This window comes from Marinifilum sp., from assembly GCF_965230805.1.
In the GTDB taxonomy this organism is placed as follows: Bacteria; Bacteroidota; Bacteroidia; order Bacteroidales; family Marinifilaceae; genus Marinifilum.
Map to the genome: position 1 here is coordinate 3460286 of NZ_OZ246019.1, position 57671 is coordinate 3517956.

The following is a 57671-nucleotide window of genomic DNA, read 5'->3' on the forward strand; positions in this document are numbered from 1 at the left end:
AATAAAATCATACAACCATAAATGGTCTCTGCAAGAAAACTCTTACAATTAGAGAATTCTCCAATCACTCAACAATAAAGGGGAAAGCATTCGCACAGAGTAGGCAGGCGGTTCTACCTTTAGGGAGTTAGAGGATATGTTTAGGCAGAAAACAGGGTTTTCCGGCAATCACTTAATAAATCAAAAAAAGGCTAACCAATAAATTATTACTTAATCATATGAAAAGATTTTACTATTTATTAGCCATAGCTATTCTTATGGCTTCCACTTTTGCGATTTACAATAGTCGCCATGCCAATACAGAACCGATTTCGTCCAAGGCCTTAACACCCGAAGAAATCTGGCAAAAAGAGTATCAAAAGAAAAAGGCAAAAAGAAAGAAAGGCTATTGCAAGTCCGATAAGCCGGATATGTATACCAAGTACTTCGAAGCCATTACCACCGAAATTGGCAAGAGCAAGTCGGGTTACCCATTGAATTATAAAACTCTGGAGCTTAAGAAGGCGCTAAATAACAGATCCAGATTAAAAAGTGCCAAGACAGCTTATAGCTTTGTTCAGCGTGGCCCTGCTAATGTTGGCGGGCGTACCAGGGCAATTGTGGTTGATCCTGATGATCCGAACAAAAACACATGGTATGCAGGAAGTGCAACGGGCGGCATCTGGAAGACTACCGATGCCGGTGATAATTGGACAGATCTATCTGAAGAACTAAGCAACCTATCGGTTAATGCACTGGCCATGGCCAATTCCAATCATGATATACTGTATGCCGGAACAGGGGAAAGTTTTCCGGGAGGCTCAAGAAATCACGGCAACGGCATTTGGAAATCAGAGGATAGGGGAGACAGCTGGACACAATTGGCAAACACAGCCAACGATAATAACTTTACCTACATAAATCGTCTGTTTGTAGACCCTGCAGATGCCAATATTGTGATTGCTGCTACTGAAAAAGGCATTTTAAAATCGGTAAACGGAGGGCTTGACTGGACAAAGGTTTATATCAGTCAAAATGGAGTTGAAGACCTGGCTTCTTATCCATCGGCCCGAGATACCATCTATGCAGGAGAGCATTCAATAGGCATAATTCGTAGCATTGATGGAGGAGACACTTGGCAATTGTTTTCAAATGGTTTGGATGTGGGTAAAAGACACGAGCTGGCCGTATCGCCTGTAGACAGGAATTGTGTGTTTACCAGTGTCCATTTTACTGATGAACGATCGGAAGTTTATTTCTCGAATGACAATGCCAACAACTGGACAAAATTTGACGATGATCAGAATTTTTTGGGAGGACAGGGACGATATGATAACATTATCGAAGCCCATCCATTTATCGACAGTGTAGTATTTGTTGGAGGAGTTGATTTATGGAAAGTGACTTTTAATAAAACAGACCCAACCAAGGTTTTTATTGGTCAAAAAGAAAATGTATCAGATGCTTACTCTGAGTATGGTGGCTCCAATAACTATGGCCAGTCTTTTGGATTTGGAACTACCAAAATTCCAGGTTTGCATCCCGATCATCACAATTTGACCATGATCCCTTCGGATGATGGAGAGAACTTCAGAATTGTAAATGGGAATGACGGAGGTGTTGCTGTGTCGGATGACAATGGCCTTACTTTTACCCAGAAACCAAACAATTATATCACTACCCAATTTTACGGAGTGGCCAAGCACCCCACTGCCAACGAATATATTGGGGGCATGCAGGACAATGGCACCTGGCAGTCAAAAAGCAGTGAAGATGCTTCATCGGCCAGTAATTATTACTTTCGTATTGGTGGCGATGGCTTTGAGTGTTTATGGCATCCAAATGATCCTAAAAAGATATTGGGAAGTGTTTATTACAATGATATTCGACGTTCGACAGACGGAGGGCAGTCCTGGTCTTCAGTAGAAGGGATTACCGAAGAAGACGGGCCTTTTATCACCCGATTATCTTATTCACCTAGGAATCCTGATGTTGTTTTTGCAGTGGGTACCAATGGCGTGTACAAATCTACCGATTTTGGAGCCAATTGGTCGATGAAAACGATATCATCATCATTATGGGCACGAGTAGTAACCAGCCAGCATAATGTGGAGGTGTCTTTGGCCAATCCAAACATTGTTTGGGCTGGTTCCATGTTGAGCCCATTAGAGATGATTCATGTATCGAAAGATGAGGGAGAGACATTTACAGCGGTTAGCGAATATGCCGATAGAAGCATGAATGTTTCGATAAGTGGAATCGCCACACATCCAAGTGAAGATTCAACAGCTTATGTTTTGTTTTCTTTAAGTAAATCGCCTAAAATATTAAGAACAAAAGATCTGGGAGCCACCTGGGAAGACATTTCCGGTTTCGGCACAGGTGAGCAGAGTACCAATGGGTTTCCTGATGTAATCACCCATTGTTTACTGGTAATGCCTCATGAACCATCAACCCTTTGGGCAGGTACCGAAATTGGTTTGTTCGAATCGACTGATGATGGCGCATCCTGGCATGCTGTAGATGCTAATTTACCTCCTGTTTCGGTTTATGATATGCACATCGTAGGCGAACAGGTAGTGATGGCTACCCATGGCAGGGGGATTTGGAGTGTTGATATTCCTGAGATATCCTATGTGCCCGTGATTGATGAAGTGGTAGAGGTTCAGGATAAAACAATGGATATTAATATGAATGTAAAGGCTGATTATCAAAAAATAGAAATCTACCTGGATGGCAATTTACACCAAACGATTGCTTCACCAGAACAAGGGCAGCAGTCTTTATCACTTTCAGTAGATCAGGCAGGAGTGTACAACACTCATATCATTGCCTACCTCAACGATAAAGCTTATCAATCAAATACAAAAGAGTTTGAAGTTTTGGACAAAATCCCTTCGGTAAATTCCTTTAAATTGGATGGAGAAACGACTTTGAATCTTGAAGTTGAAATACCGGTTGCATATGATCAAATGGAGATTTATTTGAACGATGAAATTTACCAAACGGTTGATCATCCCAATACGGGAACAGCGAATTATGAGATCAATGTAGATGAATCATCACTTTACAAGACCTATGTTGTTGGATACCTTTTTGATTCGCCATTTCAGTCGAATACAATGGAGTTAAATGTGATTGTAACCGATGTGGAAACCATTGTAGATAAAACGACTGATTTTAAGTTATATCCTAATCCATGCAGAGATGAATTTAAACTTCAACTCCCCGGCAATACAAAAGAATTTGGCATTGAAATTTTCGATCTAAATGGAAGAAAGCTCTATCACAAAAAAGCTCAAAACAAAGGAGTAAATACAATTAGAATAGAAACACTAAAATCGGGGCTGTATATTGTTCGGGTAACAAGCAATGGAAAAGTGTATTCGAGGAAAATACAGGTATTATAAGTGAAGTAGCAAAAATCCTTAAGACTTCAATAAAGATATTATTAGGAGATAAAATCCATTAAATTCATTGGAAGGAACGAAGGATTACAAAAAATACGGGATTTATACCAACACAAATGTTCATAATTATATTTCACTCAGAATCATTCCGAGAGTTGAAAAGAATTATTTAGTTGGTTGAGTTTGGAGCGGCCACATTTGGGAGTGGCTGCTCCATTATCTTTTTAGCATCTGTTTTTAAATTTTAAACGATTTAGCTTAGATGGTACTTTCCTTTATTTTTGGGCTTAGGAAAGTATTTCATTTGATTAGTTAGAAGCAAGCAGGTAAGGTGGCTTGCTCCTTTTTGCATGTTGTAATGTGGGGTAGCAATTGAGAGCATAAAATAATCAATTGAGATAGAGAAAATGCCAAGTGGAATATCTATCTGATCAATTATTGGCATAAAAAATCGAATTGAGATCGTACTTTTTTCAATGGGGATAGTAAAACAATAAATTGAGATTGTACTTTTTTCGATTGAGATAGAAAATGAAGTCAGGGGACGCATTGGGAAGCCAATTATTGGGTGCTTTTTTCAAATTGAGCTCGAAATTTGACCGAGGGGATGGATAGAAAATCAAATTGACCCACTTCCCGATTTAAGGGGGGCTGAAAAATTCCCCGATGGCGAGTCAAAACTTTATCGGGGTCAGTGTTTATAAAGGTTTTCTATCCTTTATAGTTAAATGCATACTTTTCTTTACGATCTTCGTTCTTCCAAAAAACGTAACGACCATATTCGCGAATTGTGCTCATATGGTTTGTAAGCAAAGTATAAGCTCTATCACGTAAAAGCTTACTCTCACTTCGTTCATCTTTGTCGCCATTGGCTGTTGCCAACAGTTCCGACATTGAACGAGAAGTGGTCATCGCTTTTCCGTTTAAACTTACATCGTAGTTTACTTTTGCCAACGGTTCAGGATACTTTTCACCCAAAATGGCTAACTCAACCAAATCCTGAATCATATCGGCATGACTGCTACCTTCTTTAATTCGGGCAACTTTTGGTTTTACCTCCTTCTCGTTGCGGAATGCGAAACTAAAATGATGAAGAATTTCATCTCTTAGTTCGTAAGCTTCGGGCGATTTAGCCAGCCATTCTTTTTGAGCCTCCTGTTGAGCGCGATATTCGCTCATCCAGTTGGCCTGGCAAAATCTTAAAGCTGCCGAAAGTGTTGGAAGTTCATCTATAATTGTACCGTCCAAACCTGCATTAACAAGAGCATCTTTGTCCTCGCTTGCTTCTTTAGCCAATGTTTCGGCCATTGCTGTGCAATCATCAATTGGTTGATTTGGAAATTTAATTTCGGCTTCGGATACGGCCAAAATTCTTTCTTTCCATGTATCAAAATCAGCTTGATATTCCATGATATTAAATTTTTAGATTATTTTTGGAAAAACTCCACCGGCCTCCTCTTCCAAGTGTGCTCGCCAAAGTCTACAGGGTTGATGATCAGCCGGTGGTTTTCCCTTCTTCAAGAAAAGAGAAAGAAACTCCCCCTCAAAACCTCAAAGAGAAGACGAAGTTAAAAAAATGTTAATAAAAAACTACCTGTCAAATGTGTCAAGTTTTCTAAATTCAGTTTATCCAGATGTGATATAGGTGTTTAGATATTTGAGGGCGAGCTTGAGATTTGCTGTTTAGGTATAAATGTTTAAAATAATATCATCTGATTCCTATTTGCACTTTGGTGTAGTGTAATTATCTTTTACTAAGATTCTTTTATTATTACTATAATTGTAGAATAATTAGATTAATGTATTCTACTCAATGAGAAATAAGGATCTCTCTTCTGGTACTTTTAAAGATTTTGAAAGAATATTTCAGGAAAATTTTATTTCTCTGGTAACATTTGCAATGACCATAGTTGATTCGCAAGATGTGGCAGAAGATATTGTACAGGAGGTGTTTATCAAAATTTGGGAGAGTAAAAAAAACACCACAGTTTATAAAGACTTAAAGGGATATTTATTTGTTTCTGTTAAGAACTCTTGTCTTAATCATGTTAAAAAAGAAAAAAGAACACAACTAAAAGAGAAAGAACTAACCGCTAAATTAATAGATATTTACGATACCCATGCAGTTGAAAATTCGGAGAGAAACAAATTAATTTTTCAGGCAATTGAAAAGCTTTCTCCTAAGGGAAAAATCGTATTAAAGTTGATTTGTTTCAATAATTTAAAGTACAAGGAAGCTGCAGAGGAGTTGGATATTTCTGTAGATACCGTAAAATACCATTATACTACCTCATTAAAAAAATTAAGAGAACTGCTAGCCAAAGATCAATTTATCTTCTTCTTGCAATTATTTAGAGTGAGAAAAGATGAACAGAAAGCAAAATGAACTATTATTCTGCATTGCTTTATTTTGTGGAGTTTTGAATGAGATTTTTCCTAAAAATTAAATTTCTTTTAAAAAATCCTACCCATTTTTTTCTTTTTGATGTATTTATAAAAAATACTGGTCATGAAGGATAATATTCTCGATTTAATAGCTGATAAATTATCAGGTGAAATTAATGATGAGCACAATAAATTGTTGATGAATTGGATGAATGAATCCGATCAGAATAAAAAAATCTACAGTTCATATGCGAAACTATTTGCTGATATCAAAAATCTTAAGAATAAAAATTTAGTAATTGATGAGCAATACAACCTATCGGTAGTTAAAGACAAGATCCTTAAAAAACAAAAAAGAAGAGTATTAGTAAATCGTGTAATGTATGCAGCGGTAGCTGTATTACTTCCAGCGATTATTTTTATTGCAGTATTCTATAGTAGTCAAACACCTGTTGTTGATACCTTGGCCAAGGTGGAAGAAATTGCTCCGGGAGTTAAAAAAGCACAATTGATATTAAGTACTGGCGAAAGAATAGAACTTTCGGATACTCTCTTGAATATTACAAACATTCAGCAAGGTGTTGAGATTTCCAATGAGAATAGTAAGTTGAATTATTCGGCATCTAATGAGTCTGCACAAAAAATGCAGTACAATACCTTAATTGTAGGACGAGGAGAAGAGTATCAGTTGGCATTGGCTGATGGAACACAAGTTTGGTTGAACTCTGAATCTGTTCTGAAATATCCTGTATCTTTTTCTGGTAGTAAAAGAGAGGTTGAGTTGAAAGGTGAGGCCTATTTTGAGGTAGCTCACAATGCTGAAAAACCATTTTTGGTGAACACCAAAGAAATGAATGTGGCCGTTTTGGGTACTTCCTTTAATGTTTCCGCTTATCCAGATGACGAAGCTGTTCATACTACTTTGATTGAAGGAAGTGTGAAGGTTCATAATAATATGGGAGAAGGTAGTGAAGCAATCCTTTCACCAAACCAACAATTTGTTTACAACAAAACAAAAAATCAAGTACAAGTAAATACTGTGAATGCAAGATTTTATTCTGAATGGAAGGATGGCGCATTTACTTTTATTGATGAACCATTGCCTTCAATCATGAAGAAAATGGAAAGATGGTACAAAATCCGGGTGTTCTTCCAGGGTCAAGATGTTCAGAATTTAAGATTCTCTGGTAAATTGAAACGATTTAATACTTGTAATGAAGTTTTGGAAGTGATTAGTAAAACTTCTCACATCAGTTTTGAGATACAAGGAGACAGAAATGTTATAATAAGACAATAAAAAAACCGGAATGTATTACCAGTACATTCCGGGTATAATTAGAGTAAACATCTGGCGAGATGTATTTGTATAACCCTAATGAATCAAATTTATGAAAAAAAATGATTACTGGAGAATTCCAATACGATTTGGGATTCGAAACAAATGGCTATTGGCTATGAAAATTTATTTAATGCTAATGTTGGCTTGTAATTTAAGCTTAAGTGCTAGTGTTTTATCTCAAACACGAGTGGCACTTAGTGTAAAAAATGCCAGCTTTATTGAGTTGATTCAAGAAATTGAATCAAAAACTGATCTAGGCTTTATCTATAATCAAAATGACATTAAGAATATTGATGAGATTAGTATAGATACCCATGATATTACTGTTGAAGAGGTTTTGAATGCTGCACTTGAGAATAGCGGACTGGAGTATGAGATTGACAGGGATATTATCATCATTCGACCAGCACAAAATGTTCCAACTGTAAAAGAACAACAAGAAAAGAAAGCCATCAGAGGTAAAGTAACCGACAAAAATGGAGTACCTCTTCCTGGAGTTTCTGTTGTAATTAAAGGATCTACTATTGGTGCGGCTACTGATATCAATGGAAATTACGCTTTAAAATTCGATGGTGACAATGTTGTTTTGGTATTCTCATTTGTGGGTATGTTGCCACAGGAAATTAAATATACCGGACAAGTATTTCAGAATGTAAGCCTTTTGGCTGATACCGAAACAATGGATGAAGTAGTTGTAACAGGTTATCAATCTATCTCTGCTGAACGCGCCACAGGTTCTTTCGAGAATGTAAAAGTGGAAAAATTATTGGAGCAAAAAACCACAGCCAATGCATTGGATATATTAGAAGGAGAAGTGCCTGGTCTGTTATATGAAAATATGGGAGATGGTAACCCATCACGTATTTCTTTGCGAGGATTAAGCAACTTTAATATGAGTGATGGTGCCGTTAATTCCCATGCACCTCTAATTGTTGTGGATGGTTTCCCAATTAGTGGTATTTCTGGAGGAGCAGATGCTAACGGTGATGATTTTACTAGTCTTATTGAAAAAATTAACCCGGCCGATATTGAAAACATTTCGGTACTGAAGGATGCCGCTGCGGCTTCTATTTGGGGAGCACGGGCAGCCAATGGGGTAATTGTAATTACCACCAAAAAAGGTAAAAAATCGGATAAACCACAAATCAGCTTTAATTCGTCCTTCTCTATTCGTGAAAAACCAAATTATTCCGATGCCTATGTGGCTTCTGTCAATGATCACCTCGAGTTAGATGAATGGTGGGCCGCTGAAGGAGGCATAAGGGACGAAGACAGGAGAAGTAATTCAAGAGTAAATTCAGAAGGAATACAAGCCTACTACGATTATGCCAATGGCAATATTTCAGATGCCGACTTTAATACTACTATTAATGGACTTAAACAGAACTATTATATCAAGGAGTATAGCGATTTGTTTTTAAGAAACTATACACAACAACAATACAACTTGTCTATTAGCCAGGGTAATGATAAGTACCAGTACAGGGTAGGATTAAATTATCAGGACCAAAAAAACCTTAATAAAGGTGATGGCAATCAAAACTATGGAGCCCTTATTAATTTATCAACGGAACTGATGAAAGGGGTTAAATTCAGTACTAAAATTGGTTTTAGCAAGCGCGACATTCAGAACAATGGTATAAATAATATCCAATCATACAGTCCTTATGCAAGGATATTAGACGATAATGGCGATTATATTACAATGCCACATCTGGTTCATCCAAGAATTAAAGATGAAGTATACCAGGAACTGGAACCTTATTTACCTTTCGATTGGGATTATAACCTGAAGAGAGAGTTTGATAACCAGGATAATAGCACTGAAGTAAGAAATACAGATTTCCAGGCTCGTTTGGATATTGATATTGTAAAAGGCTTAAAGGCTGAGTTAAGCTATGATTATCAGTATGGTAGAAATAAAACAAGGATGTATAGAAATGAGGAAATATGGGAAGTAAGAAATGAAATTATAGGTAATGCATTTTATGTAGAAGACCCAAATAGTGGGGAGTATGTACCAGACGGCACATTTATTATCCCACCCGGAGGAGGTACCCTTGATAGAAATTCTTATGCATCTTGGACAGATTCCTACAGAGGGATGTTAAATTATACCGGATACCTTGATGCCAATAGTGAACATTTTGTTACAGCCATAGTGGGTATAGAATACAGGGATGAGAAATATGACGGGCAAACAGATGAAACATTATACAACTATAATCCACAGGCATTAAGATATACAGATATTTATAGTGTACCTTATGAGTTTGATCCGCGTCAGACTTGGGATGGTTCTGGAATTTATAGAATCACTAATAATGCACGTGTGGATAGGGATCATGATCGCTATTTGTCTAATTATGCCAATGTAGGTTATACTTTTAAAGATAAATACACGCTAACAGGTAGCTGGCGTTTAGATGATTCTAACCTGTTTGGATCATCCCCAAAATACCGTAATGTACCTTTATGGTCTACTGGGCTTAAATGGCGTTTGGCAGAGGAAGATTTTATGAATGTATCTTTCCTTAACCGACTCGATTTGCGTGTCAGCTATGGTACGGGAGGTAGAATTAATAGAGATGCTTCACCTTTTTTAACTGCTTCTTTAATAGCTGATACCAGAACCCAGGTTCCAACTGCAGAAATTAAGGATTATCCAAATGCTGAATTACGTTGGGAAACTACAGCAACCCTTAATGCCGGCTTCGATTTTGTCATGTTCAACAACAGGCTAAGCGGTTCATTTGAGTATTATAGAAGGTATACCTCCGATGTATTAGGTAGCGTAGCTGTTAACAGAACCTACGGAGTGGAAGATGTTAGGTTAAATTATGCCGAAATTTCCAATAAAGGGTTCGACTTAAGTTTGAATTATCGCATTCTTCAGAATAGTAGTGTCAATTGGGATATGGGCGTAATGGTCAACCATAACGTTAATAAAGTGGAAAGATTTGACGGTACCGAAACAGTAGAATCTTATACCTCTGTTTCTCCCGTCGAAGGATATGGTTTATCTGAAGTTTTTGCTTATCGCTGGGCAGGTTTATCGCCAGAAGATGGTACCGTGCAGGTGTATAACGAAAATGATGAAATAATTGGTTGGGATGACGATGCGTTGCCAACCAAGGATGGCTTGCAATATATGGGGCAAATGACGCCTAAGTTCTTTGGTAACTACAGAAACCGGGTGAGCTATAAAGGTTTAAACCTGGATGTGTTGTTAACCTATAAGTTTGGGCATAAGTTTAAAAGATCAACTTTCGTTTCAGGTAGCTATAACAGGGTAGCACATGTAGATGCAGAAAAACGCTGGAGGCAGCCAGGTGACGAAGCCTTTACCGATGTTCCGTCAAACACAATAGGTGGAAAAACCTCCGTCTATCTTAGAGATGGTAGTCAGATGTACGAGGATGCCTCACATATCCGAATTCAATCCATTGGTTTAAGCTATAATTTAAACAGTAAGTTGTTGGCCAATACTTTTGTAAAGGGAGTTACTTTAGGTGTTAACGGACGAAACCTGGGCTTGCTATGGAAGGCAACTGATAAGGATATAGATCCTGACTTTGGCAATGGTGTTTTTACCTATAAAAACAGGGCTACCTATTCCATGAACTTAAAAGTTAATTTTTAATCTGAAACGTGATGAAGAAATTTAAAATTATATATCTGTTTATTATCCTAACCGCTTTTGCAGCATGCGACAGGGATGAGTTATTGGACATTCAACCCTATGGTGAAATTTTGCCGGAAACAGTTGAAGATTTTCGCTTAATGTTAAATGAACGAATCGAAAGAGTAAATTCTTATGAAATAGATGTTTATTTATCGGATGAAATAAAAGTACCCGATGGAACTTATAACTCTTATATAAATAACTCAACTTCTCGTTATTACAATGCTTTAACATGGGATGAAATGTTTGGTTATGAGGATGAGGAAGATAGAGAGTATAATCAATTGTATAATGCTGTGCTAAACAGCAATATGTTGATAAGGGAAATTGAGGGTGCAGTTGGCAGCGAGGCAGAAAAAAAGAAAATGATTGCTGAATTAAAGGTGCACCGTGCCTTTGCTTACTTTTCTTTGGTTAATCTGTATTCCACACAATATGTTGAGGCTACAGCAGCAAGTGCCAAAGGGGTGCCTATTAAGTTAGACCCTGATTTTTCAGGTGCTACACCAAGAGAGTCTGTTCAGGCCGTGTACGATGTAATACTTAAAGATTTAAGCGAAGCCATTGAAAGCAATGCAATGGAAACATCGGTTCCTAAACTAAACTGGCAGGCATCTCAGGCAGCAGCCTATGCACTATTGGCCAGGGTAAAGTTACAGATGATGAACTACTCCGAAGCATTGGAAGCAGCCAATAATTGTCTGGGTATATACAACACTTTGTACGATTCTGGTACCAAGGAAGATGATATCCCTAACTACGACAATGCTGAAATAATATTCCTTAAACATAGGACAGAATTTGATGACTGGTTTGCAACCCTTTATGCAGCAGATGATTTAATTGCTTTGTATGATGCGACTAATGATTTGCGTTTATCAGATCGTTATGAAAAAGATGCTACAGGTTATTATTTTGAAAGGGATAAAAATTATCGAAATCCTCAGAGTTATACAGGGTGTACAGTGCCAGAGATGTATCTTATCCGCGCAGAATGTTATTCAAGAATAAATAGTGGAGCAGACTTTCAAAAAGCAATTGATGATTTAAATACCCTTAGAAGAACACGTTATGTAACGGGTACTTATAACGATTTAACAACGGTTCAGTTACCGGATGCAGCTACAACTCTTGCTTTCGTTAAAGAAGAAAGAAGAAGGGAAATGGCCGATCAGGGAATGCGCTTATTCGATATTAAAAGATATATAGCAGAAGGTGATGTAATAAATATTGAAAGAATAATTGAGGGAGAATTGCATACTCCTGCCAATAACAACCGATTAATTGTACCTATTGCTCATATAGTCATGCAATATGCTCCTGAGATTGAGCAAAGCGATAGATAAAAACCTATAGTTGGCTGTTTGTTATTAGCCTTTAGCAATTTTGAATAAAGTACTAATAACCAATAGCCAAATTTTATTTGATAAAAGTACAATGAAAATAAAACAATCAAGATTGAGTAAAGGAGTATTGAATGTTACTTGAATCCTGATACAAAACTTTTAATAAAATGAAACAAATATATAAATACAAGCTTAAAGCCTTTTTTGCCACGTTTTTGGCAGTGCTGTTGTTTGCAGCCTGTAACGAGGTGGAAGATTTATCCATTACTTTGGATACCCCTGTGGCAGATTTCGTTGTTCGCGATACCTCAGATATAGGATTAAATGGGGTAATAACATTTACCAATAAATCAGTTAACGGGGCGCAGTACTTTTGGGATTTTGGTGATGGAACTATTTCAGAGGAAGTAGAACCTATGCATTCATATACCGAAGTAGGTACTTATACCATAAGTATGATTGCCCAAAACGGGAAAAATGGCAATTATCTTACTCACGAAAAAACGATGAGTATTGAAGTAACAACAGCACCCTTTGCTTACTTTAATGTGGATACGCTTTTAAAGGCGAATAAGGAGGTGCATTTTATTAATAAATCTGCACGAGCGACATCGTATCTTTGGGACTTTGGTGATGGAAACACCAGTACGGATGAAACACCGGATCATATATATACAGAAGGGGGAAGATATGAAATCACATTAACTTCAAGCAATGATGATGGAGAAGAAGCGGTTTGGAAAACATACGTTACTGTTCTGGCTCCTTTATTAGAAGGGATTTTTGATAATGGACTAACATTAGGTGAATTAGGATGGTCTGTTTTGAATTACGGTACAGCCACACAGGAATGGGAAGCAAATAGTAGATATCAAAGTTTATATTTTTCTGCCCATCCAGGTCGTAATCCTGATGGTGTAGATGACTGGGTAATTTCGCCTAAAGTGACCTATGATGGTCTAGCACCCTTAACTTTTGATATGATTCAACCTACGTTCGGGAGGTACGATCATGTACCTGTTAAGATTTGGATAGCGAAAAAAGTACCCGAAAGTGCAGATGATTTTACAATAATGGTGAAAGAAGTAATAGCTGAAAGTGAAGGATGGGATTCGTATGAATTATCATTGAAAGAACATGTTTCGGAGGGTGAAGAGTTTTATATCGGATTCCATATATATCAAACTGGATCGCCACGTATCCAAATAGACAATATAATTATCATCTAAAACAGATTTGATACCTTATATAAAGAATTGTATTTCAAGAGGAGCACCACAAAGTGTTCCTCTTGTTGTAAGATAGTAATTCCCATTAACCTAAATTAACTCAGATTAACTCAACTTTGGCTCAATAATTGATATAAAAACGTGTTTTTTGAAATGAAATTTGATGAGACGACCCGTAAAACAGAACCAATAGAATAAATAAAATGTTAGTAGATTGTTTTTGCCTAAGCATTATACCAACACCTAACACCTAACTGCTAAATAAAAAATGAAAATTACATTAAAAATTGCAAAACTGCAGCTCCTAAACCTGATGTATTCGCCCATATCCTGGGTGGTTCTTATGGTTTTTGCGCTTTACTCTGGTATTCAGTTTACCGGTGGATTGGAGTCCATACACGGATTCTTTAAACAGAGACCCGACGGGATGAGCCTAATCACGAACCGCTTGTTTACCCGGGATTACTATGGTTACTTCTTTAAAATGAAGGAGCTTATGTTCCTGTTTGTGCCCATACTAACTATGGGTTTTATCAGTAACGAGATGAACAGCGGAACCATTAAATTGCTTTATTCCTCGCCTTTGAAAATAAGGAATATTGTTGTAGGTAAATATGTGGCTATGTTGGTGTTCAGTCTGGCTATCATATTGGTTATGGCAATGGCTATTATTGGAGCCGGGTTTTTTATTCCCGGTATGGATACAGGTGTTACCATAGCCGGTTTAATAGGTTTCTTTTTACTGATTGCTACTTACTCAGCTGTTGGTTTGTTTATGTCTTCCCTGTCGCGTTACCAGATTATTTCCGGTATTGCAACCATAGCCTTTTTATATGTGCTCGATTTTCTGGGAGGTTTGGCACAAGACGTACCGGTACTGAGAGACATATTGTATTGGTTATCCATTTCAAACCATAGCACACCGGCACTTCAGGGGTATATGGTGAGTACCAATATCTTTTACTTTATCATTGTGTCGGTTTTATTCCTGGCCTTTACAGTAAATAAACTGCATGCCGACCGCCAGAACAAAAAAGGAAAACAAAAAATAAGATTACAATCAGCAGCCTACCTGTGTATTGCCATTGTGTGCATTGGCATTGCAGCCATCCCTAAGTTGAAGGTGTATGGCGATATGACCGAAACAAAAATGCATACAGCCCACCCGGGTACACAGGAGATTCTTGATCAGCTTAAGGAAGACCAGCTAAAGGTTAAGTTCTTTGGACATGTAAACTCCAGTGATATAAGGCCTTCCAGAAGAAGGTTGAATGAGCGAAAGTTTTACAGTATTTATACGCGCTTTTTAAGAGATACTGAATTTGAATACCAAATGTTTTATGCACCTGTAGAATGGGATAGTTTCAAAGGAGAAGCTAAGAATTACAGCCCCCGCAAAAAAGCCGAAATGCTTGCCTATTACGAAGGTCTGGACATGAACGAAATTAAGGACCTTAACGAGTTGGATGCAACGGATCAGGAAGCTATAGGAATGTACGAAATGGATTTTGGTGTGCTGGAAAAAATTATTTATAAAGATCAGCATGTCTTTTTAAAGCGGGAACGAGATGATGTGGCTCTTGATGCATTGGAAATTGACTATGCCACTCAATTTAAAACCTTGATACATTCTCCTTATCAGGTGAGCTTTATTACAGGGCACAAGGAAAGAAGCATTAAACGTGCCTGGGAGCAGGACTGGAACCGTATGGCAAAAGTATGGAAACACCGTTCGGCTTTGATAAACCATGGTTTTATAGTGAATAGCCGGGATATTACAAAAGGAGATATAAAGGAGGATACGGATATCCTGATGATTTTGGATCCGATGATTGCCTATAGCGAAGCCGAACTTTCAAAAATCAAGTCTTATATCGATAAGGGAGGGAATCTACTTATTGCGGCTGAAGGTAAAAACAGTGCTTTTATCAATCCACTTTTAAGCTTGATTAATGTAGAGCTTCAGAATTCTTCTATTCTAAGTGACCACACCGGACGTTTGGGTGAGCTATGTATGGGTACAGTCAATAAAAATGCTCCAGGATTGCTTACCGATTACGGAATGCACGAAATAGAATTGCCGGGAGCATCTCCGCTCACTTATAAAGAAAAGGATGGTTTTAAGGTGACTCCATTGCTAAACACTAATGGCCAACAAACAAGTCTTGCAGGTCAAGATCAAAAGGAAAGCTTTACCGTAGCATTGGCATTGGAGCGCAATAAAAATGGCAAGCAACAAAAAATTGTTGTTGTCGGAGATGCCGATTTTGCTGCCGATAAAGTTATTATGAAGAATAGGAGAGATCCTTTTACAGCAAACACGCTTTTTTATAAAAACATTTTCCGATGGTTTACTGCCGGTGAATATCCATTGTTGTTCGAACCCAATGAAGGAAGCGACAATAAAATAATCATGAGCAATGCCAAAGAGAAGGTATATAAGGTCATATACATCTGGATTTTCCCATTTGCCATATTATTTATTGGCGGATTTATTTTCTGGAGAAGGAGGAGGATGTAGTCAATGGTCATTGGTCATTGGTCAATAGTCATTAGTCATTAGTCAATAGTCATTGGTCATTGGTTAACAGTCAATAGTCAATGGAAACGAAAAAAACAGTATAAGAACCACGCTGCCCCACGAGTCCCCTCGTGAGGTATGTTCAAAATCACACGATACAATCGTGCGATAGCGTGGGGGACATAGCTTAAAAGAAAAAATTAACAAATAAAAAGCAACACAGTATGGAGCCAGAAAAAAGCAATAAAGAATTGAGGATGGTACCTCATAAAAAAACTCTGCGTCTCTGTGTCTCTGTGTTTATTTATAAATCATCATAAATAAAAGCTACTAGCCGTTAGCCATTAGCTCATAGCTTTAAAATCAGCAAATAAACAGTTCAACAAACTAAAAAGAAAAGAGTATGGGGCCAGAAAAAAGCAATAAAGAATTGAGGTTGTTAACTCATAAAAAAAACTCTGTGTCTCTGTGTCTCTGTGTTTATTTATAATTTATCATTAATACTAAAACATCATGTCAAACAAAATATTAGAAATCAAAAACCTGTCGCACCGTTATACTAAAAACTGGGCTATCCGCGACATCAATATAGAAATGCACTCCAACGAAATCTTGGCTTGTTAGGGTCCAACGGAGCCGGTAAATCAACCACCATGAATATTCTTTGTGGTGTTTTGAACCAAAGCGAGGGCGAGGTATTTATCAACGGTATCGACCTGCGTAAAAACCCGGAAGAAGCCAAAAAGAACATTGGTTTCCTGCCACAAAAACCGCCTGTTTACCCGGATTTAGCCGTAGAAGAATACTTAAAGCATACGGCACACCTACGTTTTGTGCCAGAGAAAGAAATCCCTGCAGCCTTGGAAGCCGCCATGGAAAAATGTGGTTTGCTACACATGCGAAAAAGACTCATCCGTAACCTATCGGGAGGTTACCAGCAGCGAGTAGGTATTGCACAGGCCATTATCCACAAACCAAAGCTGGTTATTTTTGATGAGCCAACTGTAGGTCTGGATCCGAATAATATTGCCGAGATTCGTGAGTTGATTCGTGAAATCGCACAGGATCGTGCCGTAATCCTTTGTACGCACATTCTGCCTGAGGTACAGATGATATGCAGTACGGTAAAGATGATAGAAGCAGGTAAACTGGTATTTGCCGACACCATTGATGCCTTTAATAACGTGATTGAGCCAGATACCATGACTGTATCCTTCGACAATCCCCCAACCAATCCCGAATTGATGGAAATAGACGGGGTGCTGGAGATCAAGGTTGAACAACTAAAAACTGGAAGCCAGTTCCGCGTGAAGTTCGATTTCCACCAAAGAATGTATCGGAAGAAACTCATTAGAACAGAGCGTAAAGAACGATTGGAAACTAAAAGAAGTAGCCATCGAAAAGCAATCGCTTGATTTAATATTTGCACACTTATCAGGGAAATCCCCCTCTATCTCCCCCGAAAGGGGAGAAACCAAATCGTATGGATAAGTGTTTAGACTATTAAACATATAACTGCAAGACATTGCAAGATCTACAATGACTACTTACATCATGTAAATCATGCTTGCTACTGTGATCCCCCTTGGGATACTTAGAGGGGGCTACTTGTAAAAAATGAAAACAACAATAAGAATAGCAAAACTCGAACTGAACAACTTGTTCTATTCGCCACTGGCATGGTTGGTGCTGGTGGGCTTTAGTATTTTTACGGCTTACGAAATTATTCCTGATCTTACACACATGGCAAAAATGTTGGGTTTGTATCATACAGAGTTTGGGGGAATAACCCATAGGCTTTTTACCTCTGAAAAAGTGGGATACCTTGGGAATACACGTACCCTGTTAATGGTCTTAATTCCTTTAATTAGCATGGGAGTCATCAGTCGCGAGGCTAGTAGTGGTTCCATTAAGCTCCTGTACTCTTCGCCTATTAAGTTAGGTTCCATTGTAATGGGTAAATACCTGGGGGTTATGGTTTTTGTGAGCATGCTGATGTCTATATCCTTGCTGGCTATATTTATCGGTAACTTTACGGTTGAGCAATTGGATTTTGGAAGTTTGATAAGTGTCTTTATCCATTTATACCTGTTTGCGGCTTTAATTGCTGCCATTGGGGTATTTATATCCACCTTTTCGGCTTACCCCATTGTGGATGCCGTAGCCACCATCGCCCTGGTTTATGGTTTAGATTTGCTGTATGGTTTGGTTGATGAAGTACCGGTAATAAGTACCATTATGTACTGGATGGCACCATCGCAACAAATGGGATATGCCTTCAAAGGCTTGGTTACTTCACAGTCCCTGCTCTATTTTGTGGTATTGATCATCCTGTTTGTATCCTGGGCTTACCTTAGAATGGTACTAAAACGCCAAACAAGTACGGCCAAGTGGATGACCCGTGCAAAAATGACAGGCTTGCTTTTATTTGCCATGGGGGTAATTTACATCACCACCATACCGACATTGCTTTGGTACAAGGATATGAGCGCAACGCAGAAGAATGTATTGAGCCCGGTAAGTAAAGAGGCTTTGATAGATTTGAAGGATCAACCCATTAAAATTACCACCTATGTGAATTTGTTTCAAGGTGATACCCGAGGATTAATGCCGGAAGATCATGTTACTGCCAAAGATTTTTTCCATAAATATTACCTGGAATATCCACAAATTGAAATGGATTTTGTGTACTTCTACAAGCCATCACAATTGGAGGGGTATCAAAGAAAAAGTCTGCCCGGCGACCCCATAAGCCTGGATGAGACCATCAAGTATATGTCCAATTTATTGAAAATGGATATCAATGATATTCACCATATTGATGAGTTGGGATTAAGTGATGATATTGTAAAAAACTACGCCAATTTCCATTTCAGAGTGCTGGAAAGCAAGGGAAAACAAAGCATCCTAAAGTATAAATTTGATGATAAGAAGGCCGTGCCGGCTCAGGCACAAATAACGGCTGCATTCAAACGATTGGTAGGCAATAGCTATAAGATTGCTTTTGTAGAAGGCCACCGGGAAAGAGGGATGAATGTGAATGAAAAGCTGGCAAGTACCCGAACTGCTTATCGTCCAAAGATAAATTACCCTGAAAATTATGATTTAGCCATCTCTTCAGCCGACCAGCGACGATCTTTAATAAACAATGGTTTTGAAGTAGTGAGTTTAAACCTTAGCCAGGAAGTTCCTTCGGATGTTGATGTATTGTTGATTGCAGAACCCAAATCAGAATTTTCAGAGCAGGAACTGGCCAATCTGAAAAAGTATAGCGACAAAGGTGGGCACCTGATCATTACCTCGGGACGTGACAATGAAAAGATAATGAATCCGATTGTGGCAGATTTTGGTGTGGAATACCTGCCTGGAATATTGGTGAACGATAACCCCAAATATCCGGCTGATTATAACCTGGCTGAACCCCATGGTGAATTCAAAGAAAGTCTTCGTTTAAATACCCCTGTCGGGCTTGGGAAAGCCACTGCTTTAAAGCTGGATGAAAACAAGGGTTTTAAATCCTTTGTTCTGTTAAGCTCCAAAGCTAAGGAAGCTTGGTTGGATGCCACAGGACCAAACAAGTTTGGAGAGATTACATACAACGAAGCCGAAGGCGACCAAAAAGCAAGCCTTCCGATTGCCGTTCAGTTGGAAAGAACAGTAAATAATAAAAGCCAGAAAGTGCTAATTGCTTCCGATACCGATTTTTTGAGTAATGGAAGTCGTGAGGTAGGTAACGGAAGCTTTATGCCTTATTTGTCAAAGTGGATGACCAATGGCGATTACCCACTGGATATACCGGTTGTTGAAGGAAAAGATAATCGTGTAAGCATTGCCTGGGAAAACATTATTTGGTTAAGCTTGCTGATGTACTTTTTGGTACCGGGTCTGTTCGCCTTCTTTGGCGGCAGAATGTTACTGAAACGAATGAAGAATTAAAAATAGACGATTAAACAGTAGACAATTAGATATTTAGAATTCTAAGAGTCTACTATCTAAGTCTCTACAAATTATCAATGAATTAATATAAATTTATAAAAAATGAAAAAATTACTATTAGTGGTAGTTGCCATACTAGGTATAAACTCTGCCTTTTCGCAAGGAATTGAATTTGAGCACGGAACTTTAGCCGAAGCATTCGCCAAGGCAAAAAAAGAAAACAAAATGGTATTTGTTGATACCTATACAAGCTGGTGCGGGCCATGTAAACGCCTGAGCAAAGAAGTATTTCCACAAAAAATTGTTGGCGATTATTTTAATCCGCGTTTTGTGAATGTTAAAATTGATGCCGAAAAGGGAGAAGGTGTAGACTTTGCTAAAAAATATAAGATAACAAATTACCCAACATTATTATTCTTTAGCCCGGATGGCGAAGAAATGCATAGAGTACTTGGCTTTACGCAAGCAGATGGTTTAATTAATGATGCTAAAATAGCCGAGGATCCTTCAATGCAATTAGAAGCGCTGCAAAAAAGATATAATGAGGGCGAGCGCGATCTGGATTTCTTGATGCAGTTGTGCGCACAGCTAGGTAGGCAGAGAAAGATGGATGAGATTTATAAAATTGGGGCAGCCTACACAAAAACCATCAAGATGGAGCAATTGTACGACCCTAAGGTATTTCAAATGGTAACCTGGTCTACAATACTGGAATTCGAAGATGAGGCTTACCAGTTTATTTATAACAACTGGGATAAAATTATTGAAAAAACAGGCATACAAGAAAGGGAACTCCAGAGAACAATGCGAAAGCCGGCGGGTAAATATATTGGAAAAATAGCCGAAGACAAGAATAATAGTATTGAAGATATTGATAAGTCCATTGAACGTGTTAAAAAAGTCTTAGCAACCGTTAATAAAGAGGCTCTATATTCTGCGCATTATTTGGCAAAAGGCGATATAGATAACTGGTATATTCTACAGAAGCAAATGCTGAACAAGAGAATAGAGGAGAAAGACTGGAGAGGTATGCGCGTTGCTATGTACATGATGGCAGAGACGATTAATGAGAATAGCGATGTATTTGACGGGAGTGGTATGTATAAAAAGCTGATTAAAGATTTTACTCAGTTAGAAAAAAAATACGAGGAAAACTTCGATTATGGTGCTTACCAAAGCATTATACGTTTATACAAATTAGATGGCAACAAGAAAAAAGCCTTGGAATATTTAGAAAAATTTAAGTTAGACGTTGAAAAGAAGTTCATACCTATTCTAAAACGTTTGCCAAAAGACGAGCAAAAATTTATAGAAGAGATTGAGCAGATGTAAGGGGATTCAAAGGATGACTAACTGTAATGTACAGATGGTCATCCTATGAAATAAATTAATGCCTGAATTAAAGGGATAAATGTTAGAATCTTCTGTGCTATCCAACTTATTGAAACATCCAGCTGTAAATTAGGCAAGTACTCAATTGACTAGATTGTTGAATTGTCAGGCAATGATGCCAAAATGAAGCTTAAAGCTATTTAACGTGAGTTCGACGTAAAATTCTATCCACAGAAAGTTATATTTGGGATAGATTTGCATTAAAAATTTGGAAAGAATAGCGTGCTATTTTGAGCAATTTTTAATGTGAAGATGTCGTAAAGAGAACTTTCCATTATGTGTTAGCCTGCTTTCGGCATAAATTTCCTCAAATCTTCTTGAAATATCCCGATATTCCTTCGAAAATTTGATAAAATTTCTACTCAAAATCAGATTAAACTGTGAACGAATTTTACGTCGAACTCACGTTATTTATGGTGCTCAGACCTTTTTGTTTTATGGGAAGGCTACAATACTAAGTGATTTTGACTTCATCAAATTGATTGTTAATAATAAATACAAATAAGAATGAAACGAATTATTTTATTTCTTGCAATGATTTTAACTGTTGTGACAATGGAAGCACAACAAAAGAAAGTAGTTTTGATTACCGGAACAGCATCTGGTTTTGGTAAAGCTACCGCCGAAAAACTTGTTGAAAAAGGATACATTGTTTACGGTGGAGACATTCAGGTAGAAGCCAACCAATACCTTAGCAAAATTGGTGGACATGCATTGGTAATGGATGTTACCAAGGACGATCAGGTTAAAAAAGGGGTACAAAAAGTAATTGATGAACAAGGACGTATTGATGTACTGATTAACAACGCCGGATATGGCTCCTATGCCACCATCGAAAACATTGACATGGATGAGTTGAAATACCAGTTTGATGTAAACGTTTTTGGCTATGCAAGGTTGCAACAAGCAGTTTTACCTCACATGCGTAAGCAAAGGTCAGGACGCATTATTAATGTGTCGTCTGTAGTAGGAGAAATTTCAATGCCAATATTAGGATGGTATGCCGCCACAAAACATGCTGTTGAAGGCATGTCTGATGCTTTACGTCAGGAGGTGAAACCATTTAATATTGATGTTGTAAAAATAAAGCCTGGGGCGGTAAATACCGGATTTGCTAAAGTAGCATTTGCAAAATTAGATGCATCTCACATCCCCGATGATTATAAATCAATGGCTGATAAATTTAAAGCTTTTTCAAAAGCGATGTATACACGGGTTGAAGGTCCGGAAGGTACAGCAGATTACATTGTAAAAGCAGTTGAGGCTCAAGAACCAGAAATAGAGTATCTCACTACGCCTGATGCACATCGGCTATTGAATGCTAAAGACTAGTGTGAAGAGTGTTAATAAAACGAATTAAAGTTTTTGAAAATATTTTTCTTTTTACAAGGCAAGGTTTACAGGCCGTAGCCATAGCTACGGCGAAAAAGCTTAACGCAGTAGAAAGGAAAATAGGTCAAAAAATTAGTTCGGGGAATTAGCATTCTTTACACTAGTGCTCAGAAAAAGCTTTGGAATATCTAGAGATATATAAGAAAGGCGTAAATAAAGAGGTTCAATTAAAAGGATTATCACTTTTGTAAAACATTTAATCTCAGTATCATTCCGAGAGTTATGACAAAATAGTTTAGTTGGAGCCGCCACAATTGGGAGTGGTTGCTCCATTATGTAGCATCAGCAGAATCTGTTTTTCAAATGTTATCCGATTTTTTTTATCAAGCAAATGACCGTTTTCTGTATTTTACGTCGAACTCACGTTATTTAAGAATGATGGTTCGTTTCATTTAAAACGTGTCTTTCAGTAGTAATACTATTATACTCCTTTGCCATACTTTTACTTCACCAAAAAAAGATACCCTCTACCTCTTAAGGTTTGAATTTCGATATTTTCATCTTCGCTAAAGTAGTTTCGAAGCTTTTTAATGTATACATCAAGGTTTCGAGAATTAAAAAAAGAATCATCGCCCCAAACTTGCACAAGAATGTCTTTGCGTTCCACAACCTTGCTGCCCATTTCTGTAAGTTTCTTTAAAAGTTCACCTTCGCGATTTGATAGATTAATCGTTTTCGATGGTGTAATTAATTCATATCGCTTGGGGAAGTAGGTGTAGCTTCCCAATTTAATTTCGTTGATTTCTTCTTTTTTTTCTTCAGAAGTATTATCGCCTTGTCCCGCACTATGAAGTTTGAGTTGGTTATCAATACGAATCACCAATTCCTCAATGCTAAATGGTTTTCGAATGTAATCGGTTCCCCCGGCTTCAAAACCTTTTACAAGATCAGGTGTTTCTGTTTTCGCTGTTAAGAAAATGATTGGTAATATTGGATATTTAGATCTGATGTGTTCGCACAATTGAAAGCCATCAACATTTGGAAGCATAATATCCAACACGCAAATGTCTGGAGTAAAATCATGAAATTTTGACATCACCCGTGCTCCATCTTTCTCCCAAACAATGTCAAACCCTTTTAGTGTTAATGAGTCATATACAATTTGCCCTAAGTTAGGCTCGTCTTCTACATAAAGAATTTTTATTTTATCCATGATGATCTTAGCTAGAGTGCCCTGCAAGATAAGAAAATATAGGAAAAATAGCCTTATTCTGACTTGTTAATAATACTGTAAGCAATATTCCGGAGTTTGAGTATTGGCAATAGGTATTTCATGCTAATACTGCTATAAGTACAACATTGATTGGTAATTGCATATCATGCGATGAAAGTCCTTATGACGGAAACTTCAATTTTATTTCACAGCCCTTTTCAGATAGATTATACGCATTAATAGAACCCTTATGTTGTTTCATTACCAAAGCGGCAAAACTTAATCCTAAGCCAAAGCCTTTTACATTGTGTTGGTTACCAGTTGGAACCCGAAAGAAACGATCGAAAATCTTATTAATATATTCTTTTGGGATTCCTGGTCCATTGTCAATTATCGAGAGATAAACATGTAAGCCTTCCTGCCAAAGGTTTACACAAATGCTAACGTCATCGCCACCATATTTCTTACTGTTTTCAATCAAGTTCCTTATAACACCTTCAATGTATACTTTATCGATGGAAATAATAATATTTTCATAAGGCTTATTGAATTTGATATTAATGGTATCTGCATAAAAGAGTTGAACTGATTTTACAATTCTTTCAACAAATTCGTTCAAATTGGTTGATTCCTTTTTTAGCAGGTGTTTGTTCGATTCCAATTTAGAGTGTTCTAATACTCTTGAGGTAAGACTATCCAAACGATTCATTTCCGAAGCAACCATTGTTAAGTAGGATTTGGTTTTTTCTTTGTCATCGGTGATACCGTAGTTAAGAATGGCCTCCATGGCTGCTTTAGCAGTTGAAACAGGAATTTTTAATTCATGCGTGATATTGCTAACAAAATCGGAGCGAAGCATGTTCAATTTTGCTTGTGTAAGGTAACTTCGATATGCAAATACAAGAGCAAACACCGAAAGACCAATAAGCACAATTCCAAAAGCGATTTGTGCAAGAATAATTCTTAGCAGAAGAAAATAGTAGTTTTCAAAGTATATAATACTTGATTCCCGGCCTTTAATGGAATAAACTATTATTGCTAATTTATCTTTTAGTATAGCTTCATGATTATTCTTTTCAAACCATTCAACTTTCTTTCTGTCAATCTTTTCTTTCTCGGTAATATTTAAGTTAGGATATTTATTATTTAACAATTTCAGAAACAAACTACTGAATAATTGAGAGTAAGATTCTTTAACCTCTTTTTTTTCATTGTTATAAATTTGAGATGGATATATATTATAAGGATAACCTATTCTTATGATATCAGATTGTCTATCCATTCTTAAACTGTCAGGAATTATTTCATTGTCCTCAATTGCTATAAATAACTTTAGGTATGCCTTGTTAGAATCTACAAAAGCTTTTAATTCTTTAATGTAGTCCTTTTTAAAATCGATAGTTGTTCTAGGCGATCCAATATTTAGTTTCTCTAGATTGGTAGTATCCGTGGCGTTTAAGCTAGGTTTTATTACTGTGCGGTAAAAAAGAATAAATTCTCCATCGGATAGAGAGGTATGATATAGGCGAAATAAATCAATTTGCAGATTTCTTTTTTCATTGTAATACTGACCATGCAACCAATACCCAACAAAGGTAACCAGCAAAATCATACTCAACATCATTGGTGAAATGATTTTAAATTTCTTTCTTCTTAGTCTGTCTTTTGGCATGTGACAAATATACTGGCTTTCAAGATTAAAATCTTAAATTCTTAACCTTAATTAACCAAATAGCAGTATACAAAAAGCAATTATTTGAACTAAAAAATATTAAAAAAAAGGCCATTCCGAAAGAATGACCTAAACTTTGACTATGAAAATTTAAAAGAAAATAATTTTAAAATTATATGCTTTGATTTTACTGGCTTTTTGTGAGCCTTAAATTGTTTCGAAAATTTTGATTTGGTTAAGGAAAAATAGAAATATATTAGCTTCGGCGATATTTTTTATCGAAGAATAAGCTCCTAAAAAAATGGGATTGATTTCATGCTAATACTGGTATTACATCATCATGAGATTGTGTATGTTGTGCATTTGATCCGGATACATCTCATGTCTGTTTCTATTAAACCTGCGTTGATTGTGTTTCTTACCATCCCTTAACTTGTAGCTAAATGTAAGGATATAGAATTTATTTAATTTGTTGGAGAAGTTGTCCGAGGTATATAGATCTGTGACCATATGCGATCTTTCATCCTCATTATTCAAAATATCGTATGCAGTAAATGATAATTCTCCACGTTTACTTTTAAAAATTTTGGTTGATAATCCTAGATTTAAGTGCCAAAAGCTATCCTCATTATTTGTTGAGAAATTATTTTGGTAATTGTTGCTGGTATTGGTTCTAAAGACTAAATCTTTAAAAAAATTCCAATACATATTTAATGCTGTGGTTTGCGAGAAATACTCAGAACCGGAAGTTGAATTGTTTTTAGATTTTCTGTAATTACTAGAACTTGTAAATGTAAAGTCTATTTTTTCATTGATGTTGGAACTTAATGTCACACCGTGATTCAGATTCCAGGAATCGGTATATGCCTTTTTATCGTTAACAAAGGTTGGATTGTGTGTAAAACCACCGCTGGTATTAATATTCAATTTTGATTTTATTTTTTTTAATGGAAAGCTATAAGAAATATTTGCATTAATTCTGTATTGGCCATCAAGGTTAACAGGTTCGGAGAATTGTCCTCCTGCCGGAAGAAAATACAAATCATTAATGGTTGTATCCCGAACGGCTACTATTGTTCTTCTTCCAACGGTATTGTTGGTTGTGGAAGCACCAGCATGGATTGATAAATAGCTACCTTTTTTAATATTCGATGCAGAAAATATTGCCATGAAACCATGAGTTCGCGATTGTTCCAATTCTGAATTACCTGCTGTTATATACAAAGGATCCGAAAGGTCCACAACTTCCTGTAAATCATTAATGGAAGGTGTTGAAGTTCTGGACATGTAATTCAGGTTAATTCGTTTCTGATTTTTTAGATTTAAAGAATATCTTACATATGGCTTAAATGCATAAAAGTCCTTATTAAAATTGGTTTGATTTGGAAAGCTTTCTTCGTTTTTAAGCGTAGTTATTTCAAAATCAGCACCTAAACTAAAACTATGCGTTTTGCCTCTTAAATTGTAAGAAAATCTACCTGCATTCTTAATTGTGGAATTTTCAAAATTATTGGTTGTCAGTTCATCCAAGTCACTATATGACTTACTGTCCTCATTAAAATTATAACCGTATTTGTCAGATTTATGCTCATCGTAATTAAAGCGGTATCCTATGCTGGTAAATCCTTTCTTACCAATTGGTTCACTATATGAAAGGCCTGCTTCTATTCCAGTATTTTTTGATTCCGAATCGGAAACTCTATTAATGCTCTGACTCACTTCATTAATTTCATTCAAGGTTTCAGACAATTGTTTGCCGTCCGATTCGCGGTTAGAATAATTGAATCCGGCATTTACATTTAAGGATCTTCCTATTTTACCTAAATTTTTAGAGTAATTTATCCTTTGGCGTATATTGTAAGAATTGCTTTCTGAACTATTAAGGTTTGTGTTGGCATTTAGGATATCTCCATTTAAATAGGTGTCAGAAATGGAATTTGAATTTGATTCACCATTCGAAGCAGAGAAGCTGGTGTTTAACATTAATCTGCTTTTAGGTTTCGAATTTAAAGATACCCTTAGGTTAACACGGTGATCACCGTTATCGTTGCTTGATGTGCTGCTTGAATTCTGAACCTGTCCGGCAAGTGCTTCAGCTGTGTAGGTTCTTACTGAACTACTTATGTTTTCGTTTTCACGATTTCCATATTCGTAGCTGAATTCGATATCGTTTTGGTTTTTTGTCTTTACAAGGTTTAATCCAAAAGAATCATCCTGAATTTCGTTTCCATCAATTCTTGAATTCCCAAATTGTCTGTTGCTAAGTTTTAAAGGAGCATTTACATTTCTGGATTCTGCAGTTAATGTTATGCTGTTATTTTCAGAAAAACTGTTTATGTTACCCTTAAATCCATATCGGTCGTCTTTCCCATACCCCGCAGCTACATCGCCAAAAACAAGTCGCTTGTTCTTTTTGTTGGTTACAATATTTAGGGTTTTTTTGTCCTCATCATTCTCCTTAAAACCGCTAAATTTTTCTTCATCGCTTTTGTACTCATATACCTCGATGTTTTTAATTACATCATTGGGGATCATGGATAAGGCTTGGTTCATGTTGTTTCCAAAGAAACGTTTTCCATCAACCAATACTTCGGCAACTTCTTGTCCTTCTAACACAAGTTTACCATCAATTTCATAAAATCCGGGCATTTTCGCCAAAAGTTCCCCTGCTGTGGCATCAGGATTTACCTTAAATGCTTCTGGATTAAAAACTGTGGTATCACCTTTTATTTTTGCGGGAGGTAGAGTTTCAGTAATATTTATTTCTTGCAAAAACTCCGTATTTTCTATCAGCTTAAGTTGTCCCAAATCCATAGAATTTTCTTCTACAACAATAGATTTTTTGATATCCTTATATCCAATAAAGGAAACCTGAAAGTTATACTGACCAGGTTTAACTTTTAGATTAAACTTTCCCAGTTCATTGGTTATGGTTCCGGATTTTTGGATGGTATCAGACTTGTTTATTAATAGGATTGTTGCTCCGGGAAGAGAAACTCCTTCTTGAGAATCGATTACATTGCCTTTTAAGGTGTAACTTTTTTGAGCAAAAAGTGATAATCCGGTTAGGATGAAAAATAGAGATAGCAAAATTCGGTACATCAATACGTGTTTTTAAATTCACGATAAAGATAATTTTAAGATTACTGTTAATTTACTTATTTAAAGTGAATCAAGGTTAATTAAGGTTAATGATGAAAAGACAAGTTTAGGGGTAACTTTCAGTAAATTAATGTGTAAATTTAGCTTACAGATCCAAAAAGTGTTAAAGCTTGTTAATAAATGAATAGCATTTTAAAAGAAGGTTTTCATTTTTTACAATGCATTAAAAGCAAGTGAATTTTGGATGTGTTTTATAGTTTATATCATTCAAGAATCTAAATCACTTCAAGTTTGAAAAAATCTACAATACTACTATTCTTATTACTGATTGCTAATTATAAAGGCATAGCCAAAGTAAAGAACAATGGAATCCCTTTTATAAAAAATTTTCCAAGAAGCGAATATCATGGGGGAACCCAAAATTGGGATATAGTTCAATCCTCGATAGGTTTGATGTATTTTGCCAATAATGAAGGAGTCCTGGAGTTTGATGGAACAACCTGGCGTTTGATAGAGATACCGAATAAATCATTGGTGCGATCTTTGGCAATAGATCAATCGGATAGGGTTTATGTTGGAGCTTATAACGATTTCGGTTATTTGGAACCAAATTTAAAAGGCGAATTGGTTTTTCGTTCATTGGCAGACTTTTTACCGGAAAAGGAGAGAGATTTTGAAGAGGTATGGCAAATCTTTCACTACAAAAATGGAATTGTTTTTCACACTTTCGAAAAAATAATTTTCTATAAGGATGAGAAGTTATCTATTATTGGAAGCGGAATGGATTTTAGGAAGAGTTTTGTGATAGACGATGAGTTTTACGTGCAAATTCCAGATAAGGGACTTTGTAAACTGAATGGGAAAGAGTTTCGTTTGCTAGAAGGTACAGAAAAGTTTAAAAACTTTGAAGTTGTAAGTGTTCTGCCTTATAACAACAATAAACTCTTAATTGCTACTGCCCTAAATGGCTTGTTTTTATATAATGGAAGACTAACACAAGCTTGGAATATCGATGCAAATAAATCGTTTTCTAAAGAACAAATTTATTCCGGATTGGCAGTAAGAGAAGATCAATTTGTGTTTGGAACGGTCAGAAATGGTTTGTATATCATTAATAAAAAAGGCCAAATCATTCAGCATGTGAATACAGATCTAGGTCTGCTTAATAATACCATACTTAGTTTATTTCAGGATTCGGAAGAGAATCTTTGGTTGGGCTTGGATAATGGGATCAATCATCTTGAAATTAGTTCACCAGTTTCTACTTTTCCCAGAATCAGAGATATAGGAACAGGTTATACTTCAATTTATCACGATGGTTATTTATACTTGGGAACCAACATGGGCTTATTTGCACGAAAGTATGATTTCTCGGATATAGCTCAAAATCTGGATGAAAGGTTCAGGCTTGTTGAAAATACTTCCGGTCAGGTATGGAGTTTGCAGCTTGTAGGAGGAGAACTAATGTGCGGACATACCAAAGGTACTTTTCGGATTAGTCAAACTCGGGGCGAATTGATTTCTGATGTTGAAGGAGGGTGGAAATATTTATATAAAGAAGAGTTCCCAAATCAAATGATTGGAGGCAGCTATTCGGGATTGATCTTGTTCGAACGTCAATCCGAAAAGGGAAAATGGAAGTTCAAGAAAAGGATTGGTGGTTTTCATGAATCATCAAGAGAATTGATTTGGAATAATGACAACAGCATTTGGATGAGTCATGGTTACAAAGGCATATACCGAATTGTTTTGAATAATGCTTTGGATTCATGCATCAATTATAATTTGTATGGCCCGGAGGAGGGTCTTCCTTCCGATTTAAGCATTGGGATTCATAAAATTAGAAATAAAGTTGCTTTTACCAGCAATCAGGGTTTTTATGAGTATGTGCCCGAGATTAACAAGTTTGAAGTCTATCCATCGTTAAACAATTTGTTTGGCAAAGAAAAAGAGATTACCAAGATCTTTGAACAATCAAATGGAGATATTTGGTACTTTCAGGATGATAAGTTGAGAATTTTAAAATTACAGGTGGACAATTCTTACGAAAAGCAAGAATTGGTATTCTCTTCAATCAAAGGTTCATTTATCGGGGCTTTCGAAAATGTATATGAGATTGACAATGCAAATATTTTGATTGCAACAGAAAGTGGTTTTGTACATTATAATCCGGAGATTCGAAAAAGATACAAGAAAACATTCCATACCTTAATTAGAGAAGTGAGGATTGATGATCAAATGCAGGATTCTCTTATTTATGCAGGTCATAAAAAAAAAGGGGGTAATGGCAAAAAGTATATCAAATTTAAGAACAATGCGATTCGATTCCGGTTCAGTGCACCTCAATCAAGCCGTACACAACTGGTTAACTACAAATATCAACTACAAGGATTCGACCAAGACACATCAGTTTGGGAAACCATTACTAGTAAAGAGTATACCAACTTGCAAGAGGGAGAATATGAGTTTCGGGTTTTGGCAAAGAATCAGTATGGGGTTTTGTCGGTTCCTGACAAGTTTAAATTTACCATACTACCACCTTGGTATCGTTCAAAACTGGCATATTTTATTTATCTTCTTGTGTCCATTTTCTTTTTCTGGGGAATGGTTTTGGTAGTGCGATTGCGCATAAACAGAATGCACGAAAGCCTGGAGAAGCAACAGCAGGCAGAGTTAAAAGCCAAAGAGCAAAAGTTTAGAGAACAAGCATTAATTGCCGAAAGGGAGATTGTGCAATTAAGAAATGAAAAGTTAAGAAGCGAGGTTGATTATAAGACGCGCGAACTGGCAAGTTCTACTATGAATATCATTCATAAAAATGAGGTGCTTTCATATGCTGTTGGTGAACTTAAAAAAGCCTTAAAAAAAATCAAAGATCCAACTGCCTTGGTGCAGGTTCGACAATTGATGAAAACTCTGGATTCCGAATTCAATAGCGAGCAGGATTGGGAGCAGTTTGAATTGCATTTCGATCAAGTACACGAAAATTTCTTAAAGAGGCTAAGAAACGCTTACACTCAGTTAACGCCAAAGGATCTGCGAATGTGTGCCTATCTTAGAATGAATTTGTCTACCAAAGAGATTGCCCCTTTGATGAACATTTCGGTAAGAGGTGTTGAAATTAGTAGATATAGACTGCGAAAGAAATTCGATTTACCAAGGGAAGAAAACCTGATCGATTTTTTACTGAATATCTAATTCAGATCCAAAAGGCCAGAAGATTTAGATTGATTTCAAACTTATACGGGTGTTATTATAACGTGAGTTCGACGTAAAATTCTATCCACAGAAGGTTATATTTTGGATAGATTTGCATTAAAAATTTGGAAAGAATAGCGTGCTATTTTGAGGAATTTTTAATGTGAAGATGTCGTAAAGAGAACTTTCCATTATGTGTTTGCCTGCTTTCGGCATAAATTTCCTCAAATCTTCTTGAAATATCCCGATATTCCTTCGAAAATTTGATAAAATTTCTACTCAAAATCAGATCAAACTGTGAACGAATTTTACCTCGAACTCACGTTATTATACAATTTGATCATCATTATTCAATGATGCGGATGCCCTTATCAAAACTTTCATTTTTAATCAAACTCGGAAGAATACTGCTATAATTATTTGGATTTATTCAAGTATTAAGGGAAAATGGCAAAACGATATAGGAAGTTTAGTTTGTTTGATTTCTGATGTATTGAGTTGGACATTTTTTAACAGACAAGCCGAATTATAAATATCAGTAAAACAGTTGGATGCAAATATTTGGATCGTTAATGATGTAGTAATGATGTATTACAATTTTATTAATGATGAGTCTGTGATGTAACTGAAATTTTGATATTGAGTTAGCCTTGGAAGATATTGCAAACGATTTAGGTGAATAAATGTAACCCAAATATGTGAACTAATTTTCTAATCTAAACGAATGAATTTATGAAAAAAACAGTCTTGTTTTTGTTACTCACTTTCTTTAGTTGGCAATTATTTGCTCAAGAAAATGTGATAACAGGTGTTGTTACCTCAGGGGACGATGGAAGTCCAATTCCGTTTGCTTCTGTCGTTGTTAAAGGAACGACGATAGGTACATCAACTGATTTTGATGGTAAGTATTCCATAAATGCGTCTAAAGATGCTACATTGGTGTTTTCTATGATTGGCTTTGCATCTCAAGAAGTTTTTGTTGGAGATCAAACTGTGATTAATATGATATTGATGACAGAGACTACTGGCCTTGAAGAGGTTGTTGTAGTTGGTTATGGTACTCAAAAAAAGCGTGATGTTACAGGAGCAGTAACGGTTCTTGGAGCAAAAACAATAGAAGAAATTAAACCAGTAAGAGCTGAACAGGCATTACAAGGAACAACCTCAGGAGTTGTTGTAAGTTCTTCTTCGGGAGCTCCGGGGGCTGGATTAGATATTCGAATTCGTGGTATTTCTACTAATGGAGATGCTTCTCCGGTTGTTATCATTGATGGTTATGAAGGATCTCTGGAAACATTGAGCCCAGATGACATTGAAAGTATTACAGTCTTAAAGGATGCACAGGCAGCTATTTATGGAACTGTTGGTGCCAATGGTGTTGTTTTGGTTACAACAAAATCAGGTCGTAAAAATTCAGCTCCATCTGTTAGATTTAATAGTTCGGTAGGTATTCAGGAAACAACCCGTAAATTACCTGTACTAAATGCTACCGAGTATGCCGTATTGCTAAACGAAGCTTATGCAGCAAATGCACAAGAACTTCCATTTACCAATATTTCTAATCTAGGAAAAGGAACAAATTGGCAAGATGAGGTATTCTCAACTGCACCAATTTATAAGAATGATGTTAGTTTAAGTGGAGGTTCAGAGAATGTTGTGTACTCTTTAAGTGCTTCCGATTTAGATCAGCAGGGTATTGTTGGGAAAGACAAATCTGGTTACAAAAGAAATACGGGAAGAATGAATTTAGGGATCGATATCTCTGAGAAATTGAAATTCAAATCATCCTTAATTTATACCTACCTAAGAAGAAGATCGATTAACGAAAATGGTCTTGGGTCGGTATTGTTCAACGCCTTGAACATGCCTTCAACCATGCCGGTATACAATGATGATGGTTCTTTCTTTCTGGCTCCAAACAGTTTGGGGAATGAGGTAATCAACCCATTGGCACAAATCGATAATACTTATAACATTTATAAATCAAATAGATTGAGTGGGAGTTTTAGTATGGAATATTCCTATTCTCCTCAATTAAAGGCAACTGCCCGTGTTGGTTTTAATACTGGTAGCAGCAAAGAAAAATCATTTGCCAAGGAAATAAGTTATGGAGGAAAGGTATTTGATAATACAAGAAGTAGTGTATTCCAAGCACGTGATAATTTTAATGATTACACATTTGATGCTTTTGTAACATATAACAATACTTTCTTCGAATATCATAATATTACTGCAACCCTTGGTACTACAGTTTATAAAAACTGGGGCGATCATTTGGAAGCAACTGGTTTTGATGTACCTAATAATTCATGGGAATTTGCAGATATTTCATTAACAGAAGGGATTAGTGAATCTAAATCCAATAATTCATGGGATTACGATGATAGAAGATTATCTTATTTTGCTCGTTTGCAATATGATTATTCTGGGAAATATCTGTTTTCGGCTATGTTCAGAAGAGATGCTTCTACCAAGTTTGGTCCGGATGAAAGCGTAGGTTATTTTAACTCTGCAACCGCTGGTTGGATAATTTCCGATGAAGATTTCTTGAGTGATATCGAAGCCATTCACTTTATAAAGCTAAGAGCTAGTTATGGTTTCCTTGGATCAGATAAGATTCAGCCTAATAAATTCTTGTCATTATTGGATGGAGAAGGAACCTATGTTTTCAACGGTCAATTGGTTAACGGCAGAGCCATTGGAGCATTGCCTAACAATACCATCAAGTGGGAAGAGTCAGAACAATTTGATATTGGTGTGGATGTAAACTTACTGAACAACAAAATTGAAATCAATGCTGATTATTTTGTAAAAACCACTAATGATTTGTTAGTGGCGGGAGTACCGGTATCTGGAATTCTGGGGGTTAGTGGCGCAGGAGCTGCCGGTCCAACCATTAATGCCGGTGAGGTTCGGAACCGTGGTTTTGAATTTGCTGCTGCTTACAGAGGCAAGATTGGTGAAGATCTTGTATTCAAGGTGAATTATAATATGACGACTTTAGACAATGAAGTAACAAAAGTAAATAATGGAACCGGATTTATAGAAGCAGGTCAATTTAGTGTTGGACAGCCAAATCCTACCAGGATGGCAGTGGGACAGCCAATCGGATCATTCTTTGGATATAAAACTGACGGCTTGTTCCAGAATATGGCAGAGGTGAATGCTCATCCTTCACAAATTGGATTGGGAGCAGAAGCTCAGCCTGGCGATATAAGATATGTTGATATCAACAATGATGGAAAAATTAACTCTGACGATAGAACTTATATTGGAAGTCCAATTCCTGATATTAGTATGGGATTGAACCTATCTCTGAATTATAAGAATTTCGATTTCTCAACTTATGCCTATGCTTCTTTAGGAAACGATAAACTTCGAAATTACGAGCGTTCAAACGTAAATGTAAACAAGTTAAGTACGAATTTAAACAGATGGACCGGAGAAGGAACAAGCCATTCAGTACCAAGACTAACAACAGGAGCAACAGCTAATCAAGTAATCTCAGATTACTATGTTGAGGATGCATCCTTCTTGAGAATTCAAAATGTACAATTGGGTTATACATTGCCTGAAAGCATTGCATCAAAACTGAAAATCAGCAAACTAAGATTTTATGGTTCGGTTAGCAATTTGTACACATTTACTGACTATACAGGTTATGATCCTGCTGCATCGAGTGGTGATCCTATTACCGCAGGAATCGATTATGGGTTCTATCCTGCAGCAAGAACATTTACGTTCGGATTAAACCTAAACTTTTAAAAAAGCTCAATTATGAAAAAAATAAAATATAGCATTGCAATTCTTGGGGCTTTTATATTAGCCACAAGTGTACTGTTTTCCTGTTCTGATGATTTTGCGCAGGAAGCACCTAAATATTCAATAGACTCTGAGAACTTCTTCAATTCAGAGCAAGATTATTATAACGGTTTAGTTGGAGTTTATGATGCACTACAATATTCCTATGTAAATGTGATCCTAGGTGAGATTGCATCTGACAATACCTTATGTGGTGGTGAAAGCGCTACGGATGTTGTTGGATGGCAGCAGGTTGATGATATGATTCATACACCTGTAAATAGCAATCTGCATGATATCTGGAATTGGATGTTTGCAGGAGTTCAAAGGGCGAATTACTTCATGGAATTTAAAGACAAGATTGATTTCGATGGAAGATTATCAATGATTGGTGAAGTGCAATTTCTTAGAGCATATTACTATTTTGAATTGGTAAAATGGTTTGGTCCTGTACCACTTAAAGTTGATGGAAGATTTGAATTAGGAGATGAGACTTCGATTCCTCGTTCTTCAGTTGAAGAAGTTTATGCTCAAATAGAAGCTGACCTTCTTGCTGCAATTGATGTATTGCCTGATGTTCCTGAACAAACAGGAAGAGTAACAAGAGGAGCTGCCAGAGCCTTACTTGGTAAAGTATATTTATTTCAGGATAAGTTCACCGAAGCGGCTAACGTTTTGGAGCAGGTAATTACCAGTGGAAATTATTCTCTGGTTTCTGATTATGATGAGATTTTCGAAATGGCTGGTGAAAACGGAGTTGAATCAGTTTTCGAAGTTCAATATACAGATGTTGAAGGAGCTGGATTTGAATGTTTGCAGTGTAGCGAAGGAAATGTGGCAGTTGGTTTTAGTGGTGTGAGAGGTTACGATGGACCACTTTTCTCTTCCGGATTTAGTTTTAATGTTCCAACCCAAGAAGCAGTTGATCAATTTGAGCCTGGCGATCTTCGCAAGGATGTTGCAATTCTGGATATCGAAGCATGGGCTGAAAGCGAAGGAGCTTCTTACACTACAGGTTTTGAGCATACGGGTTATTTTAATAGAAAGTATCTTCCCAGAAAGAGAAGTGCTGATGCACAAGGAGATTTAAACCTTACAAATCCTAACAACTACAGAGCAATTCGTTATGCTGATGTATTACTAATGGCTGCAGAAGCGAATAACCGTGGTGGCATTTCCGATACCAAAGCACAGGAATATATTTCAGAGGTAAGAAGAAGAGCATTTGGAGATACCAACCATGATGTAAGTTTAACTGGGGCTGCTTTAACTGATGCCATTTATCACGAGCGTAGAGTTGAATTAATGGGTGAAGGACATCATTTCTTCGACCTGGTTAGAACAGGCAGAGCTGCAGATGAAATTGAAGGATTCGTTGCGGGTAAGCACGAAGTATTCCCTATTCCTCTTGAAGAGATTCAATTCTCAAATGGCAATTGGTCGCAAAATCCTAACTACTAAACTGATTATTAGATATGAAAATATTAACTAAAATAAGCGCATTTATTTTCATCCTAAGCGTCTTTTTTGCATGCGAAACAGATGAGGATACACTATATTCGTTAGATTATATTACTGCTCCAACCAATGTGTTGGCAGTATTCGATATAACACAAGACAATTCCGGTCTTGTTAGCATTACTCCCAATGCTGAGGGAGCTCAACTATTTACAATTGATTTTGGCGATGGTTCTGAAACAGAAACATATCAGCCAGGAGATGTGGCAGAACATGTTTATGCCGAAGGTATTTATTCGGTAAAGATTATTGCTGCTAGTATCAATGATAAAACTACAGAATTTGTGCAGGAACTGAATGTAACTTTCAAAGCTCCTGAAAATTTAGAAGTTAACATTACAAACGATACGCAAAATCCAAGAATTGTTAGTGTTACAGCAACAGCTGATTTTGCAACAGTATTTGAGGTTTATTTTGGTGATGTTGACGATGAAGAACCAACAATGCTAATGCCGGGAGAAACAGTTTCTCATACTTACGAAGCACCTGGTGATTACGATGTAAGAATTATAGCGAAAAGTGCCGGTGCAGCAACAACAGAATACACCGAAACGGTAAACGTGCCTGAAGCTGCTGATCCTGTTAATTTACCGGTTGATTTTGAGTCATTCACAATTAATTATGCCTTTGAAAACTTTGGAGGTACAACTTCAAGTGCAATTGATAATCCCGATGCTTCGGGAATTAATACCAGCGATAAAGTAGCTCAATCTGTTAAAGCTGCCGGAGCAGAAATTTGGGCCGGTTCATTCTTAACATTGGAGAGTCCTATCGATTTCTCAAGCAATACAACATTTAAAGTTAAAGTATGGTCTCCTAAAGCAGGTGCTACAGTGAAGTTGAAAGTAGAAAACCTGACTGATGGTAACATTGGCTTTGAAGTGGATGCAACTACAACAGTAGCTGGCGAATGGGAAGAATTAACTTTCGATTTCTCTGCAATTGATCAGGCGAACGAATATCAGAAAGTAGTTATTTTCTTCGATTTTGGAAATAATGGTGATGATTCAACTTATTACTTTGATGATATTAAATTGGTTCCAGCTTCAATACCAGTTTTCTCATCCATTCAAGATTTTGAAGGAGCAGCGCCTACATTTACAGTATTTGGTAATATTGCTAATGTTGAAGTAATCGATAATCCTGATGCAACGGGAGAAAATACAACAGCTAAAGTTGCACAGCTTACAAAAACTGCGGGTTCAGAAACCTGGGCAGGAGCATTCTTCCAAACAAGTTCAGCTCTTGATTTAGATACTTATAGCATGATTAAGGTGAAAACCTGGTCACCAAAGGCTGGCGTGGTAGTTAAATTAAAACTTGAAAATGCGGATGCAAGTATTACCCATGAAGTAGATCTAAATACGACTACAGCAAATGCATGGGAAGAATTAACTTACGACTTTAGTCAAGCTCCTGTAGCTGATTACGTGACAGTAGTTATCTTCTTTGATTTTGGCAATGTTGGTGATGATTCGGTTTACTATTACGACGAAATTGGATTGGCGAATGAAGGTGGTTCAAGTACTGCACCTTTAAGTTTAGAAGATTTTGAAGGAACAGCTCCTGTATTTACGAATTTTGATGGAGGTAATGCATCTGTAATTGACAATCCGGATGCATCAGGAATCAATACCAGTTCAAAAGTTGGACAAATGATTAAAGATGGAGGTCAAACTTGGGGAGGGGCTTATTTCTCTCTTGAAAACCCTATGGACTTTGCCACTTACAAGAAAGTGAAAATGAAAGTTTGGTCGAATAAAGTGGGAGCCAAGGTGTTGTTTAAAGTCGAAAACAAGGACGATTCAAGTGTGAATTATGAGGTTGAATTGACAACTACCCTTGCAAATGCGTGGGAAGAGTTAAGCTATGATTACTCTGGAGTTGACGCAACAAAATCATATCATAATATTGTTTTGATATTTGATAACGGTACAACAGGTGATGGATCAGCTGATTTTACCTACTATTTTGATGATATTGAATTAACCAATTAATCTTTGAGCAATGTTGAAATATTATAAATATATAAGTGTAATTCTGATCAGTGTACTGACGCTCTTTACAGCATGTCAGGAAGATGATTATGAATTGGGAACAATTGAAGTTCCAACAAATTTAGAAATCAGTTTTGAAATAGTGGGTGTTGATGCTGAGAATCCTTTTGGAGATGGCACTGGCTTTGTAAACTTTACGGCAACTGCGAATAATGAGATTAACTACACCTATGCTTTTGGTGATGGTACAGGGAAGGAAGTTTCAGCCGATGGAAACATTACACATCGTTTTTCGTTGCCTGGAACAAATACCTATACAGTTACAGTTTTAGCTGTTGGTACAGGAGGAGTTACAAGCAGTAAATCGGTTCAAGTGGAGGTGTTTAGCAGCTTTAGCGATGAAGAAGCGGTTGCATTCTTAACAGGCGGATCTTCCAAGAAATGGTATTGGGCCGCCGATCAGCCAGGCCATGCCGGATTGGGACCAAACTTTGTTAACGAAACCAACCATACTTTCGCTCAATGGTGGACGGCAGCTCCTTTCGAAAGAGAATGTATGTACGATGCAGAATTTGTATTTACACAAACTGAAGGCGGAGTAACTTTTGAACAAACGGCCGGTCCAGCTTCAATTCCAGGAACCTATGCCGACAAAATTGGAGTTGAAGGGAATACCTGTCATGGTGAAGATGTTGCTCCAAGCTTATATGGCGTGAAGAATGTAACTTTTGCTCCTGCTAGTTCAATTGCCACCGAAGATGGTGCTTACCGAGGAACAAGCTTTACCATTTCTGACAATGGATTTATGTGCTGGTGGGTAGGAACAAGTACTTACGAAATCATTGAGATTACTGATAATATCCTAAGAGTTCGTGTTGAGGAAGATGACACATATGCATGGTATCATATTTTCACTTCTACAAAACCAAGTCAGGAACCAGCAGGTGTTGATGTAGAATATACCAACTTAATCTGGTCGGATGAATTTGATAGTGATGGAACTCCTGATGCCGCAAACTGGGCTTACGACCTTGGTGCAGGAGGTTGGGGAAACAATGAATCTCAAACCTATACCAATAATGCTGAGAATGCAAGTGTTTCAGGTGGAACCTTAAAGATAACTGCAAAAGCAGATGGAGGATCATATACTTCAGCTCGTTTAAAAACTCAGGATTTGTTCGAGTTTACCTATGGTAGAGTAGATGTTCGTGCAAAACTTCCTAAGGGCGGAGGAACTTGGCCTGCAATTTGGATGTTAGGGGCTAATTTCCCGGAAGTGGACTGGCCTGCATGTGGCGAAATTGATATCATGGAGGGCATTGGGAATGATCCCGGTCATATTCAATGTGCTTTGCATACTCCATCAAGTTTCGGTGCAACTGTAAACATGGAATCAACAACTGTTGCTGATGCTTCTGATGAATTTCATGTGTATTCGGTGAACTGGTCCGAGAATCAGATTACCTTCCTGATTGATGATGAGGTTTATTATACCTATGCTCCGGAAAGCAAGAGTGCTGATAACTGGCCTTATGATGCTGATCAATTTCTGATTCTAAATGTGGCAATGGGTGGTACACTTGGCGGTACTATTGATCCTGCATTCACAGAATCGTCAATGGAAATCGACTATGTAAGGGTTTATCAATAAATCGTATATGGATAGAGGCTGTACATTCAAATGGATGGAACAGCCTCTAATTTACTTGTAAAAAAGCAAAACCATAGTGCTATGAGACAAGATGCTTGTTTGTTAATAGGTGTTCTGGCTCTCCTTGTATCCTCATGTAAACAAAAAAAGCTTAATTCTTTCAATAAATCACACCTGCAAAAAGAATATCAATTGGAGTGGTCCGATGAATTTGATTATACAGGATTACCTGATTCAACAAAGTGGCTTTACGATACGGAAGGAAACAGTAAGGGGTGGGGCAATCATGAATTGCAGCATTATACGAATGCCAGGAAAGATAATGCCTGGGTCGAAAATGGAGTACTTCATATTGCGGCTCTTCAGGAAAATATCGAAGGAAAAGAGTATTCATCGGCTCGATTAAATTCAAAAGCAGATTGGTTACATGCAAGAATTGAAGTCAGGGCAAAACTGCCGGATGGAAGAGGAACCTGGTCGGCAATTTGGATGATGCCGGCTGATTGGTCATTTAATGACGGGAATTGGCCGAACATTGGTGAGATAGATATCATGGAGCATGTTGGACATGAGGCAGGAGTGATACATGCCTCTGCACACTCAAAAGATCATCAGTGGCAAAAAGGAACTCAAAAAACAGCTAGCATACAAATAGCCGATGCGACTAAAGAATTTCACACATACATATTGGACTGGTCGGAAGATGTAATGAAATGCTATGTAGATGAACACTTGTATTTCGAATACAAAAATGAAGGAATGGGAGAATCGAAGTGGCCTTACACCAAAGCATTTTACCTGATATTAAATCTGGCAATCGGAGGTACGTGGGGAAGTGTACAAGGAATAGACAAGCAAGCTTTTCCGCAAATTATGGAAGTGGACTATGTACGAGTTTATCAGAAAAGATGATTCAAAAAACATTTTTAATTAAAGAATATAAGAAGAGGTTCCAATTAGGGTACTTCACTGTTAAGAATAATCAATAAGCCAGTAGCCCAAAGCTACAGGCTGATATTATAATACAAAACTCAGAAGTTTTTTGTGGTAGGAAATTGAAGTAGAATCTATTTAGATTAAAATGAAGAAGAGTAACATTTATCTGGGAAATACGAAGCTGAATTGTGGCGAGGCTGAGATTAAGGGAGAATTTGTAGACGTGAACAATGAGAAGTTCTACAAGATTAGTAATTCAGACCAAATGCCTGATTTTTTTATGAGCATGGTAAGTGATTCGGATCATTGGATGTTTATATCAAGCAACGGATCCTTATCGGCAGGGAGGAAAAATCGTGACAACGCATTGTTTCCATATTACACGGTAGATAAAATCCATGATTTTAAGGGAATAAGTGGAAGTAAGACCATCGTATTGCTTGAAAAAAATGACAGAACATTTTTGTGGGAACCTTTCGCAAAAAATTTGAATGAAGTATATCAAATTCAACGAAATCTGTACAAAAGTATCTATGGTAACAAGATCATTTTCGAAGAGGTAAACCTTGATTTGGGAATTGCATTTCAGTATGCTTGGTATTATTCGGAAAAGTTTGGCTTTGTAAGAAAATCGAAGGTTAAAAATACAGGGGAAACTTATGTAAGTGTTGAGGTTCTGGATGGAATTCAGAACATCATTCCTTATGGTTTCGATTATGCATTCCAGAGTGAGTACAGCAATTTGCTTGATGCTTACAAAAAGAATGAGCTTCTGCCCGAATCAGGATTGGGCTTGTTCATGTTAAGTTCTATCCCGGTAGATAAAGCAGAGCCCAGTGAATGCTTAAAATGCACCAGTGTTTGGTCTGTTGGTCTGGAGAATAAAAAAATCCTTTTATCGGCCAAGCAGGAGCAAAAGTTCATGAAGGGAGAAGAGCTTGAAACAGAGCTGGATGTTAGGGCTACACGTGGAGCTTATATGGTGAATGCCGATATGCACTTAAGTCCTCAAGCTGTAAAGGAGTGGTACATTGTCGCAGAAATCAACCAGGATGGTACTGCCATTTCAAACTTGAACGATTTCATTTTACATGAAAAAGACATCCAGGGTGAAATTAAAAAGGACATTCAATTGGGTACCAGAAACCTAATTAAGATTGTGGCAGAAGCAGATGGTCTGCAAGTGGGGGATGACAATTTATGTACTGCACGACATTTCTCGAATACACTGTTTAATGTAATGAGAGGTGGAATTTTTGTAGATGCATACAAAGTAAATCCAAAAGATTTTACACTGTTTGTAAAGCAAACCAACACAGAAGTGTTTGCAGAATTTGAGAATGGTTTGAATGAACTGTCAGATGAGATCTCATACCCTGAGCTAATGAATTGGGTGGGAACAAAAGCCAATTCCGATTTTCAAAGAATTTGCCTGGAGTACCTGCCATTGACTTTTAGCCGCCGTCATGGCGATCCAAGTCGTCCGTGGAATCAGTTCTCTATCGAAACGAAAAACGAAGATGGAAGTCCAAAGTTAAACTACCAGGGAAACTGGAGAGATATTTTCCAAAATTGGGAAGCCCTGGCCTGGTCGTTCCCGGAATACCTGGAAGGAATGATTAGCAAGTTCGTGAATGCTTCTACTGCTGATGGATACAATCCATATCGAATTACCCGTGAAGGAATCGATTGGGAATGTCCTGATCCGGATGACCCATGGGCTTACATTGGATATTGGGGCGACCATCAGATTATTTATTTGCAGAAGCTATTGGAATTATCTAACGACTTCCATCCCGGAAAACTGGATGAGCTTTTAAGCAAAGAGATATTTGTGTATGCAAATGTACCCTACAGAATAAAATCTTACGATGAGATGCTGAGAAATCCACAAGCTACCATTGGCTTTGATTTTAATCTGAATAAAAAAATAAAGGAAGAATACGCTGAGCTTGGTGCTGATGCTTTCTTGTTGCAGCAAGGAAACGAAATCTGCAAGGTAAACCTGATGGAAAAAGTATTGGTGAGCTTGTTGAGTAAGCTAAGCAACTTTATTCCTGAGGCAGGGATTTGGCTGAATACACAGCGACCGGAATGGAACGATGCAAATAATGCATTGGTAGGTAACGGGGTATCAATGGTAACCCTTTACTACTTGCGTAGATTTTTGAAGTTCTGGACCGAAAAGCTGGAGCAATTATCGCTAGAGGAGATTACACTTTCTGTTGAAGTAACAGCATTGCTGGATAAGATTTTTAAGCTCTTCAAAGAGCAATCGGATCTGTTGGATACTGGTTTTACCAAGAAGGACAGAAAGCATTTTGCTAATGTTCTTGGTGTAGCGGGAACAGAATACAGGGATACAATTTATGCCGATTCATTTTCCGGAAATAGAAAGTCTGTAAAAGTTTCGGATTTGACAGAATTTACCAACTTGGCATTGCAATACATGGATCAGTCGATTCGAGTGAACAGGCGAGAAGATAAATTGTATCATGCCTATAATCTGATTTCGATTTCGGATCAGGAAATTTCGATTCGCTATTTGTATGAAATGCTCGAAGGACAGGTAGCTGTATTGAGTTCGGGATATCTTTCGACAGAAGAGAGTTTGGAAGTATTGGATGCCTTAAAGGCCAGTTCCTTATTCCGTGACGATCAGTTTAGCTACCTGTTGTATCCCAACAGACAGTTGGCAAGCTTTACCGAAAAGAACAATATCCCTCAAGAGTCTGTTTTACAATCCTTATTGCTTCAGAGGTTGCTTGAAGATAGAAATGCCGAACTTGTTTCAATAGATCAATCAGGCAAGTGCCATTTTAATGGAAAAATTCGAAATGCAGAGGTGCTCAACGAAATTCTGGACGGATTAAATTCGGAATATAAGGCATTGGTTGAGGTCGACAGAGATCTTTTGCAGGATGTGTACGAAAGCATGTTCGATCATCAATCTTTTACGGGAAGATCGGGAACATTCTACGGTTACGAAGGCTTGGGAAGCATCTACTGGCACATGGTTTCGAAACTGCTGCTTGCTACCCAAGAGAATTTCTTTCTGGCATGTGATCAGAATTTAAGTGCCGGGCTAATTGGAAGATTAAAGGAACATTACTACGAGATTAAAGCTGGAATAGGAATCTATAAATCACCAGCCTTGTATGGAGCTTTTCCTACCGATGCCTATTCTCATACACCCGGAAATGCGGGGGCCAAGCAGCCAGGAATGACAGGTCAGGTGAAGGAAGATTTTATTTCGAGAATGGGAGAACTAGGGATCCGTATCCATCAGGGGAAAATTGCTTTTGATTTGCCTTTGCTGAACGAGCAGGAAGTGCTAAAGAAGTCTGATTGGTTCCACTATTATGATCTGCAAAATACAAAACAGAGTATTGAAATGGAAGAGGGACAGCTGGCTTTAACATTCTGTAAGGTTCCGATTGTATTCTCTACGGGTTCCATATCTCAAATCAAAATCACTTGTAAAGATGGATCAAGCAAATGGATAGCTGGTAATGTAATCGATGAAAATATCAGTGCATCTATATTTAGAAGAGAGGATGTGGTAAAAAGAATTGATTATACCATGTCGAAAAACTAACAAATAAATCATCGGTTTGCTTGCAGTATCAGGCAGGCATACCGATAAACTTTAACCTTTTAAGTTTTAAACCGATGTCAGTAAGAAGTGAATATTTAATGTCCTTGGCAGGGGTTGATCTCGAAAACAAGAGTCAAGATGAATTGCAAGCACTTTACCATCAGTATTTAAATAGAGGAATGCATGGTATCTGTTTCAGTCCATACCTGGAAGGACAGGAACCTGGAACCCAAATTACCGAAGAGCAAATTCGCAGAAGGATGGAAATTGTGAGTCCACATACCAAGTGGATTAGGTCTTTTTCTTGTACAGAAGGAAACGAATTAATTCCTCAAATAGCCAAGGAGTTTGGATTAAAAACCATGGTTGGAGCCTGGTTGGGGAAATATCAAAGCATCAACGAAAATGAAATGGAAGGTCTAATTGAGCTTTCAAAGGCAGGTCATGCCGATATTGTTGCGGTAGGAAACGAAGTATTATATCGTGAGGATTTAAGCGAAGAGGAATTGCTAAACTACATCTATCGTGTAAAGGAAGCATTACCAGGTATTCAGGTTGCTTATGTAGATGCCTATTATGAATTTGCCAACCGTCCTAAAATTACAGAAGCATGTGATGTAATTCTTGCCAATTGTTATCCTTTTTGGGAAGGTTGTAGTCTCGAAAATTCGTACCTGTACATGAAAGACATGTTCAACCGTGCTTTAAGAGCCGGAGCAGGCAAAAAGGTGATCATTTCGGAAACCGGATGGCCAAATGTAGGAGAAGCCTTTCATGGGGCAGTTCCATCACAGGAGAATGCGATGAAATACTTTATTCAGGCACAAAACTGGTCCAAGAAAGAAGAGATCGAAATGTTTTATTTCTCGTCTTTCGATGAAGCTTGGAAAACATCGGATGAAGGTGATGTTGGTGCTTATTGGGGAATATGGGATAAGAATGAAAAGTTGAAATTCTGATTCGTGTGAGCGATGATGGCTAAGTGAATCGTACATGAAAAAGATTACTGAACAACTGGATATAAAATTAGGGAAAGCAATTTGTTACTCAGGATTTAGAGAGGGGCAGAGTCCGGATGCCGGGATATTTCCCAGCTATGAACAGATTAAAGAGGATCTTGGTATCTTGGAAGGGCATTGGGAATATTTAAGACTGTATGCCTGTGATGAGCAAACCGATACCGTGCTTGAGGTGATTCGAAATGAAAAGTTTGATTTTCAGGTGATGTTGGGCGCGTACATCGGAGCAGAAATGAACAATTTTGCTTGTCCTTGGGGTGGAGTGTACTCCGAGGGACAATTGCTGGCCAACAAGGAACACAATATCAACCAGATTGAGAAATTAATCAAACTGGCCAATCAATACCCGGATATTGTTTTTGCTCTTTCGGCAGGGAATGAAGCCACCGTAAATTGGACCGATCACTATGTTCCGGTTGAAAATGTGATCCGATATGTGAACATCATTAAAAAAGGAGCCAAACAGCCTGTTACATTTTGTGAAAATTATATGCCTTGGCTCGATCACATCAAGGATCTTGTGGAAGCTGTTGATTTTATCTCTATACATACCTATCCGGTTTGGGAATACAAGAATATTCATGAGGCTTTGGAGTACACCAAGCAGAATTATTACAGTATTGCTGAGAAATATCCGCACAAAGCGGTTGTAATTACCGAAGCAGGATGGGCAACCAATTCAAACGGAAGAGGAATAGACCCTGCAAATGTGAGTGAAGAATTTCAGAAGATTTACTATCAGGATTTGATGAAATGGACCCAAAAAGAAAAAATTCTCTGTTTTTATTTCGAAGCTTTTGATGAATCCTGGAAAGGTTCTCCGGAACCCTTGGAGCCTGAGAAACATTGGGGATTGTTTACTATGGACAGGAAACCAAAGAAAGTAATGAAAAATCAGTTTCTTTTAAAAGACAACAGATATGAATGATTTAAGCATAAAAAATATTTCAGTGCTGATATGTATTGCAATGGGCTTGTTCTCTTGCAAGAATGCTGTAAAAAAAACAGATATCGGCATACTGACAGGCCAAAAGCAGAATATGGAAATCAAACAGGCGAAAACAGATCTTTTAGGTGAGACATCATGGGCGGTAGCCTACTCAGGATTTCGAAATGGCCAGCATCCCAACAGGGGCAATGGTGCCGTAAATCCCAGTGCTTCGGAAGTATTGGAAGATTTACTGATCATTTCGAAAGACTCATTGTTTAACCTAATCAGGTTGTATGATTGTGGTGAAAATTCGCAAACGGTTTTAAGAGTGATTGAAGAAAAACAGCTGAATATAAAGGTGATGTTGGGCATTTGGTTGAAGGCAGAATTAAGTGCACACGAAAGCTGTTCGTGGTTAAACGAGCCAATTCCACAAGAAAGTTTGGATAAAAACAAACTGTTGAATCAGGAAGAAATAGAAAGAGGAATTGCTTTGGCCAACAAATACCCTGAAACTGTAATTGCTGTGAACGTTGGTAACGAGGCATTGGTAGAATGGAACGATCACAAAGTGGATACCGATTCGATGATTTCCTATGTGAAGAGAGTACAGAAAAAGATTCAACAGCCGGTAAGCGTTGCCGATAATTACGAATGGTGGGTTAAAAGCGGGCAGGAGCTGGCTAAGGTGGTAGACTTTGTTTCGATTCATGTTTACCCGGTTTGGGAAGGAAAAGACATTGATGAAGGAATGTCATATACGATTCAGAATGTTCAGGATGTTCGGAATGCACTCCCGGATAGCAAATTGGTAATTAGCGAAGCAGGATGGGCAAGCATAGCCTTGGAATTTGGAGAAAGAGCCAGTGAGGAAAAGCAAGCTCGTTACTATCGGGAATTGCATAAATGGTCGAAGGAAATGAACATTACCACCTTCTTTTTTGAGGCTTTTGATGAGGACTGGAAAGGCGATGCCGACAATCCATTGGGAGCGGAGAAGCACTGGGGAATTTTCACACTTGATCGCAAACCGAAAAAGATTATGAAACCTTTATTTCCTGAACTCTAATATCTCAAGTCTATAATCTTAAATCTTATACCAAAATCTTATGGCACCTTTTAAAACAGCAGTAGAAGATAGAGTTCCTTTCGCACAGAAGGCAGCTTACGGAGCAGGACAGTTAACCATTAACCTTTATCCGGCGGCTCTGGGCGTTTTCATGTTCTATCTGATTTACGGATTTAAAATGGATCCGGTGTTGGCAGGTTTGTTGTCGGCCTTGCCAAAATTTTTCGATGCACTGATTGACCCAATTATGGGTTATATTTCAGACAATACTCGCACTCGTTGGGGCCGAAGAAAGCCATACGTATTGTTGGGAAGTATCATTACCGGGATTGCTTTTATGGTGCTGTGGCAATTGCATCCTGAAAATTCGCAGACTTATAATTTCATTTACTTTTTGATTCTGTCGATCATTTTCTTCATGGCATTCACCATTTACTCAACACCCTTTATTGGTTTGGGATATGAGATGACACCCGATTACAATGAAAGAACCCGCTTAATGGCAGTGGGCCAGTTTTTTGGACAGATGGCCTGGATGATTGCACCTTGGTTTTGGATCATGATCGGAAATTCAGACCTGTTCTTCGAAGAATCAACAACCGGAGTAAGAGTTTTATCTGTTTGGGTTGGAGGTGCAAGTATTATATTAGGGGCACTGCCTGCACTGTTTTGTAAGGAACTCAAATTGCCTGATTTGGAGGGAGAATCCAAATTAAATATGAAGAAGCTTGCAACTAATCTTAAAGAATTTTGGACAGCCATTGTACAAACTTTAACCTGTAAGCCATTTGTCAAGTTATGTGGGGCTACTTTCTTAATATTTAATGGTTTTCAGACCATTGCACAGTTCTCTTACTTTATCATCCTGTATTACTTGTTTGATGGGAGCATCAGTGCAGCAGGAAGCTGGCCACCTTGGTTTAGTACTGTTAATGCGGCCTGTACTGCATTTCTCATTATTCCCATCGTAACTCGTATATCAACGAAAGTGGGAAAGAGAAAGGCATTCATCATTTCCACCCTGCTTTCTATTGTGGGCTATGTATTAAAGTGGTGGGGATTTAACCCGGCCAACCCGTGGTTGATGTTTATTCCATTGCCATTAATCTCATTCGGTATTGGTGGTTTGTTTACCCTAATGATGTCGATGACTGCAGATGTTTGTGATTTGGATGAGCTGAATAACGGAACGCGTCGCGAGGGAATGTTTGGAGCTGTGTACTGGCTGATGGTAAAATTAGGCAATGCACTCGCATTTTTGGTAAGCGGTGTAGTGCTAAAAATGGTTGGCTTCGATCAAAATGCAGAAATTCAATCTGCAGAATCGTTGATTAATCTTAGGTTGGCAGATATTATTATCCCCATTGTTTTTGCCCTCATTGCCGTTTGGATGATGATGAAATATAGCATTTCGGAGCAACGAGCCTACGAAATTCGTAAGGCTTTAATCGAACGAAGAGGAAAAGTAAAGCATTAACACCAAAAAGAGACAAGTATGAAAAGAATCAATCTGTGGGTAATTTTTGTAGTCATAAGTATGTTAGCTTGTAATTCGAACAATAAGAACCTGAATGTTGAGGTTTACGAAACATCGGCAGCAGGAAACAAACTTCAAAGAATTGAATTGTCAGAAAACAATCAGGCAGAGCTGGTAATTAAAATTGATCCTGAAAAGAAATTCCAGGAGATTATTGGTTTTGGGGGTTCATTTACCGAATCAAGTGCTTATCTGATGAATCAAATTGGGAAAGAAAACCGAAAGAAAATTGTAGAGGCCTATTTCGGTGAAAAGGGTGCAAGGTATTCATTAACAAGAACCCATATGAACTCTTGTGATTTTTCCTTGAGTAACTATTCATATGCTGCCGTTGAAGGAGACAAAGAGCTGAAGCATTTCTCTATCAACGAAGATCGTGATGATATCATTCCAATGATAAAGGATGCCATGGCAATTTCCAAAGATGGATTCAAAATCATATCATCACCGTGGACTGCACCCATTTGGATGAAAGACAACAAGGATTGGAAGGGTGGAAAGTTGCTGCCTGAATATTACGATAGCTGGGCTCTGTTTTTCTCGAAATATATCAATGAGTACCAGAAAGAGGGAATCGATATTTGGGGAATAACTGTTGAGAATGAGCCATTGGGCAATGGCTACAATTGGGAGAGCATGCACTATACCCCCGAGGAAATGCTTGATTTTGTAAGTAATCATCTTGGACCCAAATTAAAGACTGATGGTCATGATGTAAAGCTGTTGGGCTACGACCAGAATCGTGATGAGTTGAAAGAGTGGGTTGATGTGATCTATAAAGATGAAGAATCATCGAAGTATTTCGATGGCATGGCGATTCACTGGTATGCAAGTACTTTCGATTACATGCCGGAAGCTTTGAGCTATACCCATGCAAAAGCCCCGAATAAGTTGTTGATTCAGTCGGAAGCCTGTATTGATGCAGAAGTACCTCATTGGAAGGACGATGCATGGTATTGGAAAAAAGAGGCAAGCGATTGGGGATGGGATTGGGCACCTGAGGAGCAGAAATATCTTCACCCTAAGTATGTTCCGGTATATCGCTATGCACGCGATATTATTGGTTGTTTAAATCATTGGGTACAGGGATGGATTGACTGGAATATGGTGTTGGATACACAAGGCGGGCCAAATTGGGCGAACAACTGGTGTTTGGCTCCTGTTATTGTCGATCCTAAGAAAGATGAGGTTTACTATACGCCAATGTACTACACTTTGGCACATTTTAGCAGATACATCCGTCCGGGAGCTAAACGAATTGGCTTTGAATCGAATGATAATGATTTAATGCTAACAGCGGCTCAAAATCCTGATGGATCGATTGCTGTGGTAGTTCTGAATATGCAAATAGAGGCAAAAACCATAAAACTTGCTTTAGGCGAAAAAGAAACAAGTGTTAAAATTGATGCACAGGCCATTCAAACTATTATTATTAGATAGTGCTTTGTATTAAAGTTAACTGTATTTAAGATAAGGCTGAAAGCCTTACATATAATAGCCCAGGGCAACGCCCTGGGTATGAAAGATAGTTAGAAAATAGTCGCAACTACTTTAGTTGATGAAAGAAGTAGACTTGCATGCGACGCAATTAAGTTAGATAAAGCTTGTTTAAGAAGTTAACAATTCTCAAATATGAAAATTCAAATCTGCATTTTTATTCTTTGCATTTTATCGGCTTGTACATCGCTTGAGAAAAATGACAAAGTTTCAGTATCTGAAAGAAACATTCTTGTGAACGATTCAGTTTACCTTATCAAAGGAATTTGTTATCATCCGGTTCCCAAAGGAAGTAATCAGCGCAGCTTCGAAACTCTTTCAAAAGATTTGGAGCTCATGAATGAGGCAGGCATCAATACCATCCGTTTGTATGCTCCGGCAGATGATAAGGCCGTTCTCGACCAGATTTATCAGGCGGGAATAAAGGTGATCGTTGGTTTTGGTTACAATCAGAACGGCTATTTTGATATTCTGACAGGTAGTTTTGCAGATTATATCATCAAGTATAAATCGCACCCGGCCATTCTGTTCTGGGAATTGGGGAATGAATACAATTACCATCCCAATTGGTTCGAAGGAGATTTGAAGAACTGGTACATGGCATTGAACCAGGCAGCATTAAAAGTTAAGGAAATTGATGGCACTCATCCCGTGGGAACGGCTCATGGCGAACTACCCGATTCCCTTGCACTCTCCATTTGTACTGATATCGATATCTGGGGAATGAATGTATATCGTTGGGATGATCCGGGTGAGATTTTCACACAATGGAAAGCCATTAGCGGCAAACCGATGTATTTATCCGAAGCAGGAGCCGATAGTTATATGACCATTTCTAAAAATGGATATGCAAAAGGAGAAAATCAGAAAGCCCAGGCCGATGCCACAAGGAAGATATTGGAATCTATCATCACCAATAAAGATGTATGTGCCGGCGTAGCCATTTTTGCTTTCGCAGATGAATATTGGAAAGCAGGAAATCCTGACACTCAAGACCCCGGAGGATGGGCGCCAAACAGTAGCGGCGTACCATACGATGGAGCTCCTAACGAAGAATATTGGGGCATTGTGGATATCGACAGAAACAAAAAAGAAGTTTTTGGTGTGGTGAAGGAGCAATACAGATTATTAAACACAAAGACAATTTTGAAACGCTAAGACACAAAGCTTATTTTTTTGAAACACAAAGACCCAAAGATGAAAACCGTTTTTTGTTCTTTAGGGTCTTTGCGCATAGAGTAAAAAGCCAACAGCCATGAACAAAGAAGATTCAAAACTATCATTAAAAGAAAAAATAGGTTACAGCCTGGGCGATACAGCCTCACATTTTGTGTGGGATATGGTTGGGTTTTGGATTCTGATATTCTATACCGATACGTTTGGGATTTCGGCAGCAGCGGCAGGAACCATCATGCTGATAGCACGATTTTGGGATATGATAAGCGATCCGTTGATGGGAATTATTGCAGACCGGACAAAAACCAGGTGGGGAAAATTTAGGCCTTACATTTTATGGATGGCTGTACCCTATAGTGTTTTGGCGGTTTTGACCTTTACCACGCCAAATTTAGGAGCAACAGGGAAGGTAATTTATGCCGGGATTACCTACTTTTTGTTGATGACGGTCTTTACGGCCATCAATCTTCCTTATTCGTCATTGGGTGCGGTAATGACTTCCGATTCGTATGAGCGTGCCGGCCTAAACTCCTATCGATTTATTTTTGCTTTTGTGGGTCAGTTTATTGTTTCGGGAACAGCATTGTCACTTGCTTTATATTTTGGTGGTGACGATACTGCCAAGGGATATCAGTTTACCTTAATGTTGTTCGGAGGCATCAGTTTAATCCTGTTTTTAATCACATTTAAAACCACCCGGGAAAGGGTTCAACCTCCTAAGGAACAAAAGGAAGACCTTCGAGAGGATATTAAGAATTTATTTAAAAACAAGCCTTGGGTAATTCTGTTTTTCGTGGGCATCATCTCTTTTGTCATGTTTGCCATGCAGAATTTGTCCATTGCATACTATTTCAAGTATTATATTGGCAGTGAGGAAAACGTTCAATTGTTTAATGTGATTGGAACGGTGGCACTTATTGTAGCCATTCCGTTTTCGAAACCATTGGCTCAGAAATTTGGCAAGCGAAATGTATTCTTGGCTAGTTCATTATTGTCTGGATTTTTCTTCGTGTGCCTGTACATACCTTCTTCCGATAATTTACTACTGATTTATGCCTTTAATATTCTTGCCAAAATTGCATATGCTCCAGCAGTTCCATTGCTTTGGACTATGTTGGCCGATACAGCAGATTATTCGGAATGGAAATCGGGTAGAAGGGCAATCGGATTGGTATTTTCTGCAGCTACATTCGCTCAAAAGGCAGGTTGGGGAGTAGGTGGAGCTTTGGCAGGTTGGTTGCTGGCAATTTTCCAGTTTACACCCAATGCGGAACAAACAGAAAGCGCGATTACCGGAATTAAACTGATGATCTCGGTATTTCCCGGGATTCTGTACATGTCGTGTGCAATTTTGTTGTATTACTACACCATCGATCACGAAACCTGCGAACAAATGAGAAAAGATTTGGATGCCCGGAGAGATGATCGGTAAAAAATGACCATGTGTATCTAAGCGATTCTTAACAATTTAAGTTATTTTAAAAAATTTATTGCAAGATTCTGTCCATTTTGTTGCGATTGTAATATGATTTTATTTACATTTGGATTGTCTTCAATAAAAATCGTTAACACGATCTCGTACAACATAGGTTCAAAGTCATGAACCACTAGTTATCATGAAAACATATTTTTCCTGTTTTGCAATGGTAAGGCTTTTCTTGCCCCATAATATGAGGTAAAGCTTTATTGTAATCAGGTAACTGTAAGCTAATATCATCAGTTATATCAATGAATTGATCTGGTGGGCTTATCCTTTCGTAGTGACTAGTTTTGGTTAAGTACGAAGAAAAATTGAAGACAAAGGGTAAGCCACCAGATTAAATTCGATTGACCAACAAGAATAATAAATAGCTCATTCTTCTGGACACTAGGTGTTTAAACTTACAAAAAATGCGTTGCGAATAGCTTAAAGAAGTTGTGAGATAAGCTGAATCTTTTGTGGGATAGTTTGCAATGCCTGTGCGACGAGTTGCGCTAATTGTGGTGCAAGTTGAGATGTTCGTGGGATAGATTGAAACACTTGTGAGATAAGTTGAAATGAATTTAAAGTGGATTGAAATGCTGGTGGGATAGATTGAAGCGATTGTAAGATGAGTTGAAACACTTGTGGGATAAGTTGAAGCGACTGTAAAATGGATTGAAATGATGGTGGGATAGATTGAAGCGATTGCAAGATGAGTTGAAACACTTGTGGAAGAAGTTGAAACATTTGCGAATGTGACTTGAAATGTTTGTGGATAAGGATGAAAGTGTTGGTTTAAAGCTTGCATATTCTTGTTAGTTGAAACAAGAGCGTGTGTGAATGGCTGAAAGATTTGTGAGCTGGGATGGGTGATATGTATGAATGTGTAGATGATATTGCCGAGCTGTAGAAGCGCATATAAAATTGAAATACTCAAAATATATCCTTTATTAAAAACCCAAGCGACACATTAAATGTTAGTGATGTTCGCTTACAAAACCTTTTATTATGAGAAAAGTATATAGAACTTATCGCGAGATGAAAAGAAGACTTCAGGATTTCTATGTAGATAATCAGACTGAATTTGATGCCATTCCGATTCTGAAAGAGATTTTTGAAGCGTTGTTTGCAGAATTCGATAAGTTTGAAAGTGCATGGGTAATTCTTGATAAGGATTATACCGGTTCTACCCAAAAGAAACAGGAGCTAAAAATGCAGGTGTGTAAACAGCTTTCTAAATGCAATATGCTGATATACAATGATTGCATTAAGAATGATTTGAGCAAGGAGCTGCCTAATTTTAAAGGAAGCGAGGCTAAGATGTTTCGTCATTCGGATGAAAGATTGATTAGTCGTTGTGAATACAGCATCAATTACCTGGAAAACATGGGTGAAAAACTTTCCGAAACGGGACTTAGCACGCAAGATTTGGATGAGCTCAAGATTTTATATGAGCGTTACGAGGCCATGGCTCCGAGGCCAAAGGTACTGCAAGGGATGAAAAAAATTGCCCGACAGGATATAGCAGATGCTCTGTCAGCAGGTGTTTACCTTATTAATGAAAGACTTGATAAGGTTATGAAATCTATGTTTGAAGGAAGTAAGTCTGATTTGTATAAGACTTATTTAGAGGCATCGGAAGTAGAAAAGCCCAATTCGAGTAAGATAGCTTTAAAAGGCAAGATTGTGGATAAAAATACGAAAGAACCGGTTCCGAAAGCCCACCTGATTATTAAAGAAGTTGATTTGGATCATTTGGTTACCGGAGGAAAGGGAGGATTCCGAATTAATTCACTTGAACCCGGAAGCTATGAGTTAAAAGTAGAAGCGGTAACCTACAAAACCATTACCATGAATCTGGTTCACAGGCACGGACAGACCAATGTGCTGGAGATTGAGATGGAGGCGGAGAATAGTGAGCAGTGAAGGCTGATGATTGAACAGTTGTTAAGGGGTGCAAGTAATTGTGCTCCTTTTTTCTTCAGGTTATGCTCTTCTTATTAAGTAATTGATACCCTCACTCTAGTGAGAGCATCACAACACAAGGGGTTATAGTCCTTATAGTCATGCTCTGACGATAAGCAAGCTGTAAATGTTAGGCTATGACTGAATTGTAAAGTAAGGCTATCGGTATTGGCAATTGATACCCTCACTTGAGTGAGAGCATCAAAACACAAGGGGTAAATAGTCCTTATAGTCATGCTCTGACGATAAGCAAGCTGTAAATGTTAGGCTATGACTGAATTGTAAAGTAAGGCTATCGGTATTGGCAATTGATACCCTCACTTGAGTGAGAGCATCAAAACACAAGGGGTAATAGTCCTTATAGTCATGCTCTGACGATAAGCAAGCTGTAAATGTCAGGGTATGACTGAATTGTAAAGTAAGGCTATCGGTATTGGGCAACTGATACCCTCACTTGAGTGAGAGCATCAAGCCACAAAGGGTTCTGTCCTGATTTCTTCCTCAAGTTCATGCTCTGACTGTAAAAGCAAGGCTATCGGTATTGGGCAACTGATACCCTCACTTGAGTGAGAGCATCAAAACACAAAGGGTTATAGTCCTGATTTCTTCCTGCAAGTCATGCTCTGACTGTAAAAGCAAGGCTATCGGTATTGGGCAACTGATACCCTCACTTGAGTGAGAGCATCAAAACACAAAAGGGTGAGAAAAATCGTAGTACCAATTCCAATAAGATCAATCATGTCTCCAATTTCCACGAACAATTAGCCTGTTGGGAGAAAAGGGAAGAATTAAATTTTCTTAATCATTGATCCTTAACGCTTTAAGGAGTAGGTGTAATATAATTATTCTGTAAAATACAATGAGGGTTGATGTTTGCGGTCGAATTGTGTGTACTTATGTATATGCTAATATTTATCGTGTTAAGTTATGGTTAAGTGGTAAAAAAATGATGTTTTTACGAAAAAAAATCCTGATCGGGTTTTTATGAACGGTGTTAATATTATCGGGTCTAAAAACAGATCAATTTAACTCTATCTAATAGTAGTGTTTTTTATAATCGACAGGAAAACAATAGTTAATAGGGGTTTAGGTGTATTAACACAAGGTTAAAAAAACACAAATTAGCACTTGTGAATTAAAATTCTATTTTTTGAAGTGTTTATCACTTCTGTTGAAATGTTGACAAACAGAGTTAATTAATTGGTCATTGGTAAATGCACTTTAATCAATTCAAAAATAAAGTTAATCACATTATCAGATCAAACTGCATAAATTGCGCTTAGTAAGATCATCCAATTTACACCCTTTTAAAACGAAAGGATAAAACTTCTTGCCAAAGCATGTTTTTTGGGTGTATTGTCTTCAAAAAATAGAACCTTCGTAATTATCGATGGGACTAAAGTGGCGAAGCTGTAGAATTTCCCTTGTTATTCTGATCAATAGAAGGTTTTCGTTCACTTTCGTTATTTTCTAATAAAACCTACTTAAATATCATCAAAACATCAAAAAAATGACTAAGCCAACCCTAAGGCAAAATAAGAACAGACTTTGGTTTGCTATTTATACAAAGTCGCATTCTGAAAAAAAACTGTATAAAGAAATATTGGAAAAAGGGATAGAAGCCTATCTGCCCATAAAAAGAGAACTCAGAACCTGGAGTGACAGAAAGAAATGGATAGAAACTCCCTTGTTTACCTCTTATGTTTTTGTAAAAGTGTCCCCTAAGGAATTTCATATCCCAATAAATTCTTACTATGCCGTTTGCTATGTGTGCA

Annotated in this window: 32 protein-coding genes (2 of these 32 running past the window's edge); 28 read left to right on the forward strand and 4 right to left on the reverse strand. The window is 37.6% G+C overall.

Annotation, left to right across the window (positions count from 1 at the left end):
- A protein-coding gene (locus tag ACO05S_RS13850) for a hypothetical protein (RefSeq protein ID WP_421918603.1) crosses the window boundary here: on the forward strand, window positions 1–21 show its 3' portion. Its footprint begins 402 nt before the window's first position; 21 of the gene's 423 nt are visible here — the last part of the coding sequence; its start codon lies off the left edge, out of view; its stop codon occupies window positions 19–21.
- Window positions 22–218: 197 nt separating this feature from the next.
- Window positions 219–3389, forward strand: coding sequence for a T9SS type A sorting domain-containing protein (locus tag ACO05S_RS13855; RefSeq protein ID WP_421918604.1), 3171 nt, complete (start codon window positions 219–221; stop codon window positions 3387–3389).
- A gap of 711 nt (window positions 3390–4100) precedes the next feature.
- Here ACO05S_RS13855 and ACO05S_RS13860 read toward each other — a convergent pair.
- Window positions 4101–4799 carry a hypothetical protein gene (locus ACO05S_RS13860; RefSeq protein ID WP_421918605.1) on the reverse strand — a complete coding sequence of 233 codons (699 nt, stop codon included), beginning with the start codon at window positions 4797–4799 and terminating at the stop codon, window positions 4101–4103.
- 403 nt (window positions 4800–5202) lie between these two features.
- On the opposite strand from ACO05S_RS13860, the gene ACO05S_RS13865 reads away from it, so the two are divergent.
- The 10 genes from ACO05S_RS13865 (at window position 5203) to ACO05S_RS13910 (ending at window position 22554) form a co-directional block, all read left to right on the forward strand.
- A complete protein-coding gene (locus ACO05S_RS13865) occupies window positions 5203–5775 on the forward strand; it encodes an RNA polymerase sigma-70 factor (protein WP_421918606.1) in 573 nt (190 codons plus the stop codon).
- 123 nt (window positions 5776–5898) lie between these two features.
- A complete protein-coding gene (locus ACO05S_RS13870) occupies window positions 5899–7071 on the forward strand; it encodes a FecR family protein (RefSeq protein WP_421918607.1) in 1173 nt (390 codons plus the stop codon).
- 91 nt (window positions 7072–7162) lie between these two features.
- Window positions 7163–10756 carry a SusC/RagA family TonB-linked outer membrane protein gene (locus ACO05S_RS13875; RefSeq protein WP_421918608.1) on the forward strand — a complete coding sequence of 1198 codons (3594 nt, stop codon included), beginning with the start codon at window positions 7163–7165 and terminating at the stop codon, window positions 10754–10756.
- A gap of 11 nt (window positions 10757–10767) precedes the next feature.
- Window positions 10768–12144: a RagB/SusD family nutrient uptake outer membrane protein gene (locus ACO05S_RS13880; RefSeq protein WP_421918609.1), complete on the forward strand. Its 1377-nt coding sequence runs from the start codon at window positions 10768–10770 to the stop codon at window positions 12142–12144.
- Between the two features lie 167 nt (window positions 12145–12311).
- Entirely contained in the window at window positions 12312–13373 is a 1062-nt protein-coding gene (locus tag ACO05S_RS13885) for a PKD domain-containing protein (RefSeq protein WP_421918610.1), read from the forward strand.
- Window positions 13374–13641: 268 nt separating this feature from the next.
- Window positions 13642–15894 (forward strand): Gldg family protein, encoded by a 2253-nt coding sequence (locus tag ACO05S_RS13890; RefSeq protein WP_421918611.1) that lies wholly within the window; start codon window positions 13642–13644, stop codon window positions 15892–15894.
- A 617-nt stretch (window positions 15895–16511) separates the two neighbouring features.
- A complete protein-coding gene (locus ACO05S_RS13895) occupies window positions 16512–17309 on the forward strand; it encodes an ABC transporter ATP-binding protein (RefSeq protein ID WP_421918612.1) in 798 nt (265 codons plus the stop codon).
- A gap of 202 nt (window positions 17310–17511) precedes the next feature.
- On the forward strand, window positions 17512–19830 hold the full coding sequence (locus ACO05S_RS13900) for a Gldg family protein (protein WP_421918613.1): 2319 nt from the start codon (window positions 17512–17514) through the stop codon (window positions 19828–19830).
- Between the two features lie 102 nt (window positions 19831–19932).
- The gene (locus ACO05S_RS13905) at window positions 19933–21162 is read left to right on the forward strand and encodes a thioredoxin family protein (protein ID WP_421918614.1); all 1230 of its coding nucleotides are present in this window, start codon (window positions 19933–19935) and stop codon (window positions 21160–21162) included.
- A gap of 567 nt (window positions 21163–21729) precedes the next feature.
- Entirely contained in the window at window positions 21730–22554 is an 825-nt protein-coding gene (locus ACO05S_RS13910; RefSeq protein ID WP_421918615.1) for an SDR family NAD(P)-dependent oxidoreductase, read from the forward strand.
- 502 nt (window positions 22555–23056) lie between these two features.
- On the opposite strand, the gene ACO05S_RS13915 is transcribed toward ACO05S_RS13910, so the two are convergent.
- The 3 genes from ACO05S_RS13915 to ACO05S_RS13925 all read right to left on the reverse strand — a co-directional run bounded on the left by ACO05S_RS13915 (window position 23057) and on the right by ACO05S_RS13925 (window position 28541).
- Complete coding sequence (locus ACO05S_RS13915) at window positions 23057–23767, reverse strand: response regulator transcription factor (RefSeq protein WP_421918616.1); 711 nt, start codon at window positions 23765–23767, stop codon at window positions 23057–23059.
- 181 nt (window positions 23768–23948) lie between these two features.
- Window positions 23949–25439, reverse strand: a complete 1491-nt coding sequence (locus ACO05S_RS13920; RefSeq protein ID WP_421918617.1) for a sensor histidine kinase — start codon at window positions 25437–25439, stop codon at window positions 23949–23951.
- 330 nt (window positions 25440–25769) lie between these two features.
- Window positions 25770–28541, reverse strand: coding sequence for an outer membrane beta-barrel protein (locus tag ACO05S_RS13925; RefSeq protein WP_421918618.1), 2772 nt, complete (start codon window positions 28539–28541; stop codon window positions 25770–25772).
- 291 nt (window positions 28542–28832) lie between these two features.
- Here ACO05S_RS13925 and ACO05S_RS13930 point away from each other — a divergent pair, with 291 nt between their 5' ends.
- From ACO05S_RS13930 to ACO05S_RS14005, 16 genes are all read left to right on the forward strand, one after another.
- Complete coding sequence (locus ACO05S_RS13930) at window positions 28833–31739, forward strand: triple tyrosine motif-containing protein (RefSeq protein ID WP_421918619.1); 2907 nt, start codon at window positions 28833–28835, stop codon at window positions 31737–31739.
- 732 nt (window positions 31740–32471) lie between these two features.
- Window positions 32472–35504, forward strand: a complete 3033-nt coding sequence (locus tag ACO05S_RS13935; protein WP_421918620.1) for a SusC/RagA family TonB-linked outer membrane protein — start codon at window positions 32472–32474, stop codon at window positions 35502–35504.
- A 12-nt stretch (window positions 35505–35516) separates the two neighbouring features.
- Entirely contained in the window at window positions 35517–37001 is a 1485-nt protein-coding gene (locus ACO05S_RS13940) for a RagB/SusD family nutrient uptake outer membrane protein (RefSeq protein ID WP_421918621.1), read from the forward strand.
- Between the two features lie 14 nt (window positions 37002–37015).
- Window positions 37016–39055: a hypothetical protein gene (locus ACO05S_RS13945; RefSeq protein WP_421918622.1), complete on the forward strand. Its 2040-nt coding sequence runs from the start codon at window positions 37016–37018 to the stop codon at window positions 39053–39055.
- A 10-nt stretch (window positions 39056–39065) separates the two neighbouring features.
- On the forward strand, window positions 39066–40706 hold the full coding sequence (locus ACO05S_RS13950) for a family 16 glycosylhydrolase (RefSeq protein WP_421918623.1): 1641 nt from the start codon (window positions 39066–39068) through the stop codon (window positions 40704–40706).
- A gap of 81 nt (window positions 40707–40787) precedes the next feature.
- Window positions 40788–41618 (forward strand): glycoside hydrolase family 16 protein, encoded by an 831-nt coding sequence (locus ACO05S_RS13955; protein ID WP_421918624.1) that lies wholly within the window; start codon window positions 40788–40790, stop codon window positions 41616–41618.
- A gap of 169 nt (window positions 41619–41787) precedes the next feature.
- On the forward strand, window positions 41788–45240 hold the full coding sequence (locus ACO05S_RS13960) for a hypothetical protein (protein WP_421918625.1): 3453 nt from the start codon (window positions 41788–41790) through the stop codon (window positions 45238–45240).
- A 74-nt stretch (window positions 45241–45314) separates the two neighbouring features.
- Entirely contained in the window at window positions 45315–46199 is an 885-nt protein-coding gene (locus ACO05S_RS13965) for a glycosyl hydrolase family 17 protein (protein WP_421918626.1), read from the forward strand.
- A 34-nt stretch (window positions 46200–46233) separates the two neighbouring features.
- The gene (locus ACO05S_RS13970; protein WP_421918627.1) at window positions 46234–47187 is read left to right on the forward strand and encodes a hypothetical protein; all 954 of its coding nucleotides are present in this window, start codon (window positions 46234–46236) and stop codon (window positions 47185–47187) included.
- On the forward strand, window positions 47180–48259 hold the full coding sequence (locus tag ACO05S_RS13975; RefSeq protein WP_421918628.1) for a glycosyl hydrolase family 17 protein: 1080 nt from the start codon (window positions 47180–47182) through the stop codon (window positions 48257–48259). Before ACO05S_RS13970 ends, ACO05S_RS13975 begins: the two co-directional genes overlap by 8 nt.
- A 40-nt stretch (window positions 48260–48299) precedes the next feature.
- Complete coding sequence (locus ACO05S_RS13980; protein WP_421918629.1) at window positions 48300–49736, forward strand: MFS transporter; 1437 nt, start codon at window positions 48300–48302, stop codon at window positions 49734–49736.
- A gap of 18 nt (window positions 49737–49754) precedes the next feature.
- Entirely contained in the window at window positions 49755–51236 is a 1482-nt protein-coding gene (locus tag ACO05S_RS13985; RefSeq protein WP_421918630.1) for a glycoside hydrolase family 30 protein, read from the forward strand.
- Window positions 51237–51428: 192 nt separating this feature from the next.
- On the forward strand, window positions 51429–52451 hold the full coding sequence (locus ACO05S_RS13990) for a hypothetical protein (RefSeq protein WP_421918631.1): 1023 nt from the start codon (window positions 51429–51431) through the stop codon (window positions 52449–52451).
- A 97-nt stretch (window positions 52452–52548) separates the two neighbouring features.
- Window positions 52549–53901, forward strand: coding sequence for an MFS transporter (locus ACO05S_RS13995; RefSeq protein ID WP_421918632.1), 1353 nt, complete (start codon window positions 52549–52551; stop codon window positions 53899–53901).
- A gap of 1038 nt (window positions 53902–54939) precedes the next feature.
- The gene (locus tag ACO05S_RS14000; protein ID WP_421918633.1) at window positions 54940–55857 is read left to right on the forward strand and encodes a carboxypeptidase-like regulatory domain-containing protein; all 918 of its coding nucleotides are present in this window, start codon (window positions 54940–54942) and stop codon (window positions 55855–55857) included.
- Window positions 55858–57406: 1549 nt separating this feature from the next.
- Window positions 57407–57671, forward strand: partial view of a UpxY family transcription antiterminator gene (locus tag ACO05S_RS14005; protein ID WP_421918634.1) — the beginning only. 278 nt of this gene lie beyond the right edge of the window; 265 of the gene's 543 nt are visible here — the first part of the coding sequence; it begins with the start codon at window positions 57407–57409; the stop codon falls past the right edge of the window.

What these genes read in the sequence shown, in the direction of transcription:
- ACO05S_RS13855 (WP_421918604.1), top strand. Translation starts at nt 219, where the DNA reads ATGAAAAGATTTTACTATTTATTAGCCATAGCTATTCTTATGGCTTCC.
- ACO05S_RS13860 (WP_421918605.1), bottom strand. Translation starts at nt 4,799, where the DNA reads ATGGAATATCAAGCTGATTTTGATACATGGAAAGAAAGAATTTTGGCC.
- ACO05S_RS13865 (WP_421918606.1), top strand. Translation starts at nt 5,203, where the DNA reads ATGAGAAATAAGGATCTCTCTTCTGGTACTTTTAAAGATTTTGAAAGA.
- ACO05S_RS13870 (WP_421918607.1), top strand. Translation starts at nt 5,899, where the DNA reads ATGAAGGATAATATTCTCGATTTAATAGCTGATAAATTATCAGGTGAA.
- ACO05S_RS13875 (WP_421918608.1), top strand. Translation starts at nt 7,163, where the DNA reads ATGAAAAAAAATGATTACTGGAGAATTCCAATACGATTTGGGATTCGA.
- ACO05S_RS13880 (WP_421918609.1), top strand. Translation starts at nt 10,768, where the DNA reads ATGAAGAAATTTAAAATTATATATCTGTTTATTATCCTAACCGCTTTT.
- ACO05S_RS13885 (WP_421918610.1), top strand. Translation starts at nt 12,312, where the DNA reads ATGAAACAAATATATAAATACAAGCTTAAAGCCTTTTTTGCCACGTTT.
- ACO05S_RS13890 (WP_421918611.1), top strand. Translation starts at nt 13,642, where the DNA reads ATGAAAATTACATTAAAAATTGCAAAACTGCAGCTCCTAAACCTGATG.
- ACO05S_RS13900 (WP_421918613.1), top strand. Translation starts at nt 17,512, where the DNA reads ATGAAAACAACAATAAGAATAGCAAAACTCGAACTGAACAACTTGTTC.
- ACO05S_RS13905 (WP_421918614.1), top strand. Translation starts at nt 19,933, where the DNA reads ATGAAAAAATTACTATTAGTGGTAGTTGCCATACTAGGTATAAACTCT.
- ACO05S_RS13910 (WP_421918615.1), top strand. Translation starts at nt 21,730, where the DNA reads ATGAAACGAATTATTTTATTTCTTGCAATGATTTTAACTGTTGTGACA.
- ACO05S_RS13915 (WP_421918616.1), bottom strand. Translation starts at nt 23,767, where the DNA reads ATGGATAAAATAAAAATTCTTTATGTAGAAGACGAGCCTAACTTAGGG.
- ACO05S_RS13920 (WP_421918617.1), bottom strand. Translation starts at nt 25,439, where the DNA reads ATGCCAAAAGACAGACTAAGAAGAAAGAAATTTAAAATCATTTCACCA.
- ACO05S_RS13925 (WP_421918618.1), bottom strand. Translation starts at nt 28,541, where the DNA reads ATGTACCGAATTTTGCTATCTCTATTTTTCATCCTAACCGGATTATCA.
- ACO05S_RS13935 (WP_421918620.1), top strand. Translation starts at nt 32,472, where the DNA reads ATGAAAAAAACAGTCTTGTTTTTGTTACTCACTTTCTTTAGTTGGCAA.
- ACO05S_RS13940 (WP_421918621.1), top strand. Translation starts at nt 35,517, where the DNA reads ATGAAAAAAATAAAATATAGCATTGCAATTCTTGGGGCTTTTATATTA.
- ACO05S_RS13945 (WP_421918622.1), top strand. Translation starts at nt 37,016, where the DNA reads ATGAAAATATTAACTAAAATAAGCGCATTTATTTTCATCCTAAGCGTC.
- ACO05S_RS13950 (WP_421918623.1), top strand. Translation starts at nt 39,066, where the DNA reads ATGTTGAAATATTATAAATATATAAGTGTAATTCTGATCAGTGTACTG.
- ACO05S_RS13955 (WP_421918624.1), top strand. Translation starts at nt 40,788, where the DNA reads ATGAGACAAGATGCTTGTTTGTTAATAGGTGTTCTGGCTCTCCTTGTA.
- ACO05S_RS13960 (WP_421918625.1), top strand. Translation starts at nt 41,788, where the DNA reads ATGAAGAAGAGTAACATTTATCTGGGAAATACGAAGCTGAATTGTGGC.
- ACO05S_RS13965 (WP_421918626.1), top strand. Translation starts at nt 45,315, where the DNA reads ATGTCAGTAAGAAGTGAATATTTAATGTCCTTGGCAGGGGTTGATCTC.
- ACO05S_RS13970 (WP_421918627.1), top strand. Translation starts at nt 46,234, where the DNA reads ATGAAAAAGATTACTGAACAACTGGATATAAAATTAGGGAAAGCAATT.
- ACO05S_RS13975 (WP_421918628.1), top strand. Translation starts at nt 47,180, where the DNA reads ATGAATGATTTAAGCATAAAAAATATTTCAGTGCTGATATGTATTGCA.
- ACO05S_RS13980 (WP_421918629.1), top strand. Translation starts at nt 48,300, where the DNA reads ATGGCACCTTTTAAAACAGCAGTAGAAGATAGAGTTCCTTTCGCACAG.
- ACO05S_RS13985 (WP_421918630.1), top strand. Translation starts at nt 49,755, where the DNA reads ATGAAAAGAATCAATCTGTGGGTAATTTTTGTAGTCATAAGTATGTTA.
- ACO05S_RS13990 (WP_421918631.1), top strand. Translation starts at nt 51,429, where the DNA reads ATGAAAATTCAAATCTGCATTTTTATTCTTTGCATTTTATCGGCTTGT.
- ACO05S_RS13995 (WP_421918632.1), top strand. Translation starts at nt 52,549, where the DNA reads ATGAACAAAGAAGATTCAAAACTATCATTAAAAGAAAAAATAGGTTAC.
- ACO05S_RS14000 (WP_421918633.1), top strand. Translation starts at nt 54,940, where the DNA reads ATGAGAAAAGTATATAGAACTTATCGCGAGATGAAAAGAAGACTTCAG.